We start from the raw sequence: 57,671 nt of genomic DNA, 5'->3' as shown, positions 1-57,671 counted from the left end.
TCGATGGACGATGTTTTTGAGCAGCCATGGCGTATAACACGATATAGACAGGAGCTAAATATTGCAATAATGTCGCCGTAGCCGCATTGCCGGTGGCGATCGATGCAAAATATGTATATTGCACACCAAGCATGCCGACAAATCCAAACAAGAGCAAGCTTCCGATGCTTTTGATGCCGGTCCAAATCGAAAATATCGCCATCCGTTTGCATACCGCAAACAATAACAACGCGCTTCCCGCAATCATCATTCGCACCACGACAAGCCATTCTGCAGTTATTTGCTTGTCCTGAAATAACACTTGCGCCGCTGTTCCTGATAATCCCCAAAGCGTTGCACCGGTGATGACCATCATTAGACCTTTTATTCGACTAGAGACTTGTGCGAGCATGATTCTCCCCTTCTTTTGACTGATGTTGATGGATAGGAGACATAACGGCAATAAACACCCCTATGATAATCAGCAACCCGCCTAAATAAAACGAGGCGGTTATCTGTTCATGTAAAAACAAAAAGCCAAACACAGTGCCGACAAGCGGCTGAAAAAAGAAAAACAACGAGCCAATCCCGGCATCCATCATTTCCATTCCTTTATTCCAAAGAAAAAACGCCCCTGCGGTTGAAATAATCCCAAGATAAAGAATTCCAAACACCACTATTATATTAGGAAAAGAAACAGGTTGCTCATGCAGTTCCCAAAGCATAACCGGTGTAGTGAATAATAAGGCAAACCAAATGGCATATGTTGTGATCATTAAGGTCGAAAAACGGGCTGATGCCACTTTCACGTACACAGATAAAAGCGCCCATGTCAGCGCCGCCCCAACTAACATCATATTTCCCCAAAATGATTGTCCTCCGCTATTGTCAAAGCCGATGACGATGACAACCCCGATAGTAGCCAGCAAAAGAGCGATAACTTTTCTCAAGGTGACGGATTCGTTTAGGACAAATTTTGCGAATAAGACAATAAACGCCGGAGTCGCCGACGTGATTAATGCTCCTGTATGCGCATCGGATAATTTTGTTCCGATAAATTGCAAAGATATCGAAACAAAATAACCGATAAAACCGATCCACCCAAGCAAAAGCCAATCTTGTTTTTGAATGGATATACTCGTTTTTGTTTTGTATTGATGGACTTTTAATATTCCAAATAAAACAACGAACGCGATTGCATAACGAAGCCAAACTAACGTAAACGGCGGAACGAAATCAAGGACGTATTTGCTGACAACGTACATTCCGCCCCAAATGCTTGCTGCCAAAGATAAACAGAAAGCGCCAAAAAATGTATTTTTCATCGTGAAACAAACCTCCGTCTTTATAGGGATTAAAAACCTCATCCCTAAGACAAGGCGTGGTTATTGGCTGCTCGCCTCGTCTTAGAAACAAGCAGACGGCTGGTCGTTTTCCAATAAATCGAAATACATTCTCACCGTTCCCACCCTTTTCTCTATATCATTCCATTTTGTTTCATTGTATCAAATGATCGTCAAATACACATTACTATTTTTGCATATTATTCCATGTATGTTGCAAAAAAGAATAGGTATTCTGTTTTGGGAAAAAATAGTAACATGATTAGTAATTCATCCAAAAGAAAGGTGTCCGCCGTGAATAATACTCCGTTAAATACCGTTCAACTGGCTTGTGTGTTTATGTTATCTATCGGGCTAATGAATCATGTCATCGTAGTCCCGTTGCTATTACAAGCAGCCGGTCGTGATGCATGGATTTCGTCAATCATAGCGCTTGTTGCATTGCCATTATGGCTTCCGCTGTTGTACTTTGTCATGAAGCAATCCAATCAAATGAATTTATTCTTATGGTTAAAAACAGAATTTAATCGTGCTATTGCATATTTCGTGGCCATTCTTGGAAGCCTATTATTACTTGTTATCGGCTATGTTACACTCAGCGACACGGTTACGTTTACTACTACTGCCTACTTAACGCGGACACCCGATTGGGCCATTTTATTAATCTTAACAGTGATGTGCTTTTATAACGCATATCATGGCATCCCATCCATCGCAAAGACGGCGGTTATTCTTTTACCATTTGTTTTTATTTTTGGGATTTTAGTTGCGATCGCAACTACGCCGCATAAAGATTATTCATTGTTAAAGCCAATCATGGAGAATGGCTTTACTCCTGTTTTCAAAGGAATGATCTATGCCGGTGCCGGATATGTGGAAATTTTTATTATTTTATTCATGCAACATCATCTTCAAACTCGTTTTTCTTTTAAAGCTCTTTTCATCATTAGTGTTCTCGCCGCAAGCTTAAGCATTGGTCCAACGATTGGCGCGATTATTGAATATGGACCGAAAGAAGCAGCGAATTTACGTTACCCGGCCTTTGACGAATGGCGATTGATTAAATTAGGAACGTATATTGAATATCTCGATTTTCTTGCTGTTTATCAGTGGATGTCTGGAGCGTTTATCCGAATTTCCCTGGCTTCCGCGCTTATACCAGAGCTATTTCATGTAACGGATAAAAAAGCACGATTATGGATTCTGGCCGTTATTTATATCACTCTGTTTTTATTATCATTGATTCCGATCAGCGACGACAAATTTTTAGATTTGCTATATCAATTGGTTCTGCCGCTTTCGCTACTATCCATTCTATCTCTCTCTTTGTTCATTGGGATATTGGCACTCATTTCATATTTAAAGAAGAGGAGAGCTTAATCATGCAAATTCCTTCCAGAGCGCCGCAAGTCAGAAATAATCCAAATGATCATAGCGGACAGGAAACACTCATCATTTCCGAGCAAACGTTGCGCGATCATTTTTCTCATTGTAAAGATGTCGCGATTCTTACCTCGACGATTCAACCGGCAAAAACCGCAAGCGGCACGCTTACCTTAGTGTTTGTCTATTGTGAGGAGCTGTGTGACACTCAGCAGATGAAACAGGTCATATTTCCAATGTTTCGCGAAATGTGCCGCGAATATCCTTGCCAGTCGGTGGAGGAAATTGAAACAAACAAACTGATGCCAATGGAATTGCTTGGAAAAGAAGTGCTGATCGATGATCTGAACTATCTTCTCTTTAGCGGTGATTTATTAATCTACTTTCAAGAAGCGGATGTTTTATATTCCCTTACGCTTGCCAATCCACCGAACCGCGACCCGGAAGAGCCGAACACGGAGGTGTCGATCCGCGGTCCGAAAGACGGCTTTATTGAGGAAATTTCGAAAAACGTCGCGCTCATCCGCAAGCGGATCAAATCCCATAAGCTCTGTTATGAACAATTTATCGTCGGAACAAGAAGCCAAACAAAAGTGGGATTAATGTACATTGACGACATCGCCAATCCCGAAATGATTCATGAGGTAAAAAAAAGAATTTTACAGGTAAATATTGATTCTCTTACGAGCACCAATCAGTTGGAAGAGCAGATTGGCGATAAACGGTTCTCGCTGTTTCCGTTATTTGCCTACACAGGACGGCCGGATTTTGCAGTGAATTGTTTATTAAATGGAAGATTTATCATCCTGCTAGACGGTGCTCCCACCGTCATTATTGGTCCAGGAAACTTATTGTTTTTACTAAATACATCGGAAGATAACGTTACATCACCTTTCTTCGTCATTTTTCAGAGATTCCTTCGCACCATGGGAATTTCCGTGTCTATTTATTTACCTGGATTTTGGGTCGCGTTATTATCGTTTCACCCAGAAGAAGTGCCATTCACTCTCTTAGGAACGGTTGTGCTTTCCAGGCAAGGAGTGCCGTTGCCTGTTCCACTAGAAATGTTTATCATGGTGGGGTTGTTCGAGATCTTTAAAGAAGCGGGCATGCGCTTGCCGTTAGCGATTGGGCAAACGTTATCGGTTGTCGGCGGATTGATTATTGGACAATCGGCTGTCAACGCTGGCTTATCCACACCAGGAAGCCTTGTTGTTGCGGCCATTTCCGTTATCGCCACGTTTACATTAGTGAATCAAAACTTGGCGGGAACCGTGACGTTATTGCGTTTTATTGTCTTAGCCGCTTCTTCTGCACTAGGGTTTTTTGGGTTTATCGCTTCTTTATTTATAATTTTAACATACATGGTAAATTTAACAATATTTGGAATACCGTATCTTACTCCGCTCTCTCCTCCAACCAGGGATATTTTCAAAGTCTTAATCCCGAATGGATGGAAAAAATTCAAAAAGAGAGCAGATTTGCTAAAACCGCAGGACGATACACCAAGGGGGGAAGCGAATTGAATTTCAAACCCGCCTTTCCCTTTATCATCTCTATATTCTTGTTAACAGGCTGCTGGGGAGCGCGCAATATTGATCAACTTGTTTATATTGATGCAATAGGTGTTGATTATAAGGATCATCATTTTATCGTTTATGTGCAGCTCATTAGCTTTACCGGATTGGCGAAAGTCGAGACTGGAGGCGCCCAAGAAAAAACCTCCGTTGCCGTTGGAAGATTCACAGGCGAAACGTTTAATATTGCAACCGATAAGTTGTATACTTCTATTCAACGAATGGTATCATGGGGGCATGTGAAAAGTATCGTGTTTACAAAAAGAGCCTTGAAGAAAGTAGTATTAGAAGACGTCTTGGACATTTTAGACCGATATAACGAAATTAGGCCTACACTATGGGTTTATGCGACAGATGAGCCATTAAAAAAAATTTTTGAGGCAACACCACTTTTGCATACAACTCCATTCTATTCTTTGTTATCCAATCCTGAGATGCTTTTTCAACAAAGTTCATTTATTCGGCCGATTCGTTTAAATCGCTTTGTCGCTGATATGAATGAAGATTCAAAAACTGCACGACTCCCTTATCTCAACATTGCTTCGCGTAGTTGGGCGGAAAATGAAAAAGAAAAACCGATGTTAAATGTAAAAGGAATTTGCTTTGTTGACCATTATGAGCTTCAACAATGTATCGATCGTTCCAAGTTGCTGGGAATCAGGTGGTTTGAAAAAGATATAAGCAGAACTCCTATTTATGTAAAAAAAGGAAACAAAGTGGTCGCATCGATCGTCATTCTTAAACCTAAACCCAAAATTTCCTACCAAATCAAAGGAAATACTCCCGTGTTTAACATCAAGGTATCCGGCAAAGGAAGTGTAGTGGAGTTAAGAGAAAAATTAACGGAAAAACAATTAATTCGCTTGGCGCAAAAAACGGTGGAAGAGGAAATAAGAAGCCTCTACAAATTGGGGCTGAAATACGATATGGATATCCTTAACCTCTCTGAAGCGATGTATCGCAAAAAACCAGAAGATTGGAAGAAGTTTTCCAAAAACGGAAAGATTCCATTAACAGACGAAAATTTAAAAAAGATTAAAGTAAAAATTTCCATTGATACGTCTGGAAAAGAGAAATTTAGACAGTGATGCATCTTCGATCATTTTTGGCTAGAACGTAAACATATGTTATTGCAATCACCTTCAAATGGGTTATAATGGAATAAAGAATAAATGGCTCCCTTCGCTTTAAGCGAAGGGGATTTTTTTTGAAAACGATAAGGGGGATGGAGAAATGCAAGTGAATGTCCAACGTGTCACGGGGGTGCAAACAACCGTATATCCCATTTTAATCGCGATTAGTTTAGGCCATTTATTGAATGACTCGATGCAAGCGGTCGTTCCGGCGTTGTTTCCGATTTTAGAGGCATCCATGAATTTATCGTATACTCAAATTGGATGGATCGCCTTTACCTTAAATATGACCTCTTCGGTGATGCAACCGGTTGTTGGCTTTTTTACGGACCGAACCCCCTCTCCTTACTTCCTGCCGCTCGGAATGGCAGCGAGCTTGCTTGGCATGGTTGGGCTTGCGTTTGCACCGCATTTTTTCTTTGTTTTATTATCCGTCTTGTTTGTAGGGTTCGGCTCAGCGATTTTTCATCCCGAAGGGTCGCGCGTTGTATATTTTGCCGCAGGAGCAAAAAGAGGATTTGCCCAATCCATTTATCAAGTGGGTGGGAATACGGGAAATGCCCTTGCTCCATTATTTACAGCACTGATTTTTGTTCCGTTTGGGCAAAAAGGCGCAGCTTGGTTCACCGCGATTGCTGCTTTTGGCATCGTTCTTTTGTTTCGTGTGTCGCGCTGGTATTCGCTCCGTCTTAAAGAATACGAAACGGTTCAGAAACAAACCAAGGCAGAAAAAGGCGATGTCAAAAAGCAACGAAATATCATGTTTGCCTTAACGCTATTAATCTTTTTAGTGTTTGCAAGGTCATGGTACTCGGCCGGTATTTCCAATTATTATCAATTTTATTTGATGAAACACTATCATGTGCCGATTCAAGAAGCACAAGTTTATTTGTTTGTTTTTATGATCGCCGGAGCCATCGGGACATTTGTAGGCGGACCGCTGGCGGATCGATTTGGAAAACGAAATTTAATGTTGTTTTCGACGCTCGGCACGACGCCGTTTGCCCTCATGCTTCCATATCTTCCACTTGCATGGGTACTGCCTGTCATTTTTCTTGCCGGTTTTATTTTATCATTAAGTTTTTCCACATTTGTCGTGTATGCCCAAGAATTGCTTCCCGGAAATGTCGGCATGGCGTCGGGGCTGATCGTTGGCCTTGCGTTTGGGATGGGAGCGCTTGGGGCTGTTGTTCTTGGAAAAATTGCTGATTTGTATAATTTAAATACTCTTATGATATTATGCAGTTTCCTTCCGCTGTTTGGGGTACTTACATGGTGGTTGCCGAAAGAGAAATCGTTCGCTTCCTAATAGGCGAAAAGGCAGTCTTCTTTGATAAAAGAAGACTGCCTTTATAGCTTGATAGCATTCATCTAGCAATGATCTCACAATTCATAGAACGCTGAATTTGCCTGCCCTTACTTCGCCTCTTGTACTTCCTCGAAATAGTCTTTATAAAATCCGCCAATTTTTCCGGTATTATCAATAATAAAATAAAACTCTTCGGTTTCGTTTTTCACTTCATACGTTTTTCCCGGTGTTAACACATGATTAACGATGTATTTTTCCGCGTTTGTATGTACGCATTTCACTTTTTTCAGCGTTGGGCGTTTTAACCAAGTATGATGAATCATATCCGACTCTCTCCTTTTTCTGTCATCATTACTACTCCCATTTTAGCGATCTTTCTATTTGGCTGCAATATCAAAGAAATCATATAGATTGGATAAAAAGAGAAATATTGCATAATATTTCTATCTTTTTCATTAAATTGGCGGAAACGGGAGCGAAGTCGCTCTTTTTTGCACGTGTGAAAGACGATTTGCTTAAAACAGCAATCCACATTGAACAGCACGGGAAAAAGCTGCGTTTTAGTTATATATTTGTCAACAGCGCAATGACCGTTCACGGTTTTTAATTAATGTAAGTGCTGTTGGGCATGCTATGGATGGAAGTTTTTGAATGAAAGAGGAAACGCGATGGAAACACATCAAAACGAACATCGATTTCAGCAAGACATCAAGCAATACAACATGGACAACGTGATCAACGCACCAAAAAACTATGTGTATCGTGTCGGCTACGAAGCATCAAGCGGCAATCCGACCGGGAGTCATGATGAAGCGAAAAAAACGCGCGATTTGCAGCAATAAACGAGAATGCCTATTTGGTATTCTCGTTTATTCGTTTAAGACAGCTTCAAACTCGATGATTCTTCCGCACGGTTCAATGACCGTTTCCCCATTTTTCTTCACTTCACGGAAAATCGGCCGTTCCATGCGGCGAATCGGGCGATATCCTTCAGCTTTTATACGCTCCAGACATTGGTCAATCGTCTCATGTTCTTCGACGACAAATCTTTTTTTCATTACCATCAATCAACCTCCTTTCCTTTTTATGATGACCTATTTTGGCGCAAAAAACAAACCGAACGCGATGGCAGCGTTCGGTTAACGGTCTTTCGCCACATATTTTTGATACAGTCCATATAAAATGGCTGTTCTATACGTTTCTAATTTTTTTCTTTCCACAGGATGACGGCGAATTCCCGCCTCTTTCAACTGCTGGACGAGCCAACCTTTCGAACCGAAATAAGCCATAGACCTCCCCCTCCTTTTTCATCACTTTGTCCTAATATATGCGGCGGAAACAAAAAATCAGAACTAAAAAAATCGGATTGGTTATGACGCCAATCCGATTTTAATCACCATGTTTATGGCCTTTTCCTTTTTCTTTATGTTTCTTTTCATGTTTGTCATGCCAGTGGTGCGGTCGTTTTTCCTTCTCTCTTTTTTCTTTCGGGCCGCGTTCATGTTTTTGTTCCTCTTCTTTCTTTCGTTTTTCTTTCTCTTTCTTTTGTGTATGCCATTGTTGCCATTGTTTCTTTTCTTTCTTTAAAGCCGGATATGCAAATGATTGCGCTGGGGTGCCTTCGAGCGCATTTTCCATGATTTCACGGAAAATAACGGCAACCGTTTGGCTGCTTGCCGTTCGTAAATAATGACGTTCATCGGTATGATCATACCCAAGCCAGACAGCTCCAACAAGCTCGGGAGTATAGCCAACCATCCATTGATCTTTTACCCCATTTACTCCGTTTAACGGAACTTGGGTCGATCCTGTTTTTCCCGCTAACGCCCTCCCAGGAATGCGTGCGAGTTTCCCTGTTCCTTCTTTTACAACCCCTTCGAGCATAAACGTTATTTTTTGGGCCACTTCTTTTGATGTGACACGCACATCATGTTGCTGCCATTTCGCGATTTCGTTGCCGTTTTGGTCGACGATTTTCGTGATAATGTGCGCGTCTGTTCGCACGCCGTCATTCGGAAACACGGAATATGCCTCTGCCATTTGCAATGGAGATACACCGCGCTGCATTCCTCCCAACGCGATTCCCAAATAATGATCGCCTTTTTCGAGTGGAATGCCAAATCGATGTAACGCATCGATTCCTTTCTTGAGTCCAATCTGATCCAAAAGCCATACAGCTGGAACGTTTAGCGAATGAATAACGGCCTCATACATCGTCACCGTACCGCGATAGGAGTGATCATAGTTTTCGGGACGGTAACCATCAAATTCCATCGGCTCATCTTTTAATTCGTCAAATATATGGTAGCCTTGTTCTAACGCTGGCGTATACACGGCAAGCGGCTTCATCGTCGACCCTGGCTGGCGTTTTAGTTGTGTCGCCCGGTTAAATCCACGGAATACATGCTCGCCCCGCCCGCCAATTAACGCCTTGATCCCGCCTGTTTTCGGATCAAGAAGCACCGCGCCGCTTTGGACAAGCTGATCGTCCGTTCCTTTTGGAAATAGAGCGTCATTTTGATACACCGCCTCTAGCGCATCCTGCATATGAGGGTTCAACTCCGTATAAATATGAAGGCCTCCGGAAAGCACTTCATTTTGCGTTAAATGATACCGTTCGATCGCTTCTTGAATGAGATGATCGACGTAATACGGATATTTTCCTTTGTAAGGATCTGCTTTTTCTTTTTGTATGACAACCTTTTCTTTCTTGGCACGCAAAAACGTTTGTGCATCCATATATCCTTGTTCCTTCATCAGCTGAAGCACAACGTTTCTTCTGGCAATCGCTTTTTCATAATGGCTGACTGTCGATAAAGCGGACGGGGCTTTAATCAGCCCTGCTAACAGCGCGGATTCGCTTACCGTTAATTCGGAAACATCTTTTCCAAAATAGGTCTCCGCCGCTTTTTTAATGCCCCATGCTCCTTCGCCAAAGTAAACACGGTTGACGTACATTTCTAAAATTTCTTTTTTCGAATACGTTCGCTCGATTTTTTTCGCCATAAACCATTCTTCCCATTGCAACGCAACGTTTTTTCATTCGTTAAAAACACGTTTTTTGCTAACTGCTGTGTAATGGTGCTTCCGCCCATTCTAAAGCTTTCATATTGTGGACGAGCGCCCGCAAAATACCGAAATAATCAATTCCTTCATGATCATAAAAAACGGCGGTCTTCCGTGGCGATGATCGCTTCTAAAAAGTGTTTTGGAATGCGCTCTATCGATACGGAAACTTTACTCGCCACGCGGCCATTTTGATCATAAATAATGGTTGGAGCAGGCAGCGGATGATCAAGTTTGCTAATATCTCTAGTCGCAATATACGCTTGAACGGCAATGTAGCTGCCAATAAGGAAAAGAGCAACAATGATTCCCGCTCTCTTCCAATATGATTTCCTCTTGTTTTTTCTCGTTTGCCATCGGCTTTGTTCCAACCGAATCCCCCCTTTTCTTTCACTTTTATACGATTCGAAACAGCACGCCATTTTTCGTACATCATGAATAACGATCATAGAAAAAGGGAAAGGGGATGATGATCGATCTAGAGTAAAAAATACAAAATGGAAAAACTTTAATAAAAAAGCTGACGCAAAAAGGACGTATTAAACGACCCTTTTGCGTCAGCATTTTCTTCCGCGTTACGAGGACGGAATATTTTTCTTTTTCCCTTTTAAGAAGAAAGCTAAAATAAGCGCAAGAAACGCGAGTCCTGTTGCGACAAAAAACGCGTCGTTAATGCCTTCTATCGCAGCGCGTTGCTGCACCATACCGTTTAGAATCTGTACAATTGCTTCATCGCTTGGAATGACTTGTTTGAGATGCGTTACAATGTCCATGAAGAACGGATTATTTTCGGTCATTTCATTGCGGTAATTTTCCGCATGAAACTTCGATCGGTTTGACATCACAGTAACGAGGAAAGCTGTTCCCAACGATGCCGCTACTTGACGCAACGTATTCGCCATCGCCGTTCCGTGGCTGTATAAATGGCGGGGCAATGCGTTTAGCCCTTCCGTCATAATCGGCATCCCCAACATCGACATACCGAACATGCGGAAAATATAAAGCGCCAAAATATGGCTATATGGCGTATCCATCGTCAGCTTGCTGAACTCCCATGTTGTCACAACCGTAATGACTAAACCGACAATAGCCAGCATCCGCGCGCCAATGCGGTCAAAAATCCATCCGGAAATCGGCGACATGATGGCCATCACGATCGCGCCAGGCAAGAGCAGTAAACCGGCGTCAAGCGGTGTAAAGCCGCGCAAGTTTTGCAAATAGACCGGAAGCAGCACCATCGCGGCAAACATAGCCATATTGATCACACAGCCGATAATAGTAGATAATGTGAAAACATTATATTTAAACACTCGAAAGTTTAAAATTGGATTTTCTACTATTAGCGAACGCCATGCAAATAAAATAATGAATATAACACCGATGATAATCGACACAATGACGTTTGTTTGCCCCCAGCCATTGCTTCCCGCTTCACTAAATCCGTATAGCACACCGCCGAAACCGATGGTGGAATAAATTGCTCCTCGTAGATCCAATGGCGGATTGCCTGTTCTCGATGTATCTTTCAGCCAAAGAAAAGCTAGCACAATATCAATAATCGCAATGGGCAATACGACGTAGAATAAAAGACGCCATGAATAATGTTCAACAATCCATCCCGATAATGTCGGACCGACAGCAGGCGCAAACATCATTGCGATCCCAACTGTCCCCATTGCTACTCCACGTTTCTCTGGCGGGAAAATATTTAACATAATGACCATCATCAATTGCATAATAATTCCTGCACCTATCGCTTGAATAAGACGACCGATTAGCACGATGGCAAAAGAAGGAGAAACAGAACAAATAAAGGCACCAATCGCAAAAAATAACATTCCCGACAAGAACAACTTCTTCGTCGGAAACTTCGCGATTAAAAATGGGCTAATTGGAATCAAGACACCATTAACGAGCATGTATCCCGTAACAAGCCACTGAATCGTCGATGTTTCTACGTTAAAATCGTTCATCATATGCGGAAGTGCGACGTTAATGAGCGTCTGATTCAAAATCGCCACAAACGCTCCAAGCATAATCGTAGCCACTACTTTAGCCCGACTATCGCCAATATTCGCCAATTCCGCTTGGCGCGGCGGCGCCGCTGTCGAAGCGGTCTCCATATTACGATTTACCATGATGCCGTTCGAAAGCTCCGCTTTTTCCGCGTCACGCGGGACGGGTGCGCTTTTTCGTCTTCTCACCGCAACATTGATAACGGCGAGAACGATAACGGAAAATATAATATAACCAGTTAAAAACGTTGACATATCCAATCACCTACTTGTGAATGCGAACAGTGACGTTCATTCCTGGTACTAGCCCCGCCCCGTTATCATCGTCAATCGAAATCGTAACCGGAATTACTTGCGTCACCTTCGTATAGTTCCCTGTATTATTGGAACTTGGAAGCAAGCTAAATGTGTTGGCAGTCGCATATCCAAGTTTCTCTACTTTCCCCGTAAATTTGCGATCTGGATAGGCGTCCACATAAATATCAACATCTTGGCCTACTTTGACATCTTCAATATCTGTTTCTTCTATATTTGCCGTCACCCATAAATCGTCTAAATCATAGCCGCGCGCCAACGTCATTCCCGCTGGGACAAACGAATTTTCGACGGCATTTTGTTGGACGATCGTCATATGATGTGGAACGGTGATCGGAATGTTATGTTTCCCGTCTGATACTTCACCGATTTGATCGCCGCTATTAAACGTTTTTCCTACATTTCCGGACCAACTAGTCAATTTTCCAGAAAGCGGCGAAGCAATAGAAATGGCTTGACCGTCAATACGCGCATTGTCCGTTTTAATATAATTTGTTACTTCATTTAGATAATAGTAAGCAGCAAAGCCGCCTCCTACAAGTAAAATAAGAACAATAATATTTAATGTGATTAATCTTTTTACGTTCACTCCCTCATTCCTCCCCTAATAAAATATCTTTCATTTTTTGTTGGATCGAAAGAAATTGTAAAATTTCTTCCGTATCAATCGTTTGCTCTATTTTTCGCAGTCGTTGCAAAAGGACGGATTCGTGATTAAACGCTTCTTTAATCTTTTGCCTGCCTTTATCGGTTAAACTCAATATAACAGCACGGCGATCTTCTTTCGATGTTTCACGCGCTACTAACCCAGCGCTGACAAGTCGTTCTACCGTACCGCTGACATTGCTATTACTTAAATTTAATTTTTCTGCTAAATCGTTTAAACGAATATTTTCTTTTTTTAACAACGTATAAAGAATCATTAATTGTACTTCCGTAATTCCCACCCGGGCAGCATCTTCTCGGACGAGCCGATACAATGCTTTTTGCATTCGGAAAACCGAATACATAATTTCTCGACTGAGTTTTTCCATGAACCCCCCTCCTTATATGTATCTAATAGAAATAATTTCAATACGAATTATTTCTATACGAAATATGATTATAACATGTTTATGTTAAAAATCAATTCTATTGTTTTCATTTTAAAAACATGCATGAGAAAAGCCGATCTCTATGCAAGAGATCGGCTTTTTCATTTTCACATGCATATTGCCGCGTTTGCCGTTGGTTGAATGCAGTTTCTCAACCACACTCCACCAGGTGGGTGTTCGCAGAAACGTTCCTGTCGTCCTCGATCCTACCAAAGTAGGGAGGCATGACATTCCCGTTTCGATATAGAACTCCCTTTCTATTGCCATCGGTTGAAACTTCATTCTTCAACGTGCAACGCAGCAGATGATTTTTGGTGATTATTATAATACAAAATCTTTTTTTGTTTTGCAAGGGGATGATTTATTTATTTTTTCGTCAACTAGCTTTAAAACTTTAAACCGGATATACACCGTGTTTTCGTTCCGAAAACGTCATATACTTGGACATATACGCATCAAAACGGCGAATTAGCTCATCTCGCAAGTTATTCGGAGCGATGATGCCGTCTACGACCATTTCGGATGCGAGACGGTAAATATCGATATCGCGGCGGTACTCTTCTCTTTTTTGCTCAACAAATGCCGCCCGCTCTTCCTCTGGCAGTTCCGCAATTTTATTTGCATACACGGCGTTTACCGCTGCTTCCGGACCCATCACAGCGATTTGCGCGTTTGGAAACGCTAAGCAACAATCTGGCTCAAACGCCGGCCCTGCCATCGCATAAAGTCCGGCACCGTACGCTTTCCGCACGATAATGGAAATTTTCGGGACAGTCGCTTCCGACATTGCTGAAATCATTTTCGCGCCATGACGAATAATTCCGGCGCGCTCGACTTTTGTCCCGATCATAAACCCAGGAATGTCCGCTAAAAAGAGAAGCGGAATGTTAAACGCATCGCAAAGAGTGATGAATTTTGCCGCTTTGTCAGCGGAATCATGGAACAGGACACCGCCTTTTACGCGCGGCTGATTGGCGATAATCCCGATCGGTTGTCCGTTTAAGCGCGCCAATCCTGTAATTAATTCCGGCGCGAACAGCTTCTTAATTTCACAGAACGATCCTTCGTCGATCACGCGCTCAATGAGATCGTACATATTAAACGGAGCGTTTTGGTTCTCCGGAATAATCTCTTCAATCGTCTTTTCAAATGCTTTCGGCGGCTTCGCTTCCGCTACTGGCGGTTTTTCGCTGTAGTTTGCTGGAAAATACGATAAATAACGGCGGGCGAAGGCGATTGCCTCTTCTTCCGTTTTTACGAGTACATCCCCGCATCCAGAAACGGTGCAATGCATGCGGGCGCCGCCCATTTCTTCGAGCGTTACTTTTTCCCCAATCACCATTTCCGCCATGCGCGGCGAACCTAAATACATCGAGGCGTTTCCTTCCACCATAATGACAATATCACAAAACGCCGGAATATAAGCCCCGCCAGCTGCAGATGGCCCAAACAAGAGGCAGACTTGCGGCACTTTTCCTGATAATTTCACTTGGTTATAGAAAATTCTTCCTGCGCCGCGCCGGCCCGGGAACATTTCGATTTGGTCAGTAATGCGCGCGCCAGCAGAATCCACTAAATATAGAATAGGGCAGCGAAGCTTTTCCGCGGTTTCTTGAATGCGAATAATTTTTTCAACGGTGCGCGCTCCCCATGAACCTGCCTTCACCGTAGAGTCATTCGCCATTACGCATACCGTTTGACCGTTAATTTTTCCGACTCCTGTAACAACGCCATCGGCAGGGAGTCCATCAGCTAGGCAGTTCGCAAAGAGAGCGTCTTCAAATTCCAGTCCGTTGTCCAACAATAATTTTAAGCGGTCACGGACAAACAATTTTCCTTGTGCGGCGTTTTTCTCGTGATATTTTGGAGCTCCTCCTTGTTCGATTTTTTTGATTCGCTCCGTCAATTGCTCTGTAAGTGTTTTGTTTTGCTTGTTCATCACATCGTTTGTTTGCATGTGCCTTCCCCCTATTCCCCTTTGTAGACCGGTTTTCGTTTTTCTTTAAACGCCTGCAGTCCTTCGAGACGGTCTTTTGTTGGAATCGTGATGTCATATGCCATTTGTTCAATGCGCAATCCTGTCGCTAAATCAACATCTAAACCGCGGTTGATCGCAATTTTCGCTTGCATGACGGCGATTGGCGCATTCACTACGATTTGTTCGGCGATTTCCATCGCCTTTTCCATCAGTTGCTCGCGCGGTACAACGTATTCAACAAGACCGATTTGTTCCGCTTCTTTCGCGGTAATGCGTTTTGCTGTAAAAATTAATTCTTTCGCCTTCCCTTTTCCGATTAGGCGCGGAAGCCGCTGCGTCCCTCCCGCTCCCGGAATGATTCCAAGCGATGTTTCCGTAAGACCAAGCTGCGCCGTGTCTGCGGCAACGCGAATATCGCACGCAAGCGCAAGCTCAAGCCCTCCGCCAAATGCGGAACCATTTAGCGCGCAAATCACCGGCTGCGGGAGCTGTTCTATTTGATTAATGGTTTCACGAATCAGCGCCACCGTTTTGCGTACTTCCGTTTCGTTCATGCCAGAGCGCTCTTTTAAATCAGCTCCAGCGCAAAATACTTTTTCACCTGCTCCGGTAAAAATGACAACGCGAACGTCCCGCCGGTAAGCGAGGTCGTAAAGAAGATGCGATAATTCATATAACAATGCCGTCGATAGCGCATTTGCCGATTCAGGACGGTTTAACGTAATGATCGCAATCCCGTTTTCCAGTGCCGTGTATTGAACAAGTTCTGACATATATGATTGCCCCCTTTTTACGTAGAAATCGTTTGCAAGTAACGGCTTGAAAGCGGGTGGCCGATTTTCTCTTGAATGAACAGCGCTGCTTCCGTAAGACGCCCGACGTCAATTCCCGTGGCAATGTCCATGCCATGAAGCATATATACTAAATCGTCGGTCGCCACATTTCCTGATGCGCCCGGTGCATACGGACATCCTCCTAACCCGCCGAGAGAGCTGTCAAAAGTGGTAATCCCCATCTCGAGCGAAATAAGGATATTCGCTAGCGCCGTGCCGCGCGTATCATGAAAATGCATCGCAAGCTTTTCCTTTGGGAACCGCTTTAAGACGATTTCAAGCAGCTCTTGTACTTGCTTTGGCGTAGCGACACCAATGGTATCGCCCAAAGAAAGTTCGTCAATTCCCATGTCAAACAAACGTTCAGAAACGCGAATGACTTGTTCGACCGATACGTTTCCTTCATACGGGCAGCCAAATACGGTCGATACGTAGCCGCGTACGGTTTTCCCTTCTTGTTTCGCTGCTCGAACCACTTCTTCTAGCACCGGAAACGTTTCTTCAATCGATTTATTAATATTTTTGCGGTTATGCGTTTCGCTCGCCGACATAAAAACCGCTACCTCATCCACTTGTGCCGCCAGCGCTTTTTCCAATCCTTTTTGATTTGGAACGAGCGCGGCGTACGTCACGCCTGGTGCCCGTTCAATTCTCGTCGCTACTTCCAATGCATCCGAAAGTTGCGGAATCCATTTCGGATGGACAAATGAAGTAATTTCGATATAGGTGAGTCCGGTTTTGGACAATTGATTAATCCAGGCGATTTTATCTTCTGTCGAGATTGCCGTTTTTTCATTTTGCAGGCCATCGCGCGGACCGACTTCCTTAATCGTAACTTGCTTTGGCCATTTGTTCATTGCATTTCACCTCTTACTCTAGTTCGAGAAGCACATCGCCCTCGTTGACGAAGTCCCCTTCTTGCACATGAATTTGTTTAACGACCCCAGAAGATTCAGCGGCGACCGGAATTTCCATTTTCATCGACTCTAAAATGATGACATCTTGCCCTTCTTCTACTTTGTCTCCTACCGATACGACAATTTTCCATACACTTCCTGCCATTGATGCGACTACTTGACTCACTATTTTCTTCCCCCATTTCTTCTTATTTTGTCGTTGTTGTTTGCAAGTGTTTTTCTACGAAGTTGGTTGTTGTGTCTCCCGCTTGAAACGCAGGATGGGAAAGCACATCTTTTAGCATTGGAATGTTTGTTTTAATTCCTTCAATTTGGTAGTTGTTTAGCGCTTCTACCATGCGCTCGATCGCTTCTTGGCGGTCGTTTCCTTTTGTAATCAGTTTGGCGATCATCGGATCGTAAAACGGCGTGACCGTCATGCCGCTTTGCACCGCTGTTTCATTGCGCACGTATTCACCTTGCGGCAGCCCGAAGGCCGTGATTTTCCCCGGCGATGGGAAAAACGTTTTCGGGTCTTCCGCATAGATGCGCACTTCTATCGCATGGCCGTCGCGGCGAATGTCTTCCTGTTTATAACGGAGCGGTTCCCCCGAAGCGATGCGCAATTGTTCCTCGACTAAATCAAGACCGGTAATTTCTTCTGTTACCGGATGTTCAACTTGTAATCTTGTATTCATTTCGAGAAAATAAAAGTTTTTTTGCTCATCAACTAAAAATTCAATCGTCCCCGCGTTTGTATACCCGATATGTTTCGCCGCCTTTACTGCCGTTTCTCCCATTTTCCGTCGCGTTTCTTCATCTAAAAACGGAGATGGTGCTTCTTCGATGACTTTTTGATGACGGCGCTGAATCGAACATTCGCGCTCCCATAAGTAAATGCAGTTTCCATGTTCATCAGAGAGAAGCTGGATTTCGATATGGCGAGGGTTGGCGATATATTTTTCTAAATACATCGCACCATCGCCGAAGAATGAAGCAGCGCGCTTTTGATTTCCTTCGAAAGCTTTGCGCAGCTCTTCTTCATTGCGTACGATTTGCATGCCGATGCCGCCGCCGCCTGCCGAAGCTTTTAACATAATTGGATAGCCAATTTCTTCTGCTGTTTTTGCCGCTTCATCGATATCTTTGAGCGGAAACGAAATGCCTGGAACGATCGGAACGCCAGCTTCTTCCATCGTTTTTCGCGCTTCAATTTTACTTCCCATTTTTGCGATCACATCCGCTTTCGGCCCAATGAAGACAATTCCTTCTTCTTCACAACGGCGAGCAAATTCCGGATTTTCCGACAGCAGCCCATACCCTGGATGGATTGCTTCCGCTTTCGTCATTTTCGCAACCTCGATAATTTTCTCGATATTTAGATAGCTTTCACTAACGCGCGGCTTACCGATAAGATACGCTTCATCCGCCCACTGAACATGGAGCGAATCGGCGTCGGCTTCCGAATAAACGGCAACCGTTTGAATTCCTAATTTTTTGCACGTACGAATGACACGTACCGCAATTTCTCCACGATTGGCGATTAATACTTTTGAAAACATGGCAACCTCCTTTATGTCATTGTTTTATTGTCAAGCGGAGCTTCAAAGACGAAGCGCCGCTTGACGGCAACTGTTTAATTGGTTAATCCAAGACGCTGTTTCGCCATCTCCCGCAATTTAAATTTTTGAATTTTTCCGGAAGCTGTCATCGGATATGAATCGGTGAATTCGATATAACGTGGAATTTTATGACGGGAAATTTTTCCGCGGCAAAACTCGCGAATTTCTTCCGCCGTCGCTGTTTCCCCTTCTTTCAAAATAATCCATGCCATCACTTCTTCACCGTATTTTTCATCTGGTACACCAACGACTTGAACGTCCAAAATTTTTGGATGTTGGTATAAAAACTCTTCGATTTCGCGCGGATAAATGTTTTCTCCACCGCGAATAATCATATCTTTTAAGCGTCCGGTAATACGGCAATATCCATTTTCATCCATCGTGGCCAGATCGCCTGTATGCAGCCATCCATCTTCATCAATGGCTTCTTTTGTTGCGTCCGGATTTTTGTAATAGCCTTTCATCACATGATAACCGCGCGTGCATAATTCCCCTGGCACGCCGCGCGGCACTTCTTTATTCGTGCCCGGCTCAACGATTTTCACTTCGACATTTGGCAACGCTCGCCCGACTGTTTCCACGCGCAAGTGAATCGGGTCATCCGTTCTTGTCTGTGTAATTACCGGCGATGATTCTGTCTGGCCGTATGCAATCGTAATCTCTTTCATTCCCATTTTCTCCATGACCGCTTTCATCACTTCAATCGGACAAGGAGAGCCGGCCATAATTCCCTTGCGAAGCGTTGATAAATCATATTTTTCAAAATCAGGATCGTTTAATTCGGCAATAAACATCGTCGGCACCCCGTGCAAGGCCGTGCATCTTTCAGCTTCCACGGTTTTAAGCACTTGTTTCGGGTTAAATTCCTGCACTGGCACCATCGTCGCCCCAACCGTAGCGCATGCCAATGTACTCATCACGCAGCCGAAACAATGGAAGAACGGCACTGGAATGCAGAGGCGGTCATTTTTGGTGAGTTTCATACATTGCGCAACATAATAGGCATTGTTGACAATATTGTAGTGGGTGAGCATTACGCCTTTTGGAAATCCTGTCGTTCCTGAGGTGTATTGCATGTTGATGACATCATGCGGATCGAGCGAGTTCATCCGTTCATCAAGCTGTTCTTCCGTCACCTCATGCGCCATCGCCAGAATGTCGTTCCACGTAAACATCCCCGGATATCGTTTATCTCCAATTAACACGACATTTTTCAATTTTGGCAAACGCTTGGACTCAAGCTTTCCAGGCTCGCATGTGCGCAGCTCCGGAACAATTTCGTAAACAATATCCACGTAAGAAGAGTCGCGATATTGTTCAATTAAAAAGAGCGTCGTCGAATCGGATTGTTTTAATAAATACTCTAATTCTGCGGCGCGGTAGTTCGTATTGACCGTAACAAGCACCGCTCCCATTTTTCCGGTTGCAAATTGACAAGCGATCCATTCCGGCACATTCGATGCCCAAATCGCCACATTTTCTCCTTTTTCAATGCCAAGTTTCATCAACCCGCGCGCCACTAGACGGGAGTAGTCATTCAATTGCCTATACGTCATCCGTAAGCCGCGATCTGCATAAACAACCGCTTCGTGATCCGGATGCAACTGCGCTTTTTCCTCGAGCAGCTTCCCCACCGTGACCGTCAACATAAACCGTCTCCTCCCTTTCGTACAAGTTCATTTCTACCTTATGCGCATTTCCCGGTATTTAGCATCCAAGTTGACGGGCAATAACAAGACGTTGAATTTCTGACGTACCTTCTCCGATTTCCATCAGTTTGATGTCTCGTAAATGGCGCTCGACTCCGTACTCTTTCATATACCCATAGCCTCCGTGAATTTGAATGGCCTGGTTGCAAACGCGGAATCCCATTTCCGAAGCGAACAGTTTTGCGAATGACGCTTCTTTTGTAAACGGTTTCCCTTGGTCTTTTAACCAAGCTGCCTTATACACCATATTGCGCGCCAGCTCAATTTCCATCGCCATATCAGCAAGCTTGAATTGTATTGATTGAAATTTTGAAATAGTATGACCAAATTGGACACGCTCCTTCGCATATTGAAGCGCTTTCTCAAATGCCGCTTGGGCAATGCCAACCGCTAGCGCAGCAATGGAAATGCGTCCGCCATCCAGCGTATATAAAAATTGCTTAAAGCCTTTTTTCGGATCTCCGAGAACATTTTCTTTTGGCACACGTACGTTTTCAAACACTAATTCGCACGTATTCGAGGCGCGGACGCCCATTTTGTCATAGTTTGAACGGATCGTAAATCCTGGAGTGTCCGTTGGAACGATAATTGCGGAAATGATGTTTTTTCCTCGTTCGTCTTTTCCTGTCACGGCGGTAACAATGACTTGTCGTGCGTATTCTGCATTTGTGATCCAGCATTTTTCTCCATTGATGACATACTCATCGCCATCCAATACCGCTGTTGTTTTCGTTCCACCTGCATCAGACCCAGCATTTGGTTCAGTTAGCCCAAATGCGCCCAACGTTTCTCCTTTTGCCATCGGTACAAGCCATTTTTGTTTTTGTTCTTCCGTGCCGAAGTAATAAATCGGGCTTGCTCCTAGGGAAACCGCAGCAGCATAACTTAATCCAGTCCCGCCGCACGCGCGGCCGATTTCTTCTACGGCTATCGCATATGAAATCGTATCTCCGCCGGCGCCGCCATATTCTTCCGGAAACGGAATTCCTAAAAGTCCTAACTCGCCCATCTTCTTAAAAACTTCAACAGGGAAATACGCTTCTTTATCCCATTTCGCCGCGTTTGGTGCAATTTCCTTCTCCGCAAACTCACGAACCATTTCTTTAATCATTTGTTGTTCTTTTGTTAGTTCAAAATTCATCTTCTCTCCCCCATTTCATAGATTTATCTTTGAACCGACTAGTCGGTTTTAAAAGAGGAAATAAAACACTTAACCACTAAGACCGACTAGTTGGTTTGTTTCGCATACGAAAGAATGTTTACCCTTTTCTCATTTTTTAAAAAATTTTATTTTGAAAATGAACCGGAAAACGGCTTGATGAAAAAGTTCGATATTTGTGGGCGCCGCTTTGCTTCTTCCGTCAAAATGGAATGCAAGATAAAATCAGCAAAGTAGTTTGCGATTTGTTCGATGGTCATCGGACCGTCTGGGTTATACCATTTGTATGTCCAGTTCACCATGCCGATAATGGACATTCCCGTAATCTCTACCGATAACTCGGAACGAAACTCCCCAGCCTCTATTCCTTCGCGGATAACGCGGAAAATCACTTCCTTAAACTCATCGCGTTTTCGGTTGATTTTCTCGGAATATTCCGGTTTTAAATACGTGCTTTCTTGGTAAAAAACAGTAATATGTGGCTTATATAAATGAAACACTTTTACAAATGACTGAATAATTGCATATAAGCGTTCTGTCGAAGTGGTGTAGTTTTCGTACGCTTCTTGCGCTTTATTCAACACATAGGTAATAAATACGTCATGAATGTGATAAAGAAGCTCGTCTTTTGACTTGAAGTTATGATAAAAACCACCTTTAGACGTGTTGCTTTCCGTCACAATCCGATCAACCGTCACACCATGATAGCCGTATTTTTCAAATAGATGAAGAGCAGTATCGATAATTCGATCTCTTAATGTTTTTTCTGCCATGGAAAGTCTCCTTTGCTTTTATATTACCACTATTTTCTGAAAAAATAAAATATTTTTTACCTATTAATTTCATTTAATTATAAAATACGGAATGGTTGCTGGAAATGTCAACTATCGTTTATCATCATCATATGATTGGAAAAGAAAGGATGGATACGATGGCAAAAATTTTAGTGTTAAATGGCAGTTCAAGAGAAAACGGAAATACCGAACAGCTGACAGACGTTATTTTGGAAGGAGTCTCCTCCACCCGTATCAATATAAGAGACTTTTTGATTCAGCCGATTGTCGACAAACGCCATGATCCAGAAGGATTTACGACAGTTGCCGACGATTATGATCAAATCATTGAACTCGTTCTCCAGCATGACGTGCTTATATTTGCGACGCCAATCTATTGGTATGGAATGAGCGGGCATATGAAGCAATTTATCGATCGCTGGTCACAAAGTTTGCGAGATACGCGTTTTTCTTTTAAAGAGGAAATGAAAAAGAAAAAAGCCTTTGTGATTGGAGAAGGAAACGCCCCTGGCGATGTGCTTCGCGACGAACGAGCAATCGGTCAAGCAAAATATTGGAATACATTTTTTGTTCGTTATAAAATTCTCCAGCTTTAGTGCTGGGGAATTTTTCTTTACTTCCCAAAAAGGCATTGCGCTATGTTGTGCTCTCCAATAAAACCCAGCTATTTTATCCACTACTATGCGCGCTATATTTGTATGTGATTCCTCCATGGCATATGGAATATTTTTTCACCATTTCATACATAATCACGGCGTCTTTTCAAGAAAATAAGGGTGGGAGGTGGTTTCATTTGGAACCGATGCTATGTCCAAACTGTAAAACGAACCGAACGCGCTTTCATTTAATCGAGCAGCAGCCCAAAGCGGTAAAACTGAATCCGCAAACCGGTGAAATTGAACAAGAATATACAAACGATGCGTTAGAACCGTTCCATCTTCCTTACCGCGGCCCAAGCTATCGCGTGCAATGCGGCGCATGTGGATTAATTGAGGATGCCGAAATGTTTATTCAACGAGCAAAATCATCACAAATGAGGTGATCAATATGGCAAACAAAAAACAAACTCCATCATCGTTGGTCGACCAAAAACAGCTTGTTAACGACGAGGCAAAGGCGATGAGAGAAAAAGGCGACCAGCATATTCGCCGGGTTACGCCAAACGGAGCGGACGGGCAATAACCATGAAAGGTGGGTCTACTTCTTAGTCAAGTAAACCCGCCTTTTCTAGAGATACATCGTCCATGTACCGATATCGCGAAAACCAAGGCGTTTATAAATGCTGCCTGCTTGCGGATTATCATAAAACAAACATAATGTTTTCCCTTCCGAAATCAAATCTTGAATCAACTTTGTCATGATGGCGCTCGCATACCCTTTTTGTCGATGCGCCTCATCGGTACAGACGCCGACAATCATCGCGGATAGCGAATTTTCTGCCGTCGTGGACGCAGAAGCGACCATATTACCATCTTGCTCAATGTAATACGTTCTTCCTGTCTTTGTCTCTAAACTTTTTGCAAGGCTTTCTCTCGTTCTTGGGGCAGTGGCGAATTCAGCGATGCGTTGCCGCAGCTCGATAATGCGATCTACGTCCTCCAGCGTGGCCTTTTTAATTTCTATAGAGTAATCCATTTGGTTCGCGTATTCGTTTGCGTATTCATCCGTATCGCATTCACAAAAATACATGACACGCTTATTTCCCAACGTCAGCCATTGTTCAAACCGCTCCACGATGGACGACTTGCCGGAAAGTATGAAAGGAAAAACATTCGTTTGCTGAATCAGCGTGGCAAACACTTCGACGTCAAAATCTCCTTGCGCATACGGAATAAAAGAATTATAATACCGAAGCAGCACTGCTTTTAGATTGCCTGTTTCGTCCAATTCTCCCCAAATTTCTTGAAAGTCGGCATCATATCCAAACGATTCGATGTCACCGATAATAAATAAATTAAATGATGGTTCTTTTTGCAGAAACGAAAAAAGCTGGTCATGGTCATGCTTTGTTAGACGCCGAATCATCTCTCTCCCCCTTTTTTAAATTTTTACTATCATACTATACTGAACCAAAATTAGTCAATCATCATATACATAATTGAGTCAGTCAAGATTTTGTGGGAACTTTTTTGGTTCGCTGAAAACAGGTGTAAGTCATAGATTGGCGAACCATTTTTTTGAATTTTATCCGTAAGCGCTTTCGAACTCTCATCCCTTGCCATGACAGATCGATATGTATACCTTTTTTACCATCCTTTGAGTTCAGACAGGGCATGATAGATCGGTGTCCCGGACGATTGCTGTAAATATGGCACGTTATTCCGCGTTACCTCCGGAAGAAGACGGCGGACGCGTTGTTTCGCCTTGTTCACGACCGTCTGTTTAGTGGATGCCGTTTCCTCCGCCGGATGCGACGATTCTTCTCCGAAACGACGTCCGAAAAGACGAATCCCATCCATCCGGGCAATCATTGCCTTGAAAAACGCCCTGAGTCCCTTGTCTGTCCAACTGCGGCGGTATTTCACCCGATACGCCAACTGGCTCATCACGCTTTCAGCCCTCCCCATCGGATACATGCCCGTTGTGTCCACTCCTTGCTCCTTCAGCCATTCCCGGTAATCACGGATGCATCCCGGCATCGATTCGATCCGGTGGATCAAGGCAGCCAGCTGTTGTTCTTTCGCTTCGTCCCCCAGCGTACCGAGGGCGCTGTTCAGTTCCACAAGCAACCCCTCTTCATCCTGCTTCACCAGCTTTTGCCGAATCGCCTGCCACCGTGGATGGCCCGAGAGGCATTGGCGCAATTCACGCGCCACGTGGAATCGATCCAATTGAAAGCAGACCCGTCCCTTGAAATACTCCCGGCACGCGGTAATCCATGGAGCGCCGTCCCCGTTGATGACAAGAAGATCCCGGCAAGGATCATAGGCATATTCATTTATCAAAAATTCCTCGAAGCCTTCCCACACCTCCCCCTTGCCCTCATGGACGTAATGGCGCTGATTCACGAATTCGATCCGGGAGCCGTTGCGCTTCCATCCTTCGTGAACGGTCAGGATTTTGTCTTCCTTGGCCCGTTTTCCCTTCCCTTGGCGGGAAACAAACAGTCCATCGGCCTCCACCAACAGCACCCGTCCATATCGCTGGTCCACCGGGCAGTGCAGCGGAACTTCGGCCTCGAGCACCAACTGGCGGATCGCCTCATGGCTCATCACCGGATACCCGACCATCTGGGCAAGCGTACGAGCCGCTTTGCGATAGGAAGAGCACTCCACCGCCAATCCCACCGCTGTTTCTTCTAGACAAGGGCTGATTGACTGCGATCCATCAAACGCGAGAAAGGAATCCAGCAAAAATGTGTAACGGTTTTGTTCTCGGTCTAAATAGTAGTTTCGCTCAAAGGTGACTTCGCCAAACAGGGTTTGAATCGTGGTGCGTCGTTTGTCTTTCAAGTGGTATCGGCGCTTATCTCGATTCTCTGCCAATTGCCGGTCGATGTCCTCCAACAGAGCCGTAAACAGCTCGGCGAAGGCGTTTTGCAAGGCTCGAAACAAAGCAAGTTCGATCTCTTTCCATGTCAACGAATTTGTGGTAAGATGTTGTTGAATATTCATAGGACTCTCTCCTCCTGTTTGTAGTGTGGTCAATGAACATCTTACCAGGGAGAGAGTCCTTTTTTCATGTTTCCTGCTTGGGATCCTACCGCGCTTCGCTTGGTGGCCCCGATGAGGGGGGATTGCGAACCTACGTTCCCAACCCCCTCATCGGGGAACTTCTAAGAATTTTTCCCACAAACATTTTACTCACACTACATAATTTTATGCAAACTGATGATAAACGAAACAGATGGAGGAAAAACGAATGAAATTTGTTGATGAGCTATATGAATACTATAAAAACCGACTCACAGGCGATGAAGAAGATGCGGAAGTCAACTACCCAACGGCTAAAGCCGTGGGCTTGCAGCTAGCCTAATTGGCTGCCGCGTTCGGCTGGTTGACAGCAGCCCTGCGGATGTTTTCCGCAGCCACGTTGTCGGCAGGGGCAGCGTACCCACAAGCTCGACAACAAAACTGATCCCTTGACGGTCTGTTTTCTTTGGCCACATGTCCGCAAACCGGACAGGTGCGGGAAGTATTTTTTGGATGAACCAATACCACCGGCACGCCAGCGATCGCCGCTTTATACTCAATAAACTTTCTCAACTGATAAAAAGACCAAGAAGAGTGTTGACGACGCTGTTGCTTTTTAACCGTTTTCTCGGTGCGTTGGCGGATGCCCTTTAAATCTTCAAGGGCAATGCCGCATCCGAGTGCCTTTGCCTTTTCAACAATCTTCTTGCTAATGCAGTGGTTCACATCACGGGCAAATAGTTTTTCCTTCTTGGAACGCTTTTTAAGCAGGCGTTTCGCTGACTTGGTGCCTTTCTTTTGGAGTTTGGCGCGAAGTTTCGCATGGCGGCGGCGCAGCCCGTTGACCTTCGAGCCGGAAAATACCTCACCGGTGCTATCAACGGCGATATTAATGATGCCAAGGTCCACACCGATAAATCCGTTTTCGGAATTGGGCTGGCCTTCGGGAACGTCCACCACGAGCAGTAAATAAAAAATACCGTTTTGAAGGACTAAATCGGCTTGACCCCGAACACGGTTGCCGCACAGCAAACCTTGATGGTAGCGGCTAATGACCATAGGGATTTCCATTCTTCCTTGCAAGGTAAGGATGGAAGCATACTCTAACCCTTTAAAGGACAGGATTCTTTCATCATACACGATGGCACCGGTTTCTTTAAAGTTATGCAAGGTTTTTTTATCCAAACGATAGCTTTCCGACACTTTGCCGATGGCACGAACGGTCATTTGGGCAGAGAGGCCAAATTTTTCCCTGACGTCATAGTAGCAAAGCCGCTGGATTTTCGTTTTGGAAAAGGTTCTGGAGCGAAAAGCAATCTCGCTAATATAGTTGCATGCTTGGTTAAACCGTTTCATTGTTTCCAGCAGCGCATGAAACTGTTCAAGAGTTGGCATTAATTTAATCTTGAGAGTGCAGAGCATTCTTGATTCACCTACCTTTCTAAATCCAGTGTACTTATATTGAACGAAAAAATTCAATATATACTGAAAATATAAACCCCGCCTTCCTCCCACAGCTAAAGCAGTGGGCTTCCGGCGGATGTTCTCGTGATGACGATGTCGATTTTGGAAGAGCTCGACCGCAATGATTTGCTGCAGCTCATTCAAGAAATGACCGATGAGGAATTAATGGGGATGGTGGGGCTTTACATTCTTGAAAGCCTAAAAGCGAAAATGGCACACGATGGAATCGGACAAACAAAACTGCGAGATATGCCAAACGTTCATTAAAAAGCAAGATGGGATGGCGTGCCTGCGCCATCCCTTGATGTTATTGGAGAAACTCGACGTCATATCCTTCTTTCAATAATACTTGATGAATTTGCTGGATATGATCTTGATTTTTTGTTTCAAGAGAGAAATGAATTTCTGCTTGACCCGGCAACACTTTTGCTCCGATGCGCTGATGGTGAATCGACATAACGTTTGCTTCCAATTCGGCGATAATTCGCAACAGTTTATTGAGCTGGCCAGGCTTATCGGAGATAACAGTCGTAAATGTCACAAACCGTCCAGATTCGACGAGCCCGCGTTCAATGATTCGTGAAATGAGGGTGACATCGACATTGCCCCCACTTAATATGGTGACAACTTTTTTTCTAGTAAATGGAAATTTTTGATACAATAGCGCCGCAAGCGGACACGCCGCAGAACCTTCGACCAGCAGCTTGTTACGTTCCAATAAATATAGCATCGTTCGAGAAATTTCCGCTTCCTCGACACAGACGACGCCGTCGACATATTTTTCAATATATTGATACGTAATATTTCCTGGTTTTTTCACCGCGATGCCATCGGCAATCGTATCAGAAGAAGTAATGGTTATTGGCTTTTTATGACGGAGCGCCGCCGTCATTCCAGGACAAGCAGACGATTCGACTCCATATACTTGAATCGATGGTTTCAACTGTTTTAATGTAAATGCCAAGCCGGCAAGAAGTCCGCCGCCCCCAACCGGACATAGGACAACATCGACATCCGGGAGCTGTTCGATAATTTCTAAGCCAATCGTTCCCTGGCCTGCCATGACCGCTAAATCATCAAACGGATGAACAAACGTTGCTCCTCGCTGCCGCTGCAATTCGAACGCATACTCAAGCGATTCGTCAAATACATCGCCATGTAAAATAACTTCCGCTCCATAACCTTTCGTTGCTTCCACTTTGCTTAACGGCGCTCCTTTGGGCATGACGATCGTACATGGAATACCGATCATGCCGCTGGAGTAGGCGACCCCTTGAGCATGGTTTCCAGCTGAAGCGGCAATCACCCCGCGCTTTCGTTCCTCTTCGCTTAACGACATAATTTTATTAAATGATCCCCGCACTTTAAACGATCCCGTCTTTTGCAAATTTTCGAGCTTCATGTATACTTCATTGCCAGAAAGATTGGTAAATGTTTGGGAATGCTCAAGCGGAGTTTGATGAACAATCCCTTTCATTTTTTCCCTTGCCTCTAAAACATCGTTCAATGTTAACATCGTTTTCATCACCTAGCTATCATTCATTTCAAAGTTGCCCCTGATAATTATACATAAAACAGTAGTTTGTCTACAAACTATACCCCAATATAACTTTTCATCTTTTTTTAAATGTGCTATAAAAAGAAAGGAAATCCTAATCATGACGCAAGCAAGCCGAATATACTGACTCCATCCATCACCCCAATACAGAAATTAAAAATCTGCCCAATGCGTTCCTAATCGAGGCAAATCCTATCTCTCCAATAATATGATGCAATGTTAGGATGTTTCTCGTGCGTTTCCTCCTAGAATGTTTTGCAAATTCCCATAAACTTCATTATGATAAAGAAGTATGAACGATCGGAGGTAACAATATGAAAAAGGCTAATTTTCTTCCTCTTTTATTTGCCGTTATGTTTTTGGTGATGTCTGGTTTTGGCATTATCATCCCGGTTCTTCCCTTTTTAGCAGAAGAAGTGGGTGCCACTCCTACGCAATTAGGACTGCTAATGGCAACGTACTCTTTGATGCAACTATTATTCGCTCCATTTTGGGGCCAAATGTCCGACCGTTACGGACGAAAACCAATTTTATTCATCGGCATCGCCGGATTGTCGCTCTCGTTCTTTTTGTTTGCCGTGTCAAAAACACTTACGATGTTATTTATCGCCCGTATTATCGGCGGGATGCTATCAGCAGCTACGATTCCTACCGCAATGGCTTACGTTGCTGACGTCACGACACCGCAAGAACGTGGAAAAGCAATGGGGGCTATCGGCGCCGCTACCGGTCTTGGATTTATTTTTGGTCCTGCGATTGGCGGCATTTTTTCGAAAATAAATTTGCATATTCCTTTCTTTATCTCAGGAACACTATCCGCTGTTACCGCATGTCTCGTGCTTCTTTTTTTGAAAGAATCATTGACAAAAGAAAAACAACCGGCAACTTTAAAAACAAAAGAACCGATATGGTACATACTAAAAGGGCCGCTTTTATTTCTGTACCTTCTTCAATGGCTTATTACTTTTTCATTGGCTGGGCTAGAAGCAACATTCGCTTACTACGCAGCAAAACGCGCAGAATTATATTCCTCGCAATTAGGCTATATTTTTATGATTATGGGGCTTGCAAGTGCGATTGTCCAAGGAGGGCTCATTGGAAAACTAATTCAAAAATTTGGTGAAGGCCGCGTCATTCAAGGCGGAATCGTTGTATCAGCCGTTGGATTTGCCCTCATTTTATTCGTTCACAACTTCCTGACCGCCGCTATATTTTTATCGATTTTTGGCATCGGAAACGGCGTCATCCGCCCTTGTGTATCCTCGCTAGTCACTAAACATATATCAAGCGGCCAAGGGCGTGCTACCGGATTGCTTTCTTCGTTTGACTCCCTTGGGCGCATCATCGGACCTCCAATTGCCGGACAGATGTTTACAACAATGATCGAACTTCCATACTTAGCAGGTATTGTATTATCCTGTTTCGCGTTGATCCTTTATCATGTTTTTGCAAAACAGTTACAGCAAGTTTCGTCTTAAGAGGGAAGCTCCCTCTTTTTCATATTGGTTATTTAGAACATAGTTTAATAACATAAATGATTGTTTCTTTATCTAAATAATCAACAGCCCATCCCCTTGTTTGTTCATGAAATTTTATCCCACTATTTCGATTGTGAAATATTTTTTCATCTCTTTCAGGAAAACATTTTATGCATAGTAAAAACTATATAAAAGTAGGCAGCCACGATAAAAATTGGTAAGATAAAAGCAGACAATCTTGGAAAGGACGAAGAACGATGACCGTGAAATTATATTACACTTCTCCAGCGACAAGCGAATGGACAACGACAATCACAAGTGCTCGTGAAGATGGAGATACATATATTGTCACATTAGCAGAAACGGCATTTTATCCAGAAGGCGGCGGACAGCCTTCCGATTGCGGAACGATTGAAGGAATGCGTGTATTAGAAGTATTTGAAGAAAACGAGGAAGTGTATCATCGTCTCCCTTCCTTGCCTAAAACATCCACCGTTCATTGCCAAATCGATGCGGCTCGCCGTCTCGACCATACCCAACAACATAGCGGGCAACATTTATTATCCGCTGTTTGCATAGAGCTTTTTGACGCCCATACGGTCGGTTTTCATATGGGCACTGATGTAGTAACGATTGATTTAAACATTCCTTCTTTATCCGAGCAAGCGCTCACCGCCATTGAAAATCGCGCCAACGAACTTATTTACGCCAATATTCCTGTAGAAACATACTATGTGACAAAAGAAGAAGCACACACAATTCCGTTTCGGAAGTTTCCCGATATCGAAGGGAATATTCGCGTCGTCGAAATCAAAGGAGTCGATGTCTCAGCCTGTTGCGGAACTCATGTGTCACGTACAGGAGAAATCGGGATCATTAAGCTGCTGAAAACAGAACGTCATCGCGGAATGACGCGCCTGTCATTTGTTTGCGGCAAACGCGCTCTTGGCGATTATCGCATTTCCCATCGTATTCTTACTACCGTTTCCCAACAATTTGGAACAAACCGGGATATGCTGTTAGACGTGCTTGCAAAATGGGAGGCCGAAAAGAAAGAACTACAAAAACAGTTGCAACAATGTAAAGAAGTGATGTACGATATCGAAGCAGAGAAAGCGGCACAGCAAGCAGAAAAGGTGATCATTCGCATCTATGAGCAATATACGTTAAAAGATTTGCAAGCAATTGCCAACAAAATTGCAAATCGTTACCATAAAACGGCCGTTTTAGCGACTTTGTTGGAGCATCGCATCGTCATCGTCAAAGCTCCTTCCCTTTCGTTGCACGTCGGCCAATGGTTGAAGCAAAAGCTAGAAACAGTGAATGGAAAAGGAGGAGGAAGTGATCGTCAAGCACAAGCAACATTTTCTTCGCTCCATGACATGCACACATTTATTCGCTTATTAGAAACGGAAATAACAAAGGTGATTGCTAGTGATTGATGCCCACCTTCATTTAGATCAATATAGCGATATCGAAGAAGAGATAAAAAAATGGCAAGAAGCAGGAATTGCCGCGGTAGTGGCCGTTTCGACCGATCTTCGTTCCAGCTATCGGACGCTCGAACTAAAACAAAAATTTCCTGATTTCATTTATGCGGCGATTGGGTTTCATCCCGAACAGCCTCTTCCATCATCATTAGAATGGGAAGAGTGGCTTCGTCTTCTTCAGATCGAACGCCCACATCTTTCTGCTATTGGAGAAGTCGGTCTTCCTTATTATTCTGCTGAAGCTGTTTTACGATTTTCTGATTATCGCGATTTCTTTGAACAAATCGTTCGTACTGCTGCTGCGGCCTCATTACCGCTAGCAATACACGCTGTTTACGACAAAGCTTCAACTGCTTTACATATATTGCAGAAAAATAAGATAAAAAAGGCTCACTTTCACTGGTTGAAAGCGGAGCCGGCGATCATTGAGAGAATTGTAGCATGCGGCTACTTTATTTCAATCACTCCTGAAGTTTGTTATCGCACGCGGGACCAAAAACTTTTGTCCCGTGTGCCAATCAAACAATTGCTTTTAGAGACGGACGGACCATGGCCATTTGACGGGCCATTTGCCGATGTTCCCACATCTCCATTGCTGTTACATCATTCGCTTAAGGCGGTCGCTTCCTTTTATCATCAAGACATCAAAGCGACAGCAAACACAATCACCGCAAATACAAAGAGGCTATACGGCTCATTACATCACTGCTAGTCAAAACGAACACCTTTTTGTACAATAACTAATGAACGTTTTCTCAAGGGGTACTGGAAGTATGGACTTATCTTATGAAAAGTTAAAACAACGTGTAAAACAATTGGAACAAGAAACGCGGTTTTATCAAAATTTAATAAAACAAATTCCCTTTTCATTCACCTACACGGATTATAAAGAAGGAATGAAATTAGAAAAGAAGCGTGGAAACATTTCACCAACGATTCAGTCCATTCCCGCTTCTTCCAAAAAAGACACTGATCTACAATTGGATATTGATCTAAATCATGACGTTCTATTTGAGAAGGTTGAAAAGTTTTTAACACCGATTTTCGACCTTGTTCCCCATCATATCGTATTTGTTGATGGAAACGGCATCATTACACTTTGCAACTTGCAAACGGCAATTGATACCGGAGTAGATCGTGATTCCATCATCGGAAAGCATATTCGTGAACTATTGCAGTTGCCCGATGAACTCATCGTAACGCTGCAATCCATTAAAAAAAAGGAGCCGATTTATAATCGCGAAGTATTCGACCGTTTTTATGGAATTATTAATACACGTTTCCTTTATAACAATGATGGTTCCATCAAACGAGTGATTAGCACATTTCAATCATTAACCATGATGAAAGAAACGGAAAAACTGGCGGTGGCTGGTCGTATCGCTGCGGGAATTGCCCATGAAATTCGCAATCCGCTTACTACTGTTCGTGGATATTTACAATTTTTAAAAGGCGAACTTCCAGATCAAATTGTTTCTCTTATTGATCGTCTTCTCATTCCTGAACTTGACCGCGCCAACAGCATCATTACCGACTTTTTAAGTATCGCCAAACCAGCGAATATTAAAATGGAAAAAATGATTATTCATCGTTTTATTCAAGAAGATTTAGGGATGTTGTTACAGAGCGAAGCTTTGTTACATAATGTAAATATTCATTTTGATTTAGACGAACGCCTCGACAATTGTGTGATAAAAGTGGATAAAAGCCAGTTATTACAAGTGTTTTTAAATTTATTTCGCAATGCGGTCGAGGCAAAAGTGAAAAAGACAATGCATGTCACTATTTCGACGAAATTATACAACAATATTGTCCAAATTCGATTTTGCGACGATGGGCCTGGGATTCCCCCAACGATTATTGGCCATATTTTTGATCCATTTTTCTCTACGAAAGAAACTGGGACTGGACTTGGGCTGCCGCTATCGCGCAAAATCATCGAACTGCATAAAGGAACGATGAAAGTCGAAAGCGGAGATAATGGGGCTTGTTTTCTTATCGAACTGCCATTGGAAAACTGCTGAAACTAGAAGCTGTCCTTATCAGCTAGGACAGCTTCTTTCCTGTATATCTTTTATTGCGATCATTCCGATTTTGCATTTAGAACAATGTGTGACTAAATAATATAATCGTTATTAAAAACAAAATGATTGTTTCTTTCCGATTTTTTTCGTAATCTATATGGATAGTGCAACTTTATTGGAAAAGAGGCGGTTTTGATGCAGCAAACGATGACACACAAAGAGAAAATCATACAGCTGCTTCATATTTTTCTACCCGTTTTTATTACTCAAGTTGGTCAATATGCGATGAACTTTGCTGACGTTACGATGTCAGGACATGCCAGTTCAAGTGATTTAGCAGGAGTCGCGATTGGATCAAGTTTGTGGGTTCCGATTTTTACAGGAATGAGCGGCATTTTACTCGCTCTGACGCCAATTGTCGCTCAACATTTCGGAGCAAAGCGGTACGAGCAAATTCCTCATGTGGTGATCCAAACGATGTATTTAGCGATTGTGATCTCCCTAGCCATCATCGCTGGCGGTGCCGCCGCCTTAAATCCGATTTTGAATCACATGAATTTAGAAGCAGAAGTACAACAAGTTGCTTATGATTATTTAATCGCCCTTTCATTTGGCATAATCCCGTTATTTCTTTATTACGTCCTGCGCTGTTTTATTGATGCGCTTGGCCAGACGAAAATTACGATGTTTATCACATTAACGGCACTTCCCATTAACATTTTGTTTAACTACTTACTCATTTATGGAAAATTTGGCTTTCCGAAGCTCGGCGGTGTCGGCTCTGGTTATGCAACGACGATCACATATTGGTATTCGTTTTTTATAGCGGTCATCATCGTCCGCCGATTTCAGCGATTTGATCGCTTTAACCTATTCGAGCGTTTTTATCGTATTTCTTTTGCTACGTGGAAAAAACTATTAAAAATCGGGCTTCCGATCGGTTTTGCGATTTTTTTTGAAACGAGCATTTTCGCCGCTGTCACATTGTTGATGAGCGAGTTTCATACAACGACGATCGCCGCTCATCAAAGCGCAATGAATTTCGCGTCGTTTCTTTATATGATCCCATTAAGCATCTCTACAGCATTGACGATCGCCGTTGGTTTTGAAGTTGGAGCGAATCGTTATCAAGATGCGAAACAATATAGCTTTATCGGCATTGGAATGGCAGTGTCAACAGCGGTTGTTACTTCGCTTTTGCTTTATTTTTTCCGCGGGGATATTGCCAAAATTTATACGAACGAACAAGATGTGCTATTTTTGACGGAGCAATTTTTACTATATGCGATTTTCTTTCAATTTTCGGATGCCGTAGCTGCTCCGATTCAAGGCGCGCTTAGAGGATATAAAGATGTCAACGCCACATTTTGGGCCGCTTTCGTTTCGTATTGGTGCATTGGGCTGCCATTCGGTTATACGCTTGCCAATTTCACTTCTTTCGGAGCGTTTGGATATTGGATTGGGCTGATTGCGGGATTAGCTTCTGGGGCGATATTCCTCTTTTTCCGCCTTCTCTATGTCCAGCGCCGCTACAAGCATGTTCATCATAATGAAAACGGATGAAAAAAAGCCGGCATTCTCCATTATTATATTTGTGAAAGGTGAAGAGAGAATGAAACGGATTTGTTCATATGAAAAAGAGGCTGTGCGGAAGCCTCTTTTTCATTTATGCTTATTTCAATATTTTCGCTTTTTCTAGTTCACGTTCTTCTTATTTACAATAATCATCGCAGACGGCGTAATTCTCGACCACTAACGTTATATTGGTGATCTCGAAAAGTCTTTCGTAAAAATAAAATGAGGAAGAAGCCGTTGATCGGCTTCTTCCCGATTGTCATGTGTTATCTAGCCGGCAATTAGAACCATGCTGATCCGACAATAATAAGCAAGATGAACAAGACGACGATTAGCACGAAACTACGGCCTTGACCAAACCCGCCATAGCCAAAGCCATAGCCATGGCCGAAGCCGCAGCCGCAGCCGCCCCAGCCGCCAAAACCATAACCAAATGACATAGTATGCACCTCCTTATGTTAAATTTAACGAGCGGTTAGTACCCCCAACCACCAATACATGCGCATCCAACAATAATCAACAAGATGAACAAGACAACGATTAACGCAAATCCTCCACCGTAACCTGCACCCATCATGAGCACCTCCTTCACTTTTGTACTAGTAGACTATTCATTTGGATGGCAAATGGTTAGATATTTTTATAAAAATGGGTGTTCAACACAATGCAAAATAAAAAACGGACCGATATCATCGATCCGTTTTCTATATGCCAAATGAGTTACGATTAATAATTTTATCATGCCATCCTTGCATCCATTTTGTTTTAGAAAAAGAAAAAATGACAAGCGCCGCCCAAATACAGCTAAACGTATATACGTGCGCTTTCGTAAACGCTTCGTGAAACAAAAATATGCCAGACAATAACGTTAACGTCGGAGCGATATATTGAAGAAATCCGAGCATGGTAAGCGAAATCCGTCTTGCTCCTTTTGCAAAATATAAGAGCGGAACCGCAGTTGCCGGACCAGCACCAATCAATAATAACAATTGCCAAATAGTGAGCGTTGATAACAGTGAAGAATGATCATATAAAATAAACAAATAGATGAAAGAAATCGGTGTGACGACCATCGTTTCCACTGTTAAACCAATCGCGGAATCAACGCTTGCCAGTTTTTTCACCAGCCCATAAATCCCGAAAGAAAAAGCAAGCGTTAACGCAATCCATGGAAATGTACCGTATTGAAAAGTCATCACACAAACTCCGATACTCGCAAGAATAAAGGAAATCCATTGCCATAAATTAAGCCGTTCTTTTAACACCACCACTCCTAATACAACGCTGACGAGTGGATTAATATAATAACCTAAGCTTGTTTCCACCACATGCCCATGGGTAACCGCCCATATGTATACAAACCAATTCACGCTGATTAGTATAGCCGCTGCGATTATTCCTCCTGCTAATTTTGGCTTTTTCATCATCATCGAAACCTGTTTTCGCCACGATGCTATTTGCCTCGTTACAATAAGCAGCACAACCATAAAGAAAAACGACCAAATAATGCGGTGTGCTAAAATTTCCATCGCAGGACGAGACTCCAAAAGCTTCCAATAGAGCGGTAAAATTCCCCACAACAAATAAGAAAACGCCGTATACCATATTCCGATTTTCTCTTCATTTGCTTGACTCAATGCTCTATCCCCTTTTTATTTTATTGCTTTCATTTTACTGATTTATTATAATTCGTTTTCTGTTTTTTTCCAATAAAAAACGCCTGCCGTAAACAGGCGTCTTTATCTTACTGCCGCTAACACAATAATCAGCAAAATAAATAAGACAACTATTAAAGTAAATGAAAAGCTGTAACCAAAGCGGCCTCCATAACCGTAACCATAGTAATGCGGCGCATATCCATCATAATACCACATCATAATCTCCTCCTTTTTCGTTAAATAACGGCCAAGGCAAGTACAAACAACCATCATTTAAGAGTAAACACCGCTTATAGCGGGCGCCTTCTTTGACGATTCACCGTCATTATATGCATCCGCCCATCATAACGTCCGGGCAAATGCCCAGATTAAGGAGTTCTTTCCGGTTCGATATGGACATGCGTCGCTTCAATATTATGGAGTTTTTTCATCAGGCGTTCCACTTCATCAGCAATTTCGTGGCTTTTTACCACCGTTAAATTTGGATCAACATGTATTGTTACATCAAGGACGACATAACTGCCCAACATTCTTGCTTTTATATCGGCAACGTTCTTTACCCCATCAATGGCTGCGATTTCTTGTTTGTATGTCGTCAACATATGTTCGTCAAACCCATCGGTTAACGTATGGGACGTTTCCATAAATACTTCCCAAGCGGTTTTACAAATCATTCCTCCAATCAGTGCAGCCACAAGCGGATCAAGCCACAATAGACGAACTTGCGCTCCAATAATTCCAACGACCGTTCCAATGCTTACAAGCGCATCGGACAGATGGTCTTTTGCGGCCGCAGCAAGCGCTTGACTATTCGTTCGTTTCGCTAACTGTGCATTAAAATAATATACGGCTATCATTACAAGAGCAGATGCAACAGCGACAAATGCGGCGAAAGGCTCAGGAGCACTTTCTTTTTCGGATTGAAAAACGGAAGAAATTCCTTCAATGATCACATCGATGCCGATGGACATCATCATGAACGCAGCAATTAAGGATGAGATATTTTCCGCGCGTGAATGTCCATACGGATGGTTGCGGTCACGCGGTTTTTTGGCAATTTTAATCCCAATTAAAATCGCGACAGAAGCAAGAATATCGCTAAAATTATTCCATCCGTCCGCTTTGACGCCGTCAGAATGAGCAATAGAACCGACGATGAGTTTGCTTATCGCTAATATTATGTAGCTAACGATACTGACCCAAGCCCCTAATTCTGCTTTTCCTTTTGTTTCCACACATTTCACCAACCTAGCTGTCCTTTCTGCATTTATAAGTGTACCAATATAAAAACATGTAAGTCTATAGCAACAAAGTTGGCTTTTGGAAGGAGTATAGATGTGGACAAACTTTTTCTTACTCGGGTAACTTTTTTGAGTAAAGGCAAACCACTACTGCGTATGATGCAACAGAAAATAAAAAAACGGCCTGCCGATGGTTGCAGGCCGTTTTCTCCTTACATTTTCCTTACGATTTGAAAATACTCTTCTAACGTAATTTGTCTTTCAAACATCACTTTTGCTGCTTTTTTGCCGACATACCGAAGATGCCAAGGCTCATATTGGTAACGTAAGAAGATATAACCATATAAAATTATTGAAAAATAGCCTTCTTTCATGTTATCTTTTCTTCATTCTATCATCTAAGTTTTGGTTTTATCAAGAATATCTTTTAAAAACCGCACTCTTTCAAGCGCAGTTTCATTCTTCATCTGCTTCATTCACATGATTTCACTCATGTGATAATCGTCAACATTTACTTGAACTTTATTGTGTTTTTGGCAATTAAAAAATGTATTAAATGGCAAATAAGCATATACAATTATCTGTATAAAATTTCATACCTCTTGTCGCTTGACATGGAGTCTCTGCGGGCACTCGAAATGAACTTGAATAATCTTAATTATACATTCGATTCAGGAGGTATTTTCTTTTGGATTACTTCATTCTGCTAGGCGTTTTTTTATAAAATGATAAATTATAGGGTCATTACTTTGAAAATACTTATTAAGGCATGATATAAAAAATCAACAAAATTATAATATTGATAGGGAGACTAATTAACAAAAACAATCCTATATAATTTTTAGGACTAGAACCTTTTTTTGTTATAGCAAAATACTCAACACCCAAATTACTGATTGTAATTAATAAAACAAAGATGGCATAAAGCAAAACTTTTTCCTTAAACATGCTTGTGAAAAGGGGAGAAAAGATAATTAGAAAAGTGAGTTGCTGAAAAGTGCCTCGAGAAAAAGTATCTACCTTTCCACCCAGAAATGCTTTAAAGTCACTTTTGCTCATATTATCCCCCCTTACTATCGTAATATTCTTTATTCAACTATTGATGCCCTTTAGCTCAATAAAAAGGATGAATCGCTTTTTGAATTAACGCACCCAATATTAAATTTGATACTTCTTTCTGCTTCTGATAAACGGTCTAATCTTTAAATTAATCCTGTTCGTTTGGGAAAACAGCAATATTAGAGTCATCGAATGTCTTATCAAGCGTAATGTCATGTACAAATGTATCTCCCCAATTCTGGGTTTCCACTTTGGTGTCTTTTGTAGTCGTTATTCCCAGTCCTTTAAGTATTTCTTCGAGTGATTTGTCGGTTTCAACTTGAAGATGAACCAAATTCCCCTGATAAAAGGTAGCTGTAGCATATGTAAACAATTCGGATTCTCCATATGTTAAGTAATCCGCGTTTATGGTCGAACCATCTTTCAACTGAAACTTTCCATTCTCATACTGTTTTTCGTTAGGATCGAGCTTAAACCGTTTATTAAATTCGTCTTTTGTCAAAAAGGTTTCGTTGCTTATCTGCTGTTCTATATCCTTTTTAGTTTGTTGCTGCTTATCAGTTGTTCCCTGCTGCTTTTCTTGTGTATCCCCCTCTTTCTTCTCTTCCTGCGTAGCTTTTGGTTTTGATATCGGTTGTGCTTTCTGTTCATCGTCGCTGTTCCCAGTCACACTTCCGATAATAAATAAAACCACAAGGATGGCCCAAAACCACCATTTTTTCCATATGTTTTTCATTTTAGCACCCCCTTCCATCCATTATACTGACAAGTAAAAGTAATGAAAATAAAAATGCCCATCTACTCTGTAACATCAAGTACAGTTAAACAATTTTTAGCACTTTGATATCAATGTCTTATATTTAATACTATACATTATATTTGGTTGTTTTTTCATAAAATTATAAAAAGAGATAAAATTGGAATATACAGTAAAGGGAAGGAAGGTACCGTCAAGAATTTTGTTTAATGTAAATGGGGTAGGGTTTCTCTGAAATGGATTTGAATTGATAGGGGACTGATTTTCTCCACACAGGAGACTGAATATTCGGTCTCCTGTGTGGAAAGGGAGAATCCCCCTATTTTGTTTATTTACAGTATTTGGTTAATGATAACGTTCTTCAAACATTCACTCGAGGGCTTCCTGTGCTTCGGCAAATCCTCGCAACTTTCGCCCTGCCCATTTCTCATTAAAATCTTGAATGGTCAAATACACGATTTTTTCAGCGGCTTCTAAACTATTCAAACTGTTCATCGGTTTTAGGCGTTTCCGAATCTCCTTGATCGTTCGTTCGATGGCATTGGTCGTGTAAATCACACTTCGAATACTGCTTGGATCATCCATAAATGTAAGGAGGACATCCAACTCATTGGCCCAAGATTGAACTTCTCTCGGATATTTGCTGGACCATTTCGACTCAAACTGTTGAAACATTTGTAACGCCATCTCCTTATTCGGCGCGCGATAAATCAGCTTGAGGTCCTCTGCCACTTCGAATTGGTCTTTTTTCCGAACACGGCCTTTACAAACTGACGAATGACATTTTCCAGTTGATTTGCCCAGTCGACATTCGGTATACTTCTTTTAGACATAGGTAGGGTACTCCTTTCTCTAAGATTTTTGGTCCAAATCAGAGAATACCCTACCTTTTTTCTTTTGTTCTAGCAAAATGCTTTACACAAAATTTTATACATCATCACGAAATTTCAGGCATCGTCAATGGTGAAAGGTTTATCAGAATGATTGCGGGTACATTTTTTCGTTTTTGTTTTAGCCAAAATAAAATACGCCTTCTTTCATGTTTTACAACATGAAAGAAGGCGTAAATTTGGTCTTGGTTATATCTCGCCTTTTTGCGTTTTCTCCTTACATTTTCCTTACGATTTTAAAATACTCTTCTAACGTAATTTGTCTTTCAAACATCACTTTTGCTGCTTTTTTGCCGACATACCGAAGATGCCACGGCTCATATTGGTATCCCGTAATCGCTTCTTTTCCTTTTGGGTAGCGAATAATAAATCCGTACTCATGCGCATGCAGGGCGACCCATTTTCCTTCTTTTGTTTCTCCAAAAGCAGTCGTCAATTTGTACCCAACACTTTGGCTTGTTATATCCATTGCCAATCCAGTTTGGTGTTCGCTCTGCCCTGGCAGTGCGACCGCATGAATCGCCCTCTCTTTCCTTTTTCTTTTACTTCTTCCGCAAATATCATTTTTTGGCGCTCATATGAACGATAGCCAGACACGGCTACAAGCTGGATTCCTTCTTTACGAGCGGCAGCAAATAACGCTTCGAGCGCTTTCGCTGCCTCGGCGCGCATATACCGCTTGTCCACATTTTTTTCGGCAAACGAAAACGGAACGCGCGGTGCAACTAAATCGTTCGGCTTATATGCAGCTGGCAGCGATTGTTCTTTATTCACAAGCGCTAATATATTACTTGGGTTCATAATCACTTTCTGGCCGTTTTGCACTTCAACAATATTCCAATATTCCGGTTCTAACAATAGATCCGGATCTATCGCTTCACGATCTTTAGAATCATCCGGTTTTTTTGGCGTTTCATTTTCTTTCTTTTCATGATGAGTGATTATATGTTTATTCGTTTTATCTGATGCTTTTTCATGTTCCTCTGGAAAATCATTCCATTGACTGCATCCGCTAAATAAAAAAAGCAATACAAAAATCATCCATCGAAACAGCTGTTTCATTATTTCACCTTTTCCGAATCTATACACGACAGAAAGCCCACGTTCTAGCATATCCCGTTTCGCTATATTTGGCACCACTTCATCGCAATGACTGTTAGAAGCGGCTATAATTAAATGCGAATGACAATGAAATACGATAGCCGCGCGTTGAACTTAAACATCTATTATCCAACACGGATCGCCGTTTCTAGCGCCACTTCAATCATCTCGTTAAACGTGGTTTGCCGTTCTTGGGCTGTTGTTTCTTCTCCTGTTAAAATATGGTCACTTACCGTTAGTACAGAAAGCGCTTTTCGACCAAATTTTGCCGCTAACGTATATAGCGCCGCCGTTTCCATTTCGACAGCCAAAACGCCGTAACGCGCCCATGTTTCCCAGTCCGGTTGGTCATTGTAAAACATATCAGCGGTAAAGACGTTGCCAACTTTTAACTTCAACCCTTTTTCGACACCGACTTCATAAGCAGTCCGCAACAAATCAAAATGCGCTGTCGGTGCATAATCCCGCCCGCGGAAAGTCAAACGGTTCATATTCGAATCCGTTGATGCGCTCATCGCTAAAATGACATCACGAACGTTCACATCTTTTTGAATTGCTCCACATGTTCCAACGCGAATTAATGTTTGTACACCATAGCTTTGGATTAACTCATTGACATAAATAGAAATCGAAGGAACTCCCATTCCCGTTCCTTGCACGGAAATGCGATGGCCTTTATATGTACCAGTAAAGCCAAGCATGCCGCGCACGCGGTTGTAACATGTCGCTCCTTCTAAAAACGTTTCCGCGATATATTGGGCGCGAAGCGGATCACCCGGCAGCAAAATTTTATCGGCAATTTCTCCTTGTTTTGCTTCGATATGAATGCTCAAGCGGTATACCTCCTTTATTCATCCTATCTTCTTTGGCACCACGTTTTATGCCCTTTTTATCATATCACACAATCAGTGTGATGTGTAAAAAATAATCGCTACGGGCATACTGAGTATACCCTTGGCAACATTCATGGCACTTTTGCTGTATACATTCGTCTCAATTTTCGAAAGGAGGCATCACACGGATGAAAAGAAATTGGAACAAGCAGTGGGGGATTGGGAAATAAGCTTTTCCTAGAATTCGTTCGATAACTTGCCAATTTCACCGTTTTTGCATTTGATAAATTTGTTTTGGGGCTTCCTCCAGCCCCCGTGTGTTTTGGGGGGGAAAAAGCTGGTTTGAAATTCCCCTTTTGGTTTGGGGACCAAAAACCTTCCACCCGGCCTTTAGCGTTTGATTCGTTGAAGTACCTTTTTCCCCTATTGGGTTTCCGGCTGGTTCTATTTCGAGGAAAATTTTCTTGATTTCTTCCCGCATGATCATTTCTAATTTTTCCTTTCAACTGACGAATGACATTTTCCAGTTGATTTGCCCAGTCGACATTGGGTATACTTCTTTTAGACATAGGTGGGTTTACTCCTTTCTCTAAGTTTTTTGGTCCAAATCAGAGAATACCCTACCTTTTTTCTTTTGTTCTAGAAAATGCTTTACACAAAATTTTATACATCATCACGAATTTCGGGCCTCGTCAATGGTAAAAGGTTTATCAGAATGATTGCGGGGACATTTTTTCGTTTTGTTTTAGCCAAAAAAAAATACGCCTTCTTTTATGTTTTACAAAATGAAAGAAGGCGTAAATTTGGTCTTTTGGGTTTTTATCTCGCCTTTTTGCGTTTCTCCTTTCATTTTCCTTTACGATTTAAAATACTCTTCTAACGTAATTTGTCTTTCAAACATCACTTTTGCTGCTTTTTTGCCGACATACCGAAAATGCCACGGCCATATTGGGATCCGTAATCGCTTCTTTTCCTTTGGGTAGCGAAAAATAATCCGTACTCATGCGCATGCGGCGACCCATTTTCCTTCTTTTGTTTCTCCAAAAAACAGTCGTCAATTTGTACCCAACACTTTGGCTTGTTAATCCATTGCCAATCCATTTGGTGTTCGCTCTGCCCTGGCAGTGCGACCGCATGATCGCCCTCTCTTTTCCTTTTTCTTTTACTTCTTCGCAAATATCATTTTGGCGCTCATATGAACGGGTAGCCAGACACGGCTTTCAAGCTGGATTCCTTCTTTACGACGGCAGCAAATAACGCTTCGAGCGCCTTTTGCTGCCTCGGCGCGCATATACCGCTTGTCCACATTTTTTTTGGCAAACGAAAAAGGAACGCGCGGTGCAACTTAAATCGTTCGGCTTATATGCAGCTGGCAGCGATTGTTCTTTATTTACAAGCGCTAATATATTACTTGGGTTCATAAACACTTTCTGGCCGTTTTGCACTTCAACAATATTCCAATATTCCGGTTCTAACAATAGTCCGGATCTATCGCTTCACGATCTTTAGAATCATCCGGTTTTTTTGGCGTTTCATTTTTTTCTTTTCATGATGAGTGATTATATGTTTATTCGTTTTATCTGATGCTTTTTCATAGTTCCCTGAATCCATTCCATTGACTGCATCCTGCTAAATAAAAAAGCAATACAAAATTCTCCATCGAAACAGCTGTTTCATTATTCACCTTTTCCGATGCTACCACGCAGAAGCCACGTTCTAGCATATCATTCCCCGTTTCGCTATATTTGCAACCACTTCATCGCATGAACTGTGTTAGAAGCGGCTATAATTAAATGCGAATGACCATGAATACGATAGCCGCGCGTTGAACTTAACTCTTTATCCAACACGGTCGCCGTTCTAGCGCCACTCTCAATCATCTCGTTAACGTGGTTTGCTGCGTCTTGGCTGTGTGTTTCTTCTCCCTTTTAAAATATGGTCGACTGGATACGTTAGTCAGAAAGCGCTTTTCGACCAAATTTTTGCCGCTAACATATAGCGCCGCCTCCCGTTTTTTTTTTTTGTGTTTGTTTTTTCCTTTCGACAGCGCAAACACGCCGTAACGCGCCCATGTTTCCCAGTCCGGTTGGTCATTATAAAACATATCAGCGGTAAAGACGTTCCAACTTTTTAACTTCACCCTTTTTCGACACCGCTTCATAAGCAGTCCGCAACAAATCAAAAAGCGCGCGGGAATCCCGCCCCCGGAAAATCAAAGGTTCAATTCAAACCCTTTATGGCTCATCGCTAAAAGACATCACGAACGTTCAACTTTTGAATTTTCCCCTGTTCCAGGAAAAATTTAATTTTTGTACCCAAGCTTTGGATTAACATTTAAAAAATAAAATTGAAAGGAATCCCCTTCCCTTCCTTGAGAAAAACGAGGCCTTTTATGTACCCGTAAAGAAGATGCCGCGCCGCGGTTTAAATGTCGCTCCTTTTAAAAAGTTTTCGGATATATGGGCGCGAAGCGGATCACCTGCAGACAAAATTTACGGACAATTTTCCTTGTTTTGCTTCGATTGAATGCTCAAGCGGTTATACCTCTTTATTCATCCATATCTTCTTGGCACACGTTTTATGCCTTTTATCATAATCACACAATTCAGTGTGATGTGGTAAAAAATAACGTACGGCATACTGAGTATCCCTCTTGGCAACATTCATGGCACTTTTGCTGTAGACATTGTCTCAACTTTCCGAAAAGGAGGCATCCGCGATGAAAAAGAAATTGGAACAAGCAGTGGAATATGCGAATAAAAACAAATCCATCATCCCGTTCGAGTAATCAACCGTCTACTTTGTGGCAAAAGAAAAACAAAGGTTTATCTGCTGTTCTATATCCTTTTTAGTTTGTTGCTGCTTATCAGTTGTTCCCTGCTGCTTTTCTTGTGTATCCCCCTCTTTCTTCTCTTCCTGCGTAGCTTTTGGTTTTGATATCGGTTGTGCTTTCTGTTCATCGTCGCTGTTCCCAGTCACACTTCCGATAATAAATAAAACCACAAGGATGGCCCAAAACCACCATTTTTTCCATATGTTTTTCATTTTAGCACCCCCTTCCATCCATTATACTGACAAGTAAAAGTAATGAAAATAAAAATGCCCATCTACTCTGTAACATCAAGTACAGTTAAACAATTTTTAGCACTTTGATATCAATGTCTTATATTTAATACTATACATTATATTTGGTTGTTTTTTCATAAAATTATAAAAAGAGATAAAATTGGAATATACAGTAAAGGGAAGGAAGGTACCGTCAAGAATTTTGTTTAATGTAAATGGGGTAGGGTTTCTCTGAAATGGATTTGAATTGATAGGGGACTGATTTTCTCCACACAGGAGACTGAATATTCGGTCTCCTGTGTGGAAAGGGAGAATCCCCCTATTTTGTTTATTTACAGTATTTGGTTAATGATAACGTTCTTCAAACATTCACTCGAGGGCTTCCTGTGCTTCGGCAAATCCTCGCAACTTTCGCCCTGCCCATTTCTCATTAAAATCTTGAATGGTCAAATACACGATTTTTTCAGCGGCTTCTAAACTATTCAAACTGTTCATCGGTTTTAGGCGTTTCCGAATCTCCTTGATCGTTCGTTCGATGGCATTGGTCGTGTAAATCACACTTCGAATACTGCTTGGATCATCCATAAATGTAAGGAGGACATCCAACTCATTGGCCCAAGATTGAACTTCTCTCGGATATTTGCTGGACCATTTCGACTCAAACTGTTGAAACATTTGTAACGCCATCTCCTTATTCGGCGCGCGATAAATCAGCTTGAGGTCCTCTGCCATTTCGAATTGATCTTTTTTCCGAACACGGCTGAGGGTGTTGCGGACTTTGTGCACGACACAGCGCTGCACATCGGCTTTCGGATACACCGCCTTAAAGGCTCCCTCCAGCCCCGGAAGGCCATCGAATACGCCCAGAAGCACTTCCTTGGCGCCTCTTTTGTAGAGCTGTTGGAGAATCTCCCGCCATCCATAGGCGCTTTCTTGTCCTCCACGAAGAAATCCAGAATTTCGCGATATCCTTCTTCATTCACCCCTAACACCACATAAATGGCTTCTTTCTCCACGGTTTCGCGACGAAGTTTTACGTATAAACCATCCAAATATAAGACAGAATAACGCTTGTGCAGCGGACGAGTGTGCCATTTCTCGATGTCTTCCTTCACTACATCGGTAATACGGCTGATCGTCGCTGGAGAATAAGCATTTCCTAGAATTCGTTCGATAAACTTGCCAATTTCACGCGTACTCATGCCACTTTGATACATCCTGATGATGGCTTCCTCCAGCCAGCCCGTGTGGCGTTGGTAAGGGGCAAACAGCTGTTTGAAATTCTCCGTTTCGGTCTCTAGGGACCAAAAGACCTTCCATCCGGCCATATTGCGTATCTAGATTTCGTTGATAGTAGCCGTTTCTCCTATTCGATGTTCCGGCTTGTTCTATTTCGAGGAAATTCTTGATTTCTTCCCGCATGATCAGTTCTAATTTTTCCTTTACAAACTGACGAATGACATTTTCCAGTTGATTTGCCCAGTCGACATTCGGTATACTTCTTTTAGACATAGGTAGGGTACTCCTTTCTCTAAGATTTTTGGTCCAAATCAGAGAATACCCTACCTTTTTTCTTTTGTTCTAGCAAAATGCTTTACACAAAATTTTATACATCATCACGAAATTTCAGGCATCGTCAATGGTGAAAGGTTTATCAGAATGATTGCGGGTACATTTTTTCGTTTTTGTTTTAGCCAAAATAAAATACGCCTTCTTTCATGTTTTACAACATGAAAGAAGGCGTAAATTTGGTCTTGGTTATATCTCGCCTTTTTGCGTTTTCTCCTTACATTTTCCTTACGATTTTAAAATACTCTTCTAACGTAATTTGTCTTTCAAACATCACTTTTGCTGCTTTTTTGCCGACATACCGAAGATGCCACGGCTCATATTGGTATCCCGTAATCGCTTCTTTTCCTTTTGGGTAGCGAATAATAAATCCGTACTCATGCGCATGCAGGGCGACCCATTTTCCTTCTTTTGTTTCTCCAAAAGCAGTCGTCAATTTGTACCCAACACTTTGGCTTGTTATATCCATTGCCAATCCAGTTTGGTGTTCGCTCTGCCCTGGCAGTGCGACCGCATGAATCGCCCTCTCTTTTCCTTTTTCTTTTACTTCTTCCGCAAATATCATTTTTTGGCGCTCATATGAACGATAGCCAGACACGGCTACAAGCTGGATTCCTTCTTTACGAGCGGCAGCAAATAACGCTTCGAGCGCTTTCGCTGCCTCGGCGCGCATATACCGCTTGTCCACATTTTTTTCGGCAAACGAAAACGGAACGCGCGGTGCAACTAAATCGTTCGGCTTATATGCAGCTGGCAGCGATTGTTCTTTATTCACAAGCGCTAATATATTACTTGGGTTCATAATCACTTTCTGGCCGTTTTGCACTTCAACAATATTCCAATATTCCGGTTCTAACAATAGATCCGGATCTATCGCTTCACGATCTTTAGAATCATCCGGTTTTTTTGGCGTTTCATTTTCTTTCTTTTCATGATGAGTGATTATATGTTTATTCGTTTTATCTGATGCTTTTTCATGTTCCTCTGGAAAATCATTCCATTGACTGCATCCGCTAAATAAAAAAAGCAATACAAAAATCATCCATCGAAACAGCTGTTTCATTATTTCACCTTTTCCGAATCTATACACGACAGAAAGCCCACGTTCTAGCATATCCCGTTTCGCTATATTTGGCACCACTTCATCGCAATGACTGTTAGAAGCGGCTATAATTAAATGCGAATGACAATGAAATACGATAGCCGCGCGTTGAACTTAAACATCTATTATCCAACACGGATCGCCGTTTCTAGCGCCACTTCAATCATCTCGTTAAACGTGGTTTGCCGTTCTTGGGCTGTTGTTTCTTCTCCTGTTAAAATATGGTCACTTACCGTTAGTACAGAAAGCGCTTTTCGACCAAATTTTGCCGCTAACGTATATAGCGCCGCCGTTTCCATTTCGACAGCCAAAACGCCGTAACGCGCCCATGTTTCCCAGTCCGGTTGGTCATTGTAAAACATATCAGCGGTAAAGACGTTGCCAACTTTTAACTTCAACCCTTTTTCGACACCGACTTCATAAGCAGTCCGCAACAAATCAAAATGCGCTGTCGGTGCATAATCCCGCCCGCGGAAAGTCAAACGGTTCATATTCGAATCCGTTGATGCGCTCATCGCTAAAATGACATCACGAACGTTCACATCTTTTTGAATTGCTCCACATGTTCCAACGCGAATTAATGTTTGTACACCATAGCTTTGGATTAACTCATTGACATAAATAGAAATCGAAGGAACTCCCATTCCCGTTCCTTGCACGGAAATGCGATGGCCTTTATATGTACCAGTAAAGCCAAGCATGCCGCGCACGCGGTTGTAACATGTCGCTCCTTCTAAAAACGTTTCCGCGATATATTGGGCGCGAAGCGGATCACCCGGCAGCAAAATTTTATCGGCAATTTCTCCTTGTTTTGCTTCGATATGAATGCTCAAGCGGTATACCTCCTTTATTCATCCTATCTTCTTTGGCACCACGTTTTATGCCCTTTTTATCATATCACACAATCAGTGTGATGTGTAAAAAATAATCGCTACGGGCATACTGAGTATACCCCTTGGCAACATTCATGGCACTTTTGCTGTATACATTCGTCTCAATTTTCGAAAGGAGGCATCACACGGATGAAAAAGAAATTGGAACAAGCAGTGGAATATGCGAATAAAACAAATCCATCATCCCGTTCGAGTAATCAACCGTCTACTTCGAAAAAAAAAAAAACAAAGTTTTAAGGGAGAAATATTCTCCCTTTGTTTATGATGTCTTCGAGTGATAATCATCCCGGCGGCGCGCTAAATATTTTTCATTAATATACAATACTTTTTTATCTTTGCTCAGTGTATATTTTTTCTCCCGTTCTTTTCGTTTGCGAATAAACCAACAGCCGAGTATATACATAGGGAGAAATAATTCTTATCTGCTGTTCTATATCCTTTTTAGTTTGTTGCTGCTTATCAGTTGTTCCCTGCTGCTTTTCTTGTGTATCCCCTCTTTCTTCTCTTCCTGCGTAGCTTTTGGTTTTGATATCGGTTGTGCTTTCTGTTCATCGTCGCTGTTCCCAGTCACACTTCCGATAATAAATAAAACCACAAGGATGGCCCAAAACCACCATTTTTTCCATATGTTTTTCATTTTAGCACCCCCTTCCATCCATTATACTGACAAGTAAAAGTAATGAAAATAAAAATGCCCATCTACTCTGTAACATCAAGTACAGTTAAACAATTTTTAGCACTTTGATATCAATGTCTTATATTTAATACTATACATTATATTTGGTTGTTTTTTCATAAAATTATAAAAAGAGATAAAATTGGAATATACAGTAAAGGGAAGGAAGGTACCGTCAAGAATTTTGTTTAATGTAAATGGGGTAGGGTTTCTCTGAAATGGATTTGAATTGATAGGGGACTGATTTTCTCCACACAGGAGACTGAATATTCGGTCTCCTGTGTGGAAAGGGAGAATCCCCCTATTTTGTTTATTTACAGTATTTGGTTAATGATAACGTTCTTCAAACATTCACTCGAGGGCTTCCTGTGCTTCGGCAAATCCTCGCAACTTTCGCCCTGCCCATTTCTCATTAAAATCTTGAATGGTCAAATACACGATTTTTTCAGCGGCTTCTAAACTATTCAAACTGTTCATCGGTTTTAGGCGTTTCCGAATCTCCTTGATCGTTCGTTCGATGGCATTGGTCGTGTAAATCACACTTCGAATACTGCTTGGATCATCCATAAATGTAAGGAGGACATCCAACTCATTGGCCCAAGATTGAACTTCTCTCGGATATTTGCTGGACCATTTCGACTCAAACTGTTGAAACATTTGTAACGCCATCTCCTTATTCGGCGCGCGATAAATCAGCTTGAGGTCCTCTGCCACTTCGAATTGGTCTTTTTTCCGAACACGGCTGAGGGTGTTGCGGACTTTGTGCACGACACAGCGCTGCACATCGGCTTTCGGATACACCGCCTTAAAGGCTCCCTCCAGCCCCGGAAGGCCATCGAATACGCCCAGAAGCACTTCCTTGGCGCCTCTTTTGTAGAGCTGTTGGAGAATCTCCCGCCATCCATAGGCGCTTTCTTGTCCTCCCACGAAGAAATCCAGAATTTCGCGATATCCTTCTTCATTCACCCCTAACACCACATAAATGGCTTCTTTCTCCACGGTTTCGCGACGAAGTTTTACGTATAAACCATCCAAATATAAGACAGAATAACGCTTGTGCAGCGGACGAGTGTGCCATTTCTCGATGTCTTCCTTCACTACATCGGTAATACGGCTGATCGTCGCTGGAGAATAAGCATTTCCTAGAATTCGTTCGATAAACTTGCCAATTTCACGCGTACTCATGCCACTTTGATACATCCTGATGATGGCTTCCTCCAGCCAGCCCGTGTGGCGTTGGTAAGGGGCAAACAGCTGTGTTTGAAATTCTCCGTTTCGGTCTCTAGGGACCAAAAGACCTTCCATCCGGCCATATTGCGTATCTAGATTTCGTTGATAGTAGCCGTTTCTCCTATTCGATGTTCCGGCTTGTTCTATTTCGAGGAAATTCTTGATTTCTTCCCGCATGATCAGTTCTAATTTTTCCTTTACAAACTGACGAATGACATTTTCCAGTTGATTTGCCCAGTCGACATTCGGTATACTTCTTTTAGACATAGGTAGGGTACTCCTTTCTCTAAGATTTTTGGTCCAAATCAGAGAATACCCTACCTTTTTTCTTTTGTTCTAGCAAAATGCTTTACACAAAATTTTATACATCATCACGAAATTTCAGGCATCGTCAATGGTGAAAGGTTTATCAGAATGATTGCGGGTACATTTTTTCGTTTTTGTTTTAGCCAAAATAAAATACGCCTTCTTTCATGTTTTACAACATGAAAGAAGGCGTAAATTTGGTCTTGGTTATATCTCGCCTTTTTGCGTTTTCTCCTTACATTTTCCTTACGATTTTAAAATACTCTTCTAACGTAATTTGTCTTTCAAACATCACTTTTGCTGCTTTTTTGCCGACATACCGAAGATGCCACGGCTCATATTGGTATCCCGTAATCGCTTCTTTTCCTTTTGGGTAGCGAATAATAAATCCGTACTCATGCGCATGCAGGGCGACCCATTTTCCTTCTTTTGTTTCTCCAAAAGCAGTCGTCAATTTGTACCCAACACTTTGGCTTGTTATATCCATTGCCAATCCAGTTTGGTGTTCGCTCTGCCCTGGCAGTGCGACCGCATGAATCGCCCTCTCTTTTCCTTTTTCTTTTACTTCTTCCGCAAATATCATTTTTTGGCGCTCATATGAACGATAGCCAGACACGGCTACAAGCTGGATTCCTTCTTTACGAGCGGCAGCAAATAACGCTTCGAGCGCTTTCGCTGCCTCGGCGCGCATATACCGCTTGTCCACATTTTTTTCGGCAAACGAAAACGGAACGCGCGGTGCAACTAAATCGTTCGGCTTATATGCAGCTGGCAGCGATTGTTCTTTATTCACAAGCGCTAATATATTACTTGGGTTCATAATCACTTTCTGGCCGTTTTGCACTTCAACAATATTCCAATATTCCGGTTCTAACAATAGATCCGGATCTATCGCTTCACGATCTTTAGAATCATCCGGTTTTTTTGGCGTTTCATTTTCTTTCTTTTCATGATGAGTGATTATATGTTTATTCGTTTTATCTGATGCTTTTTCATGTTCCTCTGGAAAATCATTCCATTGACTGCATCCGCTAAATAAAAAAAGCAATACAAAAATCATCCATCGAAACAGCTGTTTCATTATTTCACCTTTTCCGAATCTATACACGACAGAAAGCCCACGTTCTAGCATATCCCGTTTCGCTATATTTGGCACCACTTCATCGCAATGACTGTTAGAAGCGGCTATAATTAAATGCGAATGACAATGAAATACGATAGCCGCGCGTTGAACTTAAACATCTATTATCCAACACGGATCGCCGTTTCTAGCGCCACTTCAATCATCTCGTTAAACGTGGTTTGCCGTTCTTGGGCTGTTGTTTCTTCTCCTGTTAAAATATGGTCACTTACCGTTAGTACAGAAAGCGCTTTTCGACCAAATTTTGCCGCTAACGTATATAGCGCCGCCGTTTCCATTTCGACAGCCAAAACGCCGTAACGCGCCCATGTTTCCCAGTCCGGTTGGTCATTGTAAACATATCAGCGGTAAAGACGTTGCCAACTTTTAACTTCAACCCTTTTCGACACCGACTTCATAAGCAGTCCGCAACAAATCAAAATGCGCTGTCGGTGCATAATCCCGCCCGCGGAAAGTCAAACGGTTCATATTCGAATCCGTTGATGCGCTCATCGCTAAAATGACATCACGAACGTTCACATCTTTTTGAATTGCTCCACATGTTCCAACGCGAATTAATGTTTGTACACCATAGCTTTGGATTAACTCATTGACATAAATAGAAATCGAAGGAACTCCCATTCCCGTTCCTTGCACGGAAATGCGATGGCCTTTATATGTACCAGTAAAGCCAAGCATGCCGCGCACGCGGTTGTAACATGTCGCTCCTTCTAAAAACGTTTCCGCGATATATTGGGCGCGAAGCGGATCACCCGGCAGCAAAATTTTATCGGCAATTTCTCCTTGTTTTGCTTCGATATGAATGCTCAAGCGGTATACCTCCTTTATTCATCCTATCTTCTTTGGCACCACGTTTTATGCCCTTTTTATCATATCACACAATCAGTGTGATGTGTAAAAAATAATCGCTACGGGCATACTGAGTATACCCCTTGGCAACATTCATGGCACTTTTGCTGTATACATTCGTCTCAATTTTCGAAAGGAGGCATCACACGGATGAAAAAGAAATTGGAACAAGCAGTGGAATATGCGAATAAAACAAATCCATCATCCCGTTCGAGTAATCAACCGTCTACTTCGAAAAAAGAAAAAACAAAGTTTTAAGGGAGAAATATTCTCCCTTTGTTTATGATGTCTTCGAGTGATAATCATCCCGGCGGCGCGCTAAATATTTTTCATTAATATACAATACTTTTTTATCTTTGCTCAGTGTATATTTTTTCTCCCGTTCTTTTCGTTTGCGAATAAACCAACAGCCGAGTATATACATAGGGAGAAATAATTCTATTGCTCCTGCATAAACGTACAAAAACTGTTTTGTCCATGTCATTTTTGACAAATGCACGTCAATATCGCTAAACATATAATAAGAAGTTGCCACAATCCCCCCTGCAATAAGCACGTTCATCACATGTAAAAAAGGAACGTCTTTCCAACGAAAAAATATTCGTTCTATTTGTTCTTTGACAAATAACAAAATGGCTGCAGATATTACGCAAAGCAACAAGGAAACAAAAAGCGCGGCCATCATCGTTTCCCCTTCCCCATCATCATTTAACTGCAAAAACTTTCGCGAATGAATCGCTTTTAACTGTACAAACTAATATTGAACCTCTGCATGAGAAAAGTCGCAGATTTTGACGGACGTAAGAGTTTTTCCTACACCTGCGTGCAGGCACTCACTCTGTTTCGTAAGTATCATGGACAAACACTTCCTTAGTGTTTAGCGCCTGTCGGATCGGTTCAAAACCGTTTTCCACTTCACCCAATCGCTCCAGTCACAGGCTTTTCTAGTTATACAATAAATGAAGGAGGAAGCTGTTTATGGGTAAAAAACACCGAAACCGCATCAACGGCCAAAAAAAGAATAACCATATCCCAAAAGAAGCGTTGATTGCTGAGGATGCCGCACATGCGAAAGAATTCTCCGCTGCGGGAGGCAGAAAAAACGGACCGGGTCATCACGACAACCCGGATTCATAACAATGCAATCAATGATGAAAGCCGTTTTATATGAAAAAATAATCTAGAAACCCTTGTGTTACACAAGGGTTTCTATGTGGAAGGATCTACTTCATCAAATGATAAAGTAACTACTTTTGTATATTCCCCCCGGGCAATCTCTTCTTTTGTCGCTTTTTCGTCAAGCTCCTTCTCATCATCCATTCCCGGCGCTAGTTTCGGAAATTCGCGGCTATTCTTTTTTCGCTCCAAGTGATCGCCTCCCTTCCTTTATTATCCATACCCGGAATTTACGTAAACTATTCGACTTTTTTCTTCATTATATCATCATTTTTTCTTTTTCAAACAGAATATTTAGAATTTTTATACTAACGAATATGAATGCGATTAATTTTTTTCCATCCTTCCGGACATAGTTTGTAATACACTTGCCCCTTTAGTCCTTCATCAATTAAGACGATATCTCCTGTACTCATAAAACGTGCTTGATAATCTTTTGGCATTAAATCAGATACGTTAAACATACGATAAAGATATGATAATGCTTCTTGGTGATTGGACGCATTGATCGTCAATCTGTATACTTGTCTGTACCCTTTCGTCTGCCCAAAACTTGGGGTTTGAAATATAGTGATATCATACTTACGCTCTACATGGAGCATTTTTTTCATTAATAGACGTACCATTCGACATCGCTCCTTTTACCCATTTATTTCATAAAATATTAGTGATAAGCGATGTCGATTCCTTCAGCAAAATTGCTCTTGTTTTGTCGAATGACTTTTCAATACCGGTGTTCGAATAAGCAGGCAAACGAAGAGAAAAAATAAGGTAGACGCATCGTTAACTCCCAAAAAAGCTTGAAAAGAAGCTGCCGCTATGGTGTTTCTTTTTATAATGCTTATAACCGTAGTGGGAAGGATGGGTATGTGAATAATGCTCCTTTGAATTATGATAATGGTCGCTGCTGCTGTAATGGCCTTTATGATAATGATGCGACATGCTTCCTTTGAAAATGGCTTTGATAATTTTTTTCAACATCGCAATCACTCCTTTTCGAACAGATTGCTTATAAAACGAGCTTCGTTTCACTTTCATCCAAAATGAATGCTAGGAGGGATGTCGCCATAGAACGAAATCATTTTTTATCCCGAATCGCTCATCCGGTGCAGTCACTGTACCGCTACTTTTTATATAGGCACCACATTGATATTGCTTCCTCATCGCTGTTGCATCAACTTTCGAAGCAATGGGAGCGCCCGTCGCACCCTCACATCACCGAGGAAGAACATAAAATAGTTTCCGAAATTAAGCAAAAAACAGCGAATTATAACCGCAATAACATTACACGGACAGCAGCCTATTTGTCGTTTTTCGAGCGTCATCCGGAAGTACATTGGGCATTTTTGGCACATATCGTTTCCCGGAATGGCGGATGGAATATGACAGATTTAAAAGGAAGTGTCATTTCACGTCTTCTTCCTGCCGAACACATTCATCCGCTTTTTTTATTTTTAGAAAGAGCGAACGCGCTGATTTTTCATGACGCTTACCCCCAACTTTTGTTATATGAAAAAAGTAAACAAAAGAAAAAACCGTTATTTCACCTTCTGGCTAGTTTTTCCGTTTCTTCTTTTATGAAACCGTTTTGGGAATATTTTTTTGAAACAAAAAATTCACCAGTAATCACAGTGGCGCTGATTATTAACGAACAACAGTATATTCAAAAGAGAGTGATGGAAAATAAATTTTTTCAGACGCATGTGCTGTCGACAATGCCATTTATTGCAGAACAATGGCTTGGCTTTAACGATGTGCTGATTCCGTATCAGGCTGGTCCCCACATCCGTCTTGCCGGCACCACCGTTCGTGATTTTGCGGATGTCCATCATCGTATTCATATCGGCAAATCACTTTATAGTATATTGTTTTTTCAACATCGGCTGGCAAAGCGAGCATACCAATTTGCCTCACAACATGCGCATACCGGTTCACGCGCCGATTTTTGGCCGCAGCTATTTTCTGCAGAAAAAGCAGATCCTTTCCGGATTTATAGTCCACGTTTGGAGACGGTATGGCCGAATATCTCCCATCCGTTTTCCGACCGCCGTGACTGGTTTACAGATAAAACTATTATCAAAATGATGGAAACCATCCCTGTTATGAAAGAAGAAGATATAACGGCAAACTATATGCGTAATATTCAAACACTAAACGCAGCTGTCAAAGCAGTTCAATAAAAAACGACGAGTAGTGCTTACTCGTCGTTGTCTCCTATGTCCAGCTCCTCATCAATAATACATTTTTCCAATAAATAATCAAACGTAATATCCGCTAGTTCTTCTAGTTCCGTTTGCGTCGGTACAAAACCGCGGCGGATCAATTCATGATAAAAAAATTCGGCAATTTCTTCCGTATCAATAACAACCTCAATTTCCTTCACCACATCTCGCCCCCTTTGTAATTGTTTTATGTGCACTTATACCGTTTTATGTCAAAAGAATTTGATCATCTATGTACTAATTTTCCCTCTTCGCCCATACATTAGTAGCGTAAAAAAACAATAGCGGAGGGAAATTGTATGGACAAGCAGTCAATCATCGATAAAACAATGGAAACAGTTGTGAATTTGCTGGGAACGGCTATGATATTGCTTGGCGTTCCTTATTTCATTTTCGTTTTAGTTCAATTTTTATTATGGTAATTGGCAACAATTCGTAAACGTTTTACAACTGTTTCCATCATTTGTTTATATTGT

62 protein-coding genes, 1 other RNA gene and 8 pseudogenes (2 of these 71 only partly in view) are annotated in these 57,671 nt (G+C 42.2%); 19 read left to right on the top strand and 52 right to left on the bottom strand.

Going from position 1 to position 57,671, the window contains the following annotated elements; genetic code table 11:
• A protein-coding gene (locus NXM86_RS08000; protein WP_285753081.1) for a DMT family transporter crosses the window boundary here: on the bottom strand, positions 1-391 show its beginning. Its footprint begins 539 nt before the window's first position; 391 of the gene's 930 nt are visible here — the first part of the coding sequence; it begins with the start codon at positions 389-391; its stop codon lies off the left edge, out of view.
• The gene (locus tag NXM86_RS07995) at positions 372-1,304 is read right to left on the bottom strand and encodes a DMT family transporter (protein WP_498958875.1); all 933 of its coding nucleotides are present in this window, start codon (positions 1,302-1,304) and stop codon (positions 372-374) included. The genes NXM86_RS08000 and NXM86_RS07995 overlap by 20 nt, the downstream gene beginning before the upstream one ends.
• A gap of 312 nt (positions 1,305-1,616) precedes the next feature.
• Between NXM86_RS07995 and NXM86_RS07990 the strand changes: the two genes are divergently transcribed.
• The 4 genes from NXM86_RS07990 to NXM86_RS07975 all read left to right on the top strand — a co-directional run bounded on the left by NXM86_RS07990 (position 1,617) and on the right by NXM86_RS07975 (position 6,724).
• Positions 1,617-2,702, top strand: coding sequence for a GerAB/ArcD/ProY family transporter (locus tag NXM86_RS07990; RefSeq protein ID WP_498958874.1), 1,086 nt, complete (start codon positions 1,617-1,619; stop codon positions 2,700-2,702).
• A gap of 2 nt (positions 2,703-2,704) precedes the next feature.
• Positions 2,705-4,231 carry a spore germination protein gene (locus tag NXM86_RS07985; RefSeq protein ID WP_498958873.1) on the top strand — a complete coding sequence of 509 codons (1,527 nt, stop codon included), beginning with the start codon at positions 2,705-2,707 and terminating at the stop codon, positions 4,229-4,231.
• On the top strand, positions 4,228-5,370 hold the full coding sequence (locus NXM86_RS07980) for a Ger(x)C family spore germination protein (RefSeq protein ID WP_498959010.1): 1,143 nt from the start codon (positions 4,228-4,230) through the stop codon (positions 5,368-5,370). Before NXM86_RS07985 ends, NXM86_RS07980 begins: the two co-directional genes overlap by 4 nt.
• A 145-nt stretch (positions 5,371-5,515) precedes the next feature.
• Positions 5,516-6,724 (top strand): MFS transporter, encoded by a 1,209-nt coding sequence (locus NXM86_RS07975; RefSeq protein WP_328267738.1) that lies wholly within the window; start codon positions 5,516-5,518, stop codon positions 6,722-6,724.
• 107 nt (positions 6,725-6,831) lie between these two features.
• Here the strand turns inward: NXM86_RS07975 and NXM86_RS07970 are convergent, their stop codons facing one another.
• A complete protein-coding gene (locus NXM86_RS07970) occupies positions 6,832-7,047 on the bottom strand; it encodes a DUF6501 family protein (RefSeq protein ID WP_498958871.1) in 216 nt (71 codons plus the stop codon).
• A gap of 107 nt (positions 7,048-7,154) precedes the next feature.
• On the opposite strand from NXM86_RS07970, the gene NXM86_RS07965 reads away from it, so the two are divergent.
• Together NXM86_RS07965 and NXM86_RS07960 are read left to right on the top strand one after the other, a co-directional pair.
• Positions 7,155-7,331, top strand: a complete 177-nt coding sequence (locus tag NXM86_RS07965; RefSeq protein WP_498958870.1) for a hypothetical protein — start codon at positions 7,155-7,157, stop codon at positions 7,329-7,331.
• Positions 7,332-7,392: 61 nt separating this feature from the next.
• Positions 7,393-7,566 carry a hypothetical protein gene (locus tag NXM86_RS07960; protein WP_498958868.1) on the top strand — a complete coding sequence of 58 codons (174 nt, stop codon included), beginning with the start codon at positions 7,393-7,395 and terminating at the stop codon, positions 7,564-7,566.
• Between the two features lie 27 nt (positions 7,567-7,593).
• Here the strand turns inward: NXM86_RS07960 and NXM86_RS07955 are convergent, their stop codons facing one another.
• The 17 genes and pseudogenes from NXM86_RS07955 to NXM86_RS07875 form a co-directional block, all read right to left on the bottom strand.
• The gene (locus tag NXM86_RS07955; protein WP_062677698.1) at positions 7,594-7,788 is read right to left on the bottom strand and encodes an NETI motif-containing protein; all 195 of its coding nucleotides are present in this window, start codon (positions 7,786-7,788) and stop codon (positions 7,594-7,596) included.
• Between the two features lie 75 nt (positions 7,789-7,863).
• Positions 7,864-8,013: a YflJ family protein gene (locus tag NXM86_RS07950; protein ID WP_082798119.1), complete on the bottom strand. Its 150-nt coding sequence runs from the start codon at positions 8,011-8,013 to the stop codon at positions 7,864-7,866.
• A gap of 100 nt (positions 8,014-8,113) precedes the next feature.
• On the bottom strand, positions 8,114-9,271 hold the full coding sequence (locus tag NXM86_RS07945) for a transglycosylase domain-containing protein (protein WP_498959009.1): 1,158 nt from the start codon (positions 9,269-9,271) through the stop codon (positions 8,114-8,116).
• A 267-nt stretch (positions 9,272-9,538) separates the two neighbouring features.
• Positions 9,539-9,819, bottom strand: a pseudogene (locus tag NXM86_RS07940) (transglycosylase domain-containing protein); the annotation flags it as partial.
• 63 nt (positions 9,820-9,882) lie between these two features.
• Positions 9,883-10,161, bottom strand: coding sequence for a hypothetical protein (locus tag NXM86_RS07935; RefSeq protein WP_498958866.1), 279 nt, complete (start codon positions 10,159-10,161; stop codon positions 9,883-9,885).
• Positions 10,162-10,365: 204 nt separating this feature from the next.
• Complete coding sequence (locus tag NXM86_RS07930) at positions 10,366-12,060, bottom strand: DHA2 family efflux MFS transporter permease subunit (protein WP_015864013.1); 1,695 nt, start codon at positions 12,058-12,060, stop codon at positions 10,366-10,368.
• Between the two features lie 10 nt (positions 12,061-12,070).
• Complete coding sequence (locus NXM86_RS07925) at positions 12,071-12,709, bottom strand: efflux RND transporter periplasmic adaptor subunit (protein ID WP_015864014.1); 639 nt, start codon at positions 12,707-12,709, stop codon at positions 12,071-12,073.
• Positions 12,710-12,713: 4 nt separating this feature from the next.
• Positions 12,714-13,154: a MarR family winged helix-turn-helix transcriptional regulator gene (locus NXM86_RS07920; RefSeq protein WP_015864015.1), complete on the bottom strand. Its 441-nt coding sequence runs from the start codon at positions 13,152-13,154 to the stop codon at positions 12,714-12,716.
• A gap of 175 nt (positions 13,155-13,329) precedes the next feature.
• Positions 13,330-13,521: non-coding RNA, 6S RNA (gene ssrS, locus NXM86_RS07915), on the bottom strand.
• Between the two features lie 87 nt (positions 13,522-13,608).
• Entirely contained in the window at positions 13,609-15,171 is a 1,563-nt protein-coding gene (locus NXM86_RS07910; RefSeq protein ID WP_062677702.1) for an acyl-CoA carboxylase subunit beta, read from the bottom strand.
• An 11-nt stretch (positions 15,172-15,182) separates the two neighbouring features.
• On the bottom strand, positions 15,183-15,965 hold the full coding sequence (locus NXM86_RS07905) for an enoyl-CoA hydratase (protein ID WP_498958865.1): 783 nt from the start codon (positions 15,963-15,965) through the stop codon (positions 15,183-15,185).
• Positions 15,966-15,982: 17 nt separating this feature from the next.
• Positions 15,983-16,882: a hydroxymethylglutaryl-CoA lyase gene (locus NXM86_RS07900; RefSeq protein ID WP_498958864.1), complete on the bottom strand. Its 900-nt coding sequence runs from the start codon at positions 16,880-16,882 to the stop codon at positions 15,983-15,985.
• A 13-nt stretch (positions 16,883-16,895) separates the two neighbouring features.
• Positions 16,896-17,108, bottom strand: a complete 213-nt coding sequence (locus tag NXM86_RS07895) for an acetyl-CoA carboxylase biotin carboxyl carrier protein subunit (RefSeq protein WP_015864019.1) — start codon at positions 17,106-17,108, stop codon at positions 16,896-16,898.
• Positions 17,109-17,130: 22 nt separating this feature from the next.
• Positions 17,131-18,483: an acetyl-CoA carboxylase biotin carboxylase subunit gene (accC, locus tag NXM86_RS07890; protein ID WP_498958863.1), complete on the bottom strand. Its 1,353-nt coding sequence runs from the start codon at positions 18,481-18,483 to the stop codon at positions 17,131-17,133.
• Between the two features lie 74 nt (positions 18,484-18,557).
• Positions 18,558-20,192 (bottom strand): AMP-binding protein, encoded by a 1,635-nt coding sequence (locus tag NXM86_RS07885; RefSeq protein WP_498958862.1) that lies wholly within the window; start codon positions 20,190-20,192, stop codon positions 18,558-18,560.
• A gap of 58 nt (positions 20,193-20,250) precedes the next feature.
• Positions 20,251-21,393, bottom strand: coding sequence for an acyl-CoA dehydrogenase (locus NXM86_RS07880; RefSeq protein ID WP_498958861.1), 1,143 nt, complete (start codon positions 21,391-21,393; stop codon positions 20,251-20,253).
• Positions 21,394-21,539: 146 nt separating this feature from the next.
• Positions 21,540-22,184, bottom strand: coding sequence for a TetR/AcrR family transcriptional regulator (locus NXM86_RS07875; protein ID WP_015864022.1), 645 nt, complete (start codon positions 22,182-22,184; stop codon positions 21,540-21,542).
• 158 nt (positions 22,185-22,342) lie between these two features.
• On the opposite strand from NXM86_RS07875, the gene NXM86_RS07870 reads away from it, so the two are divergent.
• From NXM86_RS07870 to NXM86_RS07860, 3 genes are all read left to right on the top strand, one after another.
• Positions 22,343-22,801: a flavodoxin family protein gene (locus NXM86_RS07870; protein ID WP_498959008.1), complete on the top strand. Its 459-nt coding sequence runs from the start codon at positions 22,343-22,345 to the stop codon at positions 22,799-22,801.
• A gap of 197 nt (positions 22,802-22,998) precedes the next feature.
• Positions 22,999-23,247, top strand: coding sequence for a hypothetical protein (locus NXM86_RS07865; protein ID WP_015864024.1), 249 nt, complete (start codon positions 22,999-23,001; stop codon positions 23,245-23,247).
• Positions 23,248-23,252: 5 nt separating this feature from the next.
• Positions 23,253-23,387, top strand: coding sequence for a hypothetical protein (locus NXM86_RS07860; RefSeq protein WP_015864025.1), 135 nt, complete (start codon positions 23,253-23,255; stop codon positions 23,385-23,387).
• Between the two features lie 45 nt (positions 23,388-23,432).
• On the opposite strand, the gene NXM86_RS07855 is transcribed toward NXM86_RS07860, so the two are convergent.
• Both NXM86_RS07855 and NXM86_RS07850 read right to left on the bottom strand, forming a co-directional pair.
• Positions 23,433-24,230, bottom strand: coding sequence for a GNAT family N-acetyltransferase (locus NXM86_RS07855; RefSeq protein WP_015864026.1), 798 nt, complete (start codon positions 24,228-24,230; stop codon positions 23,433-23,435).
• A 221-nt stretch (positions 24,231-24,451) separates the two neighbouring features.
• On the bottom strand, positions 24,452-25,819 hold the full coding sequence (locus tag NXM86_RS07850; RefSeq protein ID WP_190305579.1) for an ISLre2 family transposase: 1,368 nt from the start codon (positions 25,817-25,819) through the stop codon (positions 24,452-24,454).
• Between the two features lie 247 nt (positions 25,820-26,066).
• On the opposite strand from NXM86_RS07850, the pseudogene NXM86_RS07845 reads away from it, so the two are divergent.
• A pseudogene (locus NXM86_RS07845) lies at positions 26,067-26,135 on the top strand (DUF6154 family protein); the annotation flags it as partial.
• 41 nt (positions 26,136-26,176) lie between these two features.
• Here the strand turns inward: NXM86_RS07845 and NXM86_RS07840 are convergent.
• Complete coding sequence (locus NXM86_RS07840) at positions 26,177-27,259, bottom strand: RNA-guided endonuclease InsQ/TnpB family protein (protein ID WP_015863580.1); 1,083 nt, start codon at positions 27,257-27,259, stop codon at positions 26,177-26,179.
• A 129-nt stretch (positions 27,260-27,388) separates the two neighbouring features.
• Here NXM86_RS07840 and NXM86_RS07835 point away from each other — a divergent pair, with 129 nt between their 5' ends.
• Positions 27,389-27,568, top strand: a complete 180-nt coding sequence (locus tag NXM86_RS07835) for a DUF6154 family protein (protein ID WP_233252984.1) — start codon at positions 27,389-27,391, stop codon at positions 27,566-27,568.
• A gap of 40 nt (positions 27,569-27,608) precedes the next feature.
• Here the strand turns inward: NXM86_RS07835 and ilvA are convergent, their stop codons facing one another.
• Positions 27,609-28,817 (bottom strand): threonine ammonia-lyase, encoded by a 1,209-nt coding sequence (gene ilvA / locus NXM86_RS07830; protein WP_015864028.1) that lies wholly within the window; start codon positions 28,815-28,817, stop codon positions 27,609-27,611.
• Positions 28,818-29,173: 356 nt separating this feature from the next.
• Here ilvA and NXM86_RS07825 point away from each other — a divergent pair, with 356 nt between their 5' ends.
• From NXM86_RS07825 to NXM86_RS07805, 5 genes are all read left to right on the top strand, one after another.
• A complete protein-coding gene (locus NXM86_RS07825; protein WP_081189611.1) occupies positions 29,174-30,337 on the top strand; it encodes an MFS transporter in 1,164 nt (387 codons plus the stop codon).
• 257 nt (positions 30,338-30,594) lie between these two features.
• Positions 30,595-31,779 (top strand): alanyl-tRNA editing protein, encoded by a 1,185-nt coding sequence (locus NXM86_RS07820; RefSeq protein WP_375216812.1) that lies wholly within the window; start codon positions 30,595-30,597, stop codon positions 31,777-31,779.
• On the top strand, positions 31,772-32,539 hold the full coding sequence (locus tag NXM86_RS07815) for a TatD family hydrolase (RefSeq protein ID WP_062754759.1): 768 nt from the start codon (positions 31,772-31,774) through the stop codon (positions 32,537-32,539). The genes NXM86_RS07820 and NXM86_RS07815 overlap by 8 nt, the downstream gene beginning before the upstream one ends.
• 61 nt (positions 32,540-32,600) lie before the next feature.
• Positions 32,601-33,851 carry a two-component system sensor histidine kinase NtrB gene (locus NXM86_RS07810; protein WP_375216813.1) on the top strand — a complete coding sequence of 417 codons (1,251 nt, stop codon included), beginning with the start codon at positions 32,601-32,603 and terminating at the stop codon, positions 33,849-33,851.
• Positions 33,852-34,046: 195 nt separating this feature from the next.
• A complete protein-coding gene (locus tag NXM86_RS07805; protein WP_171699259.1) occupies positions 34,047-35,414 on the top strand; it encodes an MATE family efflux transporter in 1,368 nt (455 codons plus the stop codon).
• A gap of 293 nt (positions 35,415-35,707) precedes the next feature.
• Here NXM86_RS07805 and NXM86_RS07800 read toward each other — a convergent pair whose 3' ends face one another.
• The 23 genes and pseudogenes from NXM86_RS07800 to NXM86_RS07690 form a co-directional block, all read right to left on the bottom strand.
• Positions 35,708-35,764 carry a YjcZ family sporulation protein gene (locus NXM86_RS07800; protein WP_223812241.1) on the bottom strand — a complete coding sequence of 19 codons (57 nt, stop codon included), beginning with the start codon at positions 35,762-35,764 and terminating at the stop codon, positions 35,708-35,710.
• A 137-nt stretch (positions 35,765-35,901) separates the two neighbouring features.
• Positions 35,902-36,000: a YjcZ family sporulation protein gene (locus NXM86_RS07795; protein ID WP_073967981.1), complete on the bottom strand. Its 99-nt coding sequence runs from the start codon at positions 35,998-36,000 to the stop codon at positions 35,902-35,904.
• Between the two features lie 130 nt (positions 36,001-36,130).
• Positions 36,131-37,063, bottom strand: a complete 933-nt coding sequence (gene rarD, locus NXM86_RS07790; protein WP_015864034.1) for an EamA family transporter RarD — start codon at positions 37,061-37,063, stop codon at positions 36,131-36,133.
• A 102-nt stretch (positions 37,064-37,165) separates the two neighbouring features.
• Entirely contained in the window at positions 37,166-37,300 is a 135-nt protein-coding gene (gene yjcZ / locus NXM86_RS07785; protein ID WP_121910054.1) for a sporulation protein YjcZ, read from the bottom strand.
• 152 nt (positions 37,301-37,452) lie between these two features.
• A complete protein-coding gene (locus NXM86_RS07780) occupies positions 37,453-38,331 on the bottom strand; it encodes a cation diffusion facilitator family transporter (RefSeq protein WP_498958858.1) in 879 nt (292 codons plus the stop codon).
• Positions 38,332-38,537: 206 nt separating this feature from the next.
• A pseudogene (locus NXM86_RS07775) lies at positions 38,538-38,648 on the bottom strand (D-alanyl-D-alanine carboxypeptidase family protein); the annotation flags it as partial.
• 439 nt (positions 38,649-39,087) lie between these two features.
• The gene (locus NXM86_RS07770; RefSeq protein WP_081189965.1) at positions 39,088-39,384 is read right to left on the bottom strand and encodes a hypothetical protein; all 297 of its coding nucleotides are present in this window, start codon (positions 39,382-39,384) and stop codon (positions 39,088-39,090) included.
• Between the two features lie 148 nt (positions 39,385-39,532).
• Positions 39,533-40,120: a hypothetical protein gene (locus NXM86_RS07765; RefSeq protein WP_081189966.1), complete on the bottom strand. Its 588-nt coding sequence runs from the start codon at positions 40,118-40,120 to the stop codon at positions 39,533-39,535.
• Positions 40,121-40,510: 390 nt separating this feature from the next.
• Positions 40,511-40,900, bottom strand: a pseudogene (locus tag NXM86_RS07760) (transposase); the annotation flags it as partial.
• Positions 40,852-40,974, bottom strand: coding sequence for a hypothetical protein (locus tag NXM86_RS07755; protein WP_498958855.1), 123 nt, complete (start codon positions 40,972-40,974; stop codon positions 40,852-40,854). The pseudogene NXM86_RS07760 and the gene NXM86_RS07755, both read right to left, overlap by 49 nt.
• Before the next feature lie 274 nt (positions 40,975-41,248).
• Positions 41,249-42,093, bottom strand: a pseudogene (locus NXM86_RS07750) (M15 family metallopeptidase).
• 164 nt (positions 42,094-42,257) lie between these two features.
• Complete coding sequence (deoD, locus tag NXM86_RS07745; protein ID WP_015864038.1) at positions 42,258-42,965, bottom strand: purine-nucleoside phosphorylase; 708 nt, start codon at positions 42,963-42,965, stop codon at positions 42,258-42,260.
• A gap of 220 nt (positions 42,966-43,185) precedes the next feature.
• Positions 43,186-43,534: pseudogene (locus NXM86_RS07740) on the bottom strand (IS256 family transposase); the annotation flags it as partial.
• A gap of 669 nt (positions 43,535-44,203) precedes the next feature.
• Positions 44,204-44,443: a hypothetical protein gene (locus tag NXM86_RS07735; protein ID WP_498958853.1), complete on the bottom strand. Its 240-nt coding sequence runs from the start codon at positions 44,441-44,443 to the stop codon at positions 44,204-44,206.
• Positions 44,444-45,761: 1,318 nt separating this feature from the next.
• Positions 45,762-46,010, bottom strand: a complete 249-nt coding sequence (locus NXM86_RS07730) for a hypothetical protein (RefSeq protein ID WP_498958851.1) — start codon at positions 46,008-46,010, stop codon at positions 45,762-45,764.
• Between the two features lie 390 nt (positions 46,011-46,400).
• Positions 46,401-47,543: pseudogene (locus NXM86_RS07725) on the bottom strand (IS256 family transposase).
• A 274-nt stretch (positions 47,544-47,817) separates the two neighbouring features.
• Positions 47,818-48,663 (bottom strand): M15 family metallopeptidase, encoded by an 846-nt coding sequence (locus tag NXM86_RS07720; RefSeq protein ID WP_375216463.1) that lies wholly within the window; start codon positions 48,661-48,663, stop codon positions 47,818-47,820.
• A 164-nt stretch (positions 48,664-48,827) separates the two neighbouring features.
• Positions 48,828-49,535, bottom strand: coding sequence for a purine-nucleoside phosphorylase (deoD, locus tag NXM86_RS07715; protein WP_015864038.1), 708 nt, complete (start codon positions 49,533-49,535; stop codon positions 48,828-48,830).
• Between the two features lie 490 nt (positions 49,536-50,025).
• A complete protein-coding gene (locus NXM86_RS07710; protein WP_498958849.1) occupies positions 50,026-50,232 on the bottom strand; it encodes a hypothetical protein in 207 nt (68 codons plus the stop codon).
• Between the two features lie 390 nt (positions 50,233-50,622).
• A complete protein-coding gene (locus tag NXM86_RS07705; protein WP_498958847.1) occupies positions 50,623-51,768 on the bottom strand; it encodes an IS256 family transposase in 1,146 nt (381 codons plus the stop codon).
• A gap of 274 nt (positions 51,769-52,042) precedes the next feature.
• Positions 52,043-52,888, bottom strand: a complete 846-nt coding sequence (locus tag NXM86_RS07700; protein WP_375216463.1) for a M15 family metallopeptidase — start codon at positions 52,886-52,888, stop codon at positions 52,043-52,045.
• A 164-nt stretch (positions 52,889-53,052) separates the two neighbouring features.
• Positions 53,053-53,758 (bottom strand): annotated as a pseudogene (gene deoD, locus NXM86_RS07695) (purine-nucleoside phosphorylase).
• Between the two features lie 319 nt (positions 53,759-54,077).
• Complete coding sequence (locus NXM86_RS07690) at positions 54,078-54,479, bottom strand: hypothetical protein (RefSeq protein WP_041269682.1); 402 nt, start codon at positions 54,477-54,479, stop codon at positions 54,078-54,080.
• Positions 54,480-54,775: 296 nt separating this feature from the next.
• On the opposite strand from NXM86_RS07690, the gene yoyE reads away from it, so the two are divergent.
• The gene (yoyE, locus tag NXM86_RS07685) at positions 54,776-54,934 is read left to right on the top strand and encodes a protein YoyE (RefSeq protein ID WP_015864042.1); all 159 of its coding nucleotides are present in this window, start codon (positions 54,776-54,778) and stop codon (positions 54,932-54,934) included.
• Positions 54,935-55,006: 72 nt separating this feature from the next.
• Here yoyE and NXM86_RS07680 read toward each other — a convergent pair whose 3' ends face one another.
• From NXM86_RS07680 to NXM86_RS07670, 3 genes are all read right to left on the bottom strand, one after another.
• Positions 55,007-55,165: a hypothetical protein gene (locus NXM86_RS07680; protein ID WP_015864043.1), complete on the bottom strand. Its 159-nt coding sequence runs from the start codon at positions 55,163-55,165 to the stop codon at positions 55,007-55,009.
• Between the two features lie 116 nt (positions 55,166-55,281).
• Positions 55,282-55,599 carry a YodL domain-containing protein gene (locus tag NXM86_RS07675; protein ID WP_062677717.1) on the bottom strand — a complete coding sequence of 106 codons (318 nt, stop codon included), beginning with the start codon at positions 55,597-55,599 and terminating at the stop codon, positions 55,282-55,284.
• A 157-nt stretch (positions 55,600-55,756) separates the two neighbouring features.
• Positions 55,757-55,954: a hypothetical protein gene (locus NXM86_RS07670; RefSeq protein WP_062755957.1), complete on the bottom strand. Its 198-nt coding sequence runs from the start codon at positions 55,952-55,954 to the stop codon at positions 55,757-55,759.
• Between the two features lie 62 nt (positions 55,955-56,016).
• Here NXM86_RS07670 and NXM86_RS07665 point away from each other — a divergent pair, with 62 nt between their 5' ends.
• Positions 56,017-57,153: a DUF2515 domain-containing protein gene (locus NXM86_RS07665; protein ID WP_375216464.1), complete on the top strand. Its 1,137-nt coding sequence runs from the start codon at positions 56,017-56,019 to the stop codon at positions 57,151-57,153.
• Positions 57,154-57,170: 17 nt separating this feature from the next.
• Here NXM86_RS07665 and NXM86_RS07660 read toward each other — a convergent pair whose 3' ends face one another.
• Positions 57,171-57,356: a YozD family protein gene (locus NXM86_RS07660; protein ID WP_041269910.1), complete on the bottom strand. Its 186-nt coding sequence runs from the start codon at positions 57,354-57,356 to the stop codon at positions 57,171-57,173.
• A 138-nt stretch (positions 57,357-57,494) separates the two neighbouring features.
• On the opposite strand from NXM86_RS07660, the gene NXM86_RS07655 reads away from it, so the two are divergent.
• Positions 57,495-57,617, top strand: a complete 123-nt coding sequence (locus NXM86_RS07655; RefSeq protein WP_015864046.1) for a hypothetical protein — start codon at positions 57,495-57,497, stop codon at positions 57,615-57,617.
• On the opposite strand, the gene NXM86_RS07650 is transcribed toward NXM86_RS07655, so the two are convergent.
• A protein-coding gene (locus NXM86_RS07650) for a YodN-related protein (RefSeq protein ID WP_498958844.1) crosses the window boundary here: on the bottom strand, positions 57,599-57,671 show its 3' end. Its footprint extends 224 nt past the window's final position; the window shows 73 of its 297 coding nt (coding positions 225-297); its start codon lies beyond the right edge, outside the window — the gene reads right to left on this strand; it ends in the stop codon at positions 57,599-57,601. The two genes, NXM86_RS07655 and NXM86_RS07650, sit on opposite strands and share 19 nt — an antisense overlap.

This window comes from Geobacillus sp. CX412 (assembly GCF_027942335.1).
Taxonomy (GTDB): domain Bacteria; phylum Bacillota; class Bacilli; order Bacillales; family Anoxybacillaceae; genus Parageobacillus_B; species Parageobacillus_B toebii.
The sequence above is the reverse complement of the archived record's forward strand: the minus strand, read 5'-3'. Positions and strand labels throughout refer to the sequence as shown.

Coding starts and splice junctions, on each gene's coding strand:
- NXM86_RS07995 (WP_498958875.1), bottom strand. CDS start 1,304: ATGAAAAATACATTTTTTGGCGCTTTCTGTTTATCTTTGGCAGCAAGC.
- NXM86_RS07985 (WP_498958873.1), top strand. CDS start 2,705: ATGCAAATTCCTTCCAGAGCGCCGCAAGTCAGAAATAATCCAAATGAT.
- NXM86_RS07975 (WP_328267738.1), top strand. CDS start 5,516: ATGCAAGTGAATGTCCAACGTGTCACGGGGGTGCAAACAACCGTATAT.
- NXM86_RS07970 (WP_498958871.1), bottom strand. CDS start 7,047: ATGATTCATCATACTTGGTTAAAACGCCCAACGCTGAAAAAAGTGAAA.
- NXM86_RS07960 (WP_498958868.1), top strand. CDS start 7,393: ATGGAAACACATCAAAACGAACATCGATTTCAGCAAGACATCAAGCAA.
- NXM86_RS07955 (WP_062677698.1), bottom strand. CDS start 7,788: ATGGTAATGAAAAAAAGATTTGTCGTCGAAGAACATGAGACGATTGAC.
- NXM86_RS07950 (WP_082798119.1), bottom strand. CDS start 8,013: ATGGCTTATTTCGGTTCGAAAGGTTGGCTCGTCCAGCAGTTGAAAGAG.
- NXM86_RS07945 (WP_498959009.1), bottom strand. CDS start 9,271: ATGCAGGATGCGCTAGAGGCGGTGTATCAAAATGACGCTCTATTTCCA.
- NXM86_RS07930 (WP_015864013.1), bottom strand. CDS start 12,060: ATGTCAACGTTTTTAACTGGTTATATTATATTTTCCGTTATCGTTCTC.
- NXM86_RS07920 (WP_015864015.1), bottom strand. CDS start 13,154: ATGGAAAAACTCAGTCGAGAAATTATGTATTCGGTTTTCCGAATGCAA.
- NXM86_RS07910 (WP_062677702.1), bottom strand. CDS start 15,171: ATGCAAACAAACGATGTGATGAACAAGCAAAACAAAACACTTACAGAG.
- NXM86_RS07905 (WP_498958865.1), bottom strand. CDS start 15,965: ATGTCAGAACTTGTTCAATACACGGCACTGGAAAACGGGATTGCGATC.
- NXM86_RS07900 (WP_498958864.1), bottom strand. CDS start 16,882: ATGAACAAATGGCCAAAGCAAGTTACGATTAAGGAAGTCGGTCCGCGC.
- accC (WP_498958863.1), bottom strand. CDS start 18,483: ATGTTTTCAAAAGTATTAATCGCCAATCGTGGAGAAATTGCGGTACGT.
- NXM86_RS07885 (WP_498958862.1), bottom strand. CDS start 20,192: ATGTTGACGGTCACGGTGGGGAAGCTGCTCGAGGAAAAAGCGCAGTTG.
- NXM86_RS07880 (WP_498958861.1), bottom strand. CDS start 21,393: ATGAATTTTGAACTAACAAAAGAACAACAAATGATTAAAGAAATGGTT.
- NXM86_RS07875 (WP_015864022.1), bottom strand. CDS start 22,184: ATGGCAGAAAAAACATTAAGAGATCGAATTATCGATACTGCTCTTCAT.
- NXM86_RS07870 (WP_498959008.1), top strand. CDS start 22,343: ATGGCAAAAATTTTAGTGTTAAATGGCAGTTCAAGAGAAAACGGAAAT.
- NXM86_RS07860 (WP_015864025.1), top strand. CDS start 23,253: ATGGCAAACAAAAAACAAACTCCATCATCGTTGGTCGACCAAAAACAG.
- NXM86_RS07855 (WP_015864026.1), bottom strand. CDS start 24,230: ATGATTCGGCGTCTAACAAAGCATGACCATGACCAGCTTTTTTCGTTT.
- NXM86_RS07850 (WP_190305579.1), bottom strand. CDS start 25,819: ATGAATATTCAACAACATCTTACCACAAATTCGTTGACATGGAAAGAG.
- NXM86_RS07840 (WP_015863580.1), bottom strand. CDS start 27,259: ATGCTCTGCACTCTCAAGATTAAATTAATGCCAACTCTTGAACAGTTT.
- NXM86_RS07835 (WP_233252984.1), top strand. CDS start 27,389: ATGACGATGTCGATTTTGGAAGAGCTCGACCGCAATGATTTGCTGCAG.
- ilvA (WP_015864028.1), bottom strand. CDS start 28,817: ATGTTAACATTGAACGATGTTTTAGAGGCAAGGGAAAAAATGAAAGGG.
- NXM86_RS07825 (WP_081189611.1), top strand. CDS start 29,174: ATGAAAAAGGCTAATTTTCTTCCTCTTTTATTTGCCGTTATGTTTTTG.
- NXM86_RS07820 (WP_375216812.1), top strand. CDS start 30,595: ATGACCGTGAAATTATATTACACTTCTCCAGCGACAAGCGAATGGACA.
- NXM86_RS07810 (WP_375216813.1), top strand. CDS start 32,601: ATGGACTTATCTTATGAAAAGTTAAAACAACGTGTAAAACAATTGGAA.
- NXM86_RS07805 (WP_171699259.1), top strand. CDS start 34,047: ATGCAGCAAACGATGACACACAAAGAGAAAATCATACAGCTGCTTCAT.
- NXM86_RS07795 (WP_073967981.1), bottom strand. CDS start 36,000: ATGGGTGCAGGTTACGGTGGAGGATTTGCGTTAATCGTTGTCTTGTTC.
- yjcZ (WP_121910054.1), bottom strand. CDS start 37,300: ATGTGGTATTATGATGGATATGCGCCGCATTACTATGGTTACGGTTAT.
- NXM86_RS07770 (WP_081189965.1), bottom strand. CDS start 39,384: ATGAGCAAAAGTGACTTTAAAGCATTTCTGGGTGGAAAGGTAGATACT.
- NXM86_RS07765 (WP_081189966.1), bottom strand. CDS start 40,120: ATGAAAAACATATGGAAAAAATGGTGGTTTTGGGCCATCCTTGTGGTT.
- NXM86_RS07755 (WP_498958855.1), bottom strand. CDS start 40,974: ATGTCTAAAAGAAGTATACCGAATGTCGACTGGGCAAATCAACTGGAA.
- NXM86_RS07730 (WP_498958851.1), bottom strand. CDS start 46,010: ATGAAAAACATATGGAAAAAATGGTGGTTTTGGGCCATCCTTGTGGTT.
- NXM86_RS07720 (WP_375216463.1), bottom strand. CDS start 48,663: ATGAAACAGCTGTTTCGATGGATGATTTTTGTATTGCTTTTTTTATTT.
- NXM86_RS07710 (WP_498958849.1), bottom strand. CDS start 50,232: ATGAAAAACATATGGAAAAAATGGTGGTTTTGGGCCATCCTTGTGGTT.
- NXM86_RS07705 (WP_498958847.1), bottom strand. CDS start 51,768: ATGTCTAAAAGAAGTATACCGAATGTCGACTGGGCAAATCAACTGGAA.
- NXM86_RS07700 (WP_375216463.1), bottom strand. CDS start 52,888: ATGAAACAGCTGTTTCGATGGATGATTTTTGTATTGCTTTTTTTATTT.
- NXM86_RS07690 (WP_041269682.1), bottom strand. CDS start 54,479: ATGGCCGCGCTTTTTGTTTCCTTGTTGCTTTGCGTAATATCTGCAGCC.
- yoyE (WP_015864042.1), top strand. CDS start 54,776: ATGGGTAAAAAACACCGAAACCGCATCAACGGCCAAAAAAAGAATAAC.
- NXM86_RS07675 (WP_062677717.1), bottom strand. CDS start 55,599: ATGGTACGTCTATTAATGAAAAAAATGCTCCATGTAGAGCGTAAGTAT.
- NXM86_RS07670 (WP_062755957.1), bottom strand. CDS start 55,954: ATGTTGAAAAAAATTATCAAAGCCATTTTCAAAGGAAGCATGTCGCAT.
- NXM86_RS07665 (WP_375216464.1), top strand. CDS start 56,017: ATGAATGCTAGGAGGGATGTCGCCATAGAACGAAATCATTTTTTATCC.
- NXM86_RS07655 (WP_015864046.1), top strand. CDS start 57,495: ATGGACAAGCAGTCAATCATCGATAAAACAATGGAAACAGTTGTGAAT.